The sequence below is a fragment of the Pseudoflavonifractor sp. An44 genome, from assembly GCF_002161675.1.
Taxonomy (GTDB): Bacteria; Bacillota; Clostridia; order Oscillospirales; family Oscillospiraceae; genus Enterenecus; species Enterenecus faecium.
In genome coordinates this window covers 1-40,825 of the sequence record NZ_NFIH01000024.1, presented here as the reverse complement: position 1 = coordinate 40,825, position 40,825 = coordinate 1, and the positions used below count along the sequence as shown (strand labels likewise).

Below are 40,825 nucleotides of genomic sequence, written 5' to 3'. Positions count from 1 at the left end.
AAGCTCAATACTCGACCTCGCAAATGCCTGGGATGGAAAACTCCTGCGGAAGTCTTTTATCACCAGGTGTTGCACTTGACTTGACAATGCGCCCGATGAGAAATGGGGGAAAGAATCGCCAAAGGCGGGGCCTTCCCCCGCCTTGTGGAATCCACCCCGCCGGTACGGGGCTGCCTGATGCGTCTTTCTCTTCTCGGCCCTGGTCCGGTGGGGTCACATAGATAGACTGTCTTTCTACAGAATGCACCTGCTTCTCTGAAAAATGCTACTTCTACTTCCAGGGCCTCACCCTGGTGAGCCGCTGTTCCCAGCGATCGGTGGCCTGGCTGACGGCGGCGGGAACGCCGCTTCTCCAGGGAAGGCCCGGAGGTGGAAACCGCCCAGCCATAGGGCCAGCTGCCATAGTGGCCTGGTGTGGTGGCAGTGGCAGGAGCCACAGCAAGGGTAACGGGCCGAACATAGGCTTGACATATTTACAGCCTCGTACCCCAGGGAGGTCCTTAGGGGGGAACGCCCTAAGCGGGTTTTGGTTCCTTTTGCCCGCACAAAAGGAACCCCCAGCGGGGAGCGTCACCCTTGACAACCCGGCCCCGCCCGTCTACCATGAATGGAAGAACAAAAAAGGGGGAATTGCCATGACCATCGACGGCTTTCAGTCTCTCACTCTCCTGGACTTTCCCAACAAGGTGGGGTGCACGGTGTTTTTGGGAGGCTGCAACTTCCGCTGCCCCTTCTGCCACAACGCCCCCCTGGTGGAGGGGGAGCGCCCCTCCCCTGCCATGACCCTGGAGGAGCTGCACCACTTCCTCACCCGGCGGCAGGGGCTGCTGGACGGGGTGTGCGTCAGCGGCGGCGAGCCCCTGTTGAACCCCCAGCTGCCCCAGCTGCTGGAGCTGGTCAAGGGCCTGGGCTATCTGGTAAAGGTGGACACCAACGGGAGTTTTCCACAGCGGCTTGTGGAATTGTGGAAATCTGGCCTGGTGGACTACGTGGCCATGGACATCAAAAATAGCCCCGCCCGGTACGCAGAGACCGTGGGCGTGCCGGGGCTGGACCTCTCCCCCATCCGGGAGAGCGTTTCCTGGCTGCTGGAGGGCCGGGTGGACTACGAATTTCGCACCACCGTGGTGCGCCAGTTCCACGATGCCCAGTCCTTTGCCCAGATTGGGCCTTGGATTGCCGGGGCCAAGCGGTATTACCTCCAGACCTTCACCCACCGGGACACGGTGCTGCGCCCGGGGCTCTCCGCCTGGGATGGGGAGACCATGGAGGGCTTTGCCGCCCAAATGCGCCCCTATGTGTCAAACGTCGAAGTGCGTTGAAGGGGGTCGAACGGTTCCATCTTTACATTTTGTATCAAACAAGGTATGATGTTACCGACAATTTATGACCTTCTCCCGCCCCAGGCGGGGGAACTGTTCGAGGTGACAATATGGAAATCAAACGCATGCAACTGGGCATGATTCAAACCAACTGTTATATCTTCTGGGACGAGAACACCCTGGACTGCGCCGTGGTGGACCCCGGCGACGACGGGGAGCAGGTGGCCGCTTTCATCCAGGGCCGTGGCCTGAATCCCGTGGCCATCCTCCTCACCCACAGCCACTTTGACCACATCCTGGGCATTCCCGGCCTGCGTTCTCAGTGGCCCAACCTGCCTGTATACTGCCACCCGGCGGATGTAAACCCCAACGAGACCACCACTTCCCTGTTCGGCACCACCTTCCCCAGCGTCAGCTCCTTTGGGAACGTGCTGCCCTACCAGGAGGGGGACACCGTGCCCGTAGGCGGCCTCACCGTCCACGTGCTCCATACCCCCGGCCACACCCCCGGCGGCGTGGTGCTCCAGGTGGAAGACGCCCTGTTCACCGGAGACACCCTCTTTGAGGGCTCCATGGGCCGCACCGATTTGGAGGGTGGCAGCGAGACTCAGCTGCTCCATTCTCTCAAGCGCCTGGCCCAGCTGCCCGGGGACTGGCGGGTGTTCCCCGGCCATGAGGGCTCCTCGACCCTGGAGCGGGAGCGCACCACCAACTTCTGCATGCTGGAGGCCATGAGACGGGGATGAAGCTGTATTTGGTGGGCCACCAGTACCAGTACGCCGTGGAGCAGATGATGATGACCCTGTTCCCCGGCCAAAAACCCGAATATCCCGACACACCACCCACCTGGGACCAGTCCATGGCCCAGGTGGAACTGTTCACCCGGGGGCATGCCGTGGTGGCCCATGCCAAGCTGTGGTGGGACGGGGGTGTGTATGAGGCTGAGCGCCGTGAGCCGGAGACCAACCTCACCGGCGGGCTGGAGGACGACCGGGTGCGCCAGCGGGTGATTCGCCTGGCCTTCTACGACGCCGGAGTGGCTGTCCTGGGCCAAGAGCCCCCCTGGGGGGCCCTTACCGGGGTGCGCCCGGTGAAGCTGCCCACCCGCCAGATGGTGGCGGGCGACACCCCCCAGCAGGCCCGGGACACCCTGACAGAACTCTACCGGGTCAGCCCCTCCCGGGCGGACCTGGCCATGGACTGTGCCCACGCCGCCCTGTCTGTTATCCGCAGCCTGGAGCCCAAACAGCTGTCTTTGTATGTGGGTATTCCCTTCTGTCCCACCCGGTGCGCCTACTGCTCCTTCATCTCCGCCGATGTGAAGGGGGCGCTGGCCCTGGTGGAGCCCTACGTGGACGCCCTGTGCCGGGAGATTGAGGAGGCCGGGGCGCAGCTCAGAGCCCACGGCGTCACCGTCAAGACCGCCTACATGGGAGGCGGCACCCCCACTACCCTGTCCGCCGCGCAGATGGACCGGGTGCTCACCCACATGGAGCAGCACCTGCCCCTGGAGGGGTGCGTGGAGTTCACGGTGGAGGCGGGCCGCCCGGACACCATTACCCGGGAAAAGTTGGAGGTGCTGAAGGCCCACCACATCCACCGCATCTCCATCAACCCCCAGACCATGGAGGACTCGGTGCTCATCGAGATGGGCCGGGCCCACACCGCCGCCCAGATCGTGGACGCCATGGACTTGGCCCGTGAGGCCTACGGCGGCATGGTGAATATGGATTTGATTGCAGGGCTGCCCACGGACACGGTGGAGGGCTTTGCCCGCACCCTGGAGCAGGTGGTGGCCATGGACCCCGCCAACATCACCGTCCACACCCTGGCCCTGAAAAAGGGGGCCAAGCTCATGGAGGAGCAGGGTAAGCTGTGCACGCCCCAGGAAGTGGCGGACATGCTGGCCTATGCCGAGAACACCCTGCGGGGAGCGGGATATGTGCCCTACTACCTGTATCGGCAAAAGTACATGTCCGGCTCCTTTGAAAATGTGGGCTGGGCCAAGCCTGGTGCCGTATGCGCCTACAACATCATCATGATGGAGGAGCTGCAGTCGGTGCTCTCCCTGGGGGCCGGGGGCATCACCAAGCTGGTCAACCCCGCCACGGGGAAAATTGACCGCCTGTCCAACCCAAAGTACCCCAAGGAGTATTTGGAAAGCTGGGAGCGGATTTGCCAGCATAAAGCCCAGGCGGCGGAGTTTCAACATCATTTGAATGGTTGAGGTTACCTGTAATGTCTTGACATCATTTTCCTGTAGAAGTATAATGTGTGGTAACAACCTTACCGCATCACTTTGAGGAAAGGAGAGACCATAAGACTCCTTTTTAGGGGCTTTATGGGAAAGATTATGAAAACAAAGAGGTACCTTGCTCTGACCATTGCTTTGGTTCTGCTCATTGCGCTGTTTCCTGTAACAGCGTGGAACCAGGCCATAGCCGCTCCCGCCAACGATACAGTGGACATTTCTGACCCTGCTTTTTTGGCCTACCTGAACAGTGAGCTGGACGAAAGCAGACCCAGTGACACACCTATTACCCAAGAAGAAATGGCCAGTTTCACCTCCATCGATACTCGGTGGACGGAAGAGTCGATCAGCAGCATCAAAGGCATTTCTGCTGCAGTGAATCTGAAACGGCTGGCAGTATCCGGGGATATAACCGGTTTGGAGGATATTGCTGCGCTGGAGAATTTGACGTCTCTGACGGTAACGGAAAATGAAAATGTGGAAGATTTGACCTTTTTGGGAGAGAAGCACAATCTGACTTCCTTGTCTGTGGGAGAAAACCCGAATATGACCTCTCTCCAAGGCTTGACTTCCAATACCTGTCCTTCCCTGTCCGTACTCGATTTGTCTCTGAACTCCAATTTGGCGGATATTTCTGCTTTGGATCATGTAGCCTTCCCTGGGCTGACCAAACTGGATTTGGGTGACAGCCCTGCAATTTCCAGCATTTCTGCACTGTGTGGATATACCGCTCTGACCGATTTAAACCTGGAGAAGGTGAAAATTACAGAGGAAAACCGTGAGGACTATCGAAACGCAGTTGCCAGCCTAACAGCGCTGAAGTCCCTATATATGCCTTATTGTGGAGTGACGGATGCCGATGCTGAGGTAATGTTTGCGCCCCTGTCTCAGCTGAAAACTCTTGTCCTGAACGTCAATGATCTGACCAGTGTGGACTTTGTGGATACTATGTCCGCCAACCTTACCACGCTTGGTCTCTACGGCAACGAGATTACCGACATGGACAGCCTGAAAAAGTTTCAGGATCTGAAGACGTTGGGCTTTAGTGGAAACCATGTCACTGATTTCAGCTTTATTTCTGCGTTGCCCCAGTTGGGGAATGGTAGCATCCGCCATGAAGAGGGAACGGAAAGCTTCCCCTTTGTCTCCCAATTCCAAGTGGGAGATCCCTCTGACCGCATAGAACTCAGCAATGGCACCCTTACCATTGAAAATCCCTATGTGCAGCCCAATGGTGAGCCCATTTCCTTCGCAGAGGCTTTGCCTGCCCATGTGCTTGGACAGCCGGATGACTCTGGTTACACCATTTCTTATGACGAGGCGACAAACGAGATTACCCTGGAACATGTGAGTGGAGATGTGAGCTTCTATGTGAACTATCAGCTGCCCGCATCCAATGGGAAATTTAAGGTGTGTAAGCTGTTCATCAATGTGTACGCCGATCATCAGCACACCTGGTCTGCCACCACCTATACCTGGGCGGAGGATGGCAGTTCCTGCACGGCCTCCCGGGTGTGCGAAGACAATGCTGCCCATGTGGAACAGGCCACCGCTGTGATTGACCAGCAGCAGACCAAGGAGCCCACGTGCACACAGGCTGGTGAGACGACCTATACCGCTACGTTTGACCAGGATTGGGCTGTGACCCAGACTATGACCCTGGCCGATGTGGCCAAGCTGTCCCACAGTTACAGCCAGGCATGGCAGTGGGATGACACCAGTCATTTCCATAGCTGTGAGCTCTGTGGAGAAAAAGCAGATGCCGCTGCCCATACGTTCCAGTGGGTCACGGATACCCAGGCCGGAGAGAAGTACCAGAAGTGCACCGTGTGCGGCTATCAGTTGGCTGCGGAGCCTCTGCCTACCGCTTCTCCCGCTCCCTCTGCTACCCCCAATCCTGCTCCCTCCGCCACGCCTGCCCCCAGTCAGCCCCCTCAGACTGGAGATACCTCCTCTGTGCTGCTGTGGATTTCGGCCCTGGCTATGTGTTCGGTCCTGCTTCCTGCCCTGATCGCCTGGAAGCGAAATGTCAGATAATTTTCTGATCATCCCATCGGGACGCAGTAGCCGCTGCGTCCCGATTTTTTTCAGAAAACCATTGACAACGCCCCCAGGCGTTGATATAATGTCAAAGCCGCTTTGAATGGGACATAAGTGAAGCACACGCTTCCTCCCCCGACAGCGAGCCCGTAATAAAGGAAAGGCAGGTGCAAAGTATGCACGCAATCATCGAGACCGGCGGCAAGCAGTACAAGGTGACCGAGGGCGACGTCCTCTACATCGAGAAGCTGGATGCCGAGGCCGGTAGCTCCATCACCTTCGACAAGGTTCTGGCTGTCCTGAACGGCGACAGCGCTACCTTCGGCGCTCCCGTTGTGGAGGGTGCCTCCGTCACCGCCAACGTGGTGAAGAACGGCAAGGGCAAGAAGGTGCTGGTCTTCAAGTACAAGCCCAAGAAGAACTACCGCCGTCGTCAGGGCCATCGTCAGCCCTACACCAAGGTGGAGATCACCAAGGTCAACGCCTAATTTAGGAGGCGCCATATGACCACCGTCACATTCCACGCAAGCAATGGCCGTATGGACGGCGTTGTGGTGGATGGACACAGCGGCTACGCCGATGCCGGGTCCGACATCGTCTGTGCCGCCATCTCCTCTACCGTGGGCCTTCTGGAGTGCACTTTGAATGAGGTGCTGGGTCTGGGAGCGCCGGTAAAGGTCAAGGAGGAGGAAGCCCACCTGTCTCTGCGGCTTCCTACTGGCCTGAGCCAGGGAAATGAGCACACCAGCCAGAATTTGATGGTTGGCTTGATGGTCTATCTCCAGGCTCTGAGCCAGGAATACCCCGACAATCTCATCGTTCTGCTGGACGATGATGACGAGGACTGAGGTCCTCAATCAGCCTTTAGAAAGGACGGTAACGACTTATGCTGAAGATCAACATCCAGCTCTTCGCTCACAAGAAGGGCGGCGGCTCCACCAAGAACGGCCGTGACTCCGAGTCCAAGCGCCTGGGCGTGAAGCGTGCCGATGGTCAGTTCGTTCTGGCCGGCAACATTCTGGTTCGTCAGCGCGGCAGCCACATCCACCCCGGCACCAACGTGGGTAAGGGCTCCGACGACACCCTGTTCGCCCTGGTGGACGGCAAGGTGAAGTTCGAGCGCATGGGCAAGGACCGCAAGAAGGTCTCCGTGTACGAGATCGCTCAGTAATGCTGTTAAAACGTCCCGGACATAGCTCTTGTCCGGGACGTTTTTGTAATCCCACAAAATGCACGCATTTTGTGGGAGCTTGCAGCCCGCTGCATGCATAATTGGGTCAAAGGGCGACCCAATTCCACACTGGCGGGCTCCAGAAGTGTCTTTTCCCATGCGCATGTCCTGGGAAAAGACGTGATTTTAATTTATTTCCCCGCCTGGAGGCGGGGAAACTCTGCCGAGGGCTTTTTGACCTGGGCGCTCAATCGAAATCTGTGCCGCAGGCACACCATACTTCTTCATTATTCATTATTCGTTATTCACTTTTTTCGAAATGGAGGTGCCTACCATGGCCAATCAATTCATTGATACCGCCCGAATCCTGGTGCGGGCCGGGGCGGGCGGCGGCGGCGCCGTCTCCTTCCACCGGGAGAAATACGTGGCCGCTGGCGGTCCCGACGGCGGCGACGGCGGACGGGGCGGCAACATCGTCCTCACCGTGGACCCCCACATGTCCACCCTCATGGACTTCCGCTATAAGCGCAAGTATGTGGCCGAAACCGGCATGAACGGCAGCGGCAAGCGCTGCACCGGCAAGGACGGGGCGGACCTGGTCATCAAGGTGCCTCGTGGCACCGTGGTGCGGGACGCCGAGACCAAGGAAATCATCTGCGACATGTCCGATGACAAGCCCTTTGTGCTGGCCAAGGGCGGCAAGGGCGGCTGGGGCAACCAGCACTTTGCCACCCCCACCCGCCAGGTGCCCCGGTTTGCCAAGGCCGGCCTGCCCGGGCAGGAGCGGGACGTGATTTTGGAATTGAAGCTGCTGGCCGATGTGGGTTTGGTGGGCTTCCCCAACGTGGGCAAGTCCACCCTCTTGAGCGTGGTCACCCGAGCCCAGCCCAAGATCGCCAACTACCACTTCACCACCCTCTTCCCCAACCTGGGCGTGGTGCCCATGGAGGAGGGCCGCTCCTTCGTGCTGGCCGACATCCCTGGCATCATTGAGGGCGCCGCCGAGGGCGCTGGCCTGGGCCACGACTTTTTGCGCCACATTGACCGCTGCCGCCTGCTCATCCACGTGGTGGACGTGTCTGGCAGCGAGGGCCGGGACCCGGTGGAGGACTTCGACACCATCTGCACCGAGCTGGAGCAGTGGTCCCCCGAGCTGGCTAGCCGCAAAATGCTGGTGGCTGCCAACAAGGTGGACGTGATGGAGGACCCCGAGCTGCTGGAGCGGCTGCGGGCCCACGTGGAGGCCAAGGGCTGCCGTCTCTTTGAGATGTCCGCCGCCACCCACCAGGGCACCAAAGAGCTGATGTACGCTGCCGCCGACGAGCTGGCCCACCTCCCCCCCATCCTGGTGTTCGAGCCCACCTTTGTGGAGCGTCCCCCCGAGGTGGACACCTCCGCCCCCCTGGAGATCACCCGGGACGACGACGGCACCTGGCTGGTGGACGGGCCCTGGCTGCGCCAGCTTATGGCCAACGTCAACTTCTCCGACTACGAGAGCCGCAACTGGTTCGACAAGCGGCTGCGGGAAGCGGGCGTCTTCGACCAGATGGAGGCCAAGGGCGTCACCGACGGCGACCTGGTGTGCCTGTACAATCTGGAATTCGAGTATCAGAAGTGAGAAAAACACCCTGGAAGCGATGGCTTCCAGGGTGTTTTTTAGTGTGCATGTTCGTCAATAAACCGGGGTTCCAGCTTGGAATAGACGATCTTCTGGCTGGAGTACAACGAGAACTTGCCGCTGAGCAGGTAGCTGAGGGCACAGGCCAGGGCGAAGAACAGAAGCCCCTCACTGCCGAACAGCTCCACACTCAAAAAGATGCTGGCCAGGGGGCAGTTCACCACGCCACAAAAGAGTGCGATCATACACACCGCCGCCCCAAAGCCCGGGTCTACCCCCAGCAGCGGGGCCACGGCACAGCCGAAGGTGGCCCCCACAAAGAAGGTGGGTACGATCTCGCCGCCCCGGTAGCCCGCCCCCAGGGTGAGGGCGGTGAGCAGCAGTTTCAAGGCAAAGGCCCAGGGCACATGCACGGTGCCCTCATCCACCGCCAGGGCGATGATGTGGCCCCCTGCCCCGTTGTAGTCGCCGCTGCCCTCCAGGAGGCTGATGGTCACCACCAGCACGCCGCCCACCACGGCCCTCAGATAGGGATTGCGGAAGGTGTGGGCGTACCAGTGCCCGGTCTGGTGCACCACCACGCAGAAGGTCATGGCCAGCAGGGCGCACCCCACGCCCAGCACCCCAATCTGGGCCAGAGACGCCGCGCCCAGGGTGGGAATGGCGTCCAGGGTGTAGTGCTCCCCTTCCACCCCCAGCAGGACGGTGACCCCCGTGGACACCAGGGCGGTGAGCAGACAGGGGAAAAAGGCGGAGTAGTGGACGATGCCCACGCTCACCACCTCCATGGCAAACACCGTGGCGGTGAGTGGGGTGCCAAACAGGGCGGCAAACAGGCCGCTCATGCCGCACATGACCTCCACATTCATCTGGCGTTCCCCCAGGTGCACCCGCTGGCCCACCTGGCAGGCCAGACTGCCACCAATTTGCAGGGCCGCTCCCTCCCGGCCCGCACTGCCGCCGGTGAGGTGGGTGAGCACCGAGCCGATAAAGATGAGGGGGGCCAGGCGCAAGGGTGGCCGCTGGCCGGAGCGTACGCTGGCGATGATCTGGTTGGTGCCGCTGTCATTTTCCATGCCACAGACCTGGTACAGCCACACAATGGCCAGGCCTGCCAGGGGCATACACAACAGCAGCCAGGGGTGCTGCCCCCGCCATGCGGTCACCAGAGTGATGGCATGAGAAAAGGCGGACCCCGCCGCCCCGCATACCACACCCGTGAGGGCCGCCAACACGGTCCAGTGGACCCAGGCCCCCGCCGTGGGGCTGATCCGGCCCCAGAAATCCCTCGCTTTTTCGCTCATATCCTCCCGCCCTTTACGGTTACATTGGTGATTTCGATTATATTCCCCCCTCCCTACACTGTCAAGGGCGGGGGGAGCAAACCGCTCCCCCCGCCCGGGGTATGTGGGTTCAGCCGCCACGGGTGAAGGTCACTTCACCCAGACTGACGTTGCTGAAATCCATATTTAACTTGTCGCCGTCCAAAGTGTAGGGGGTGGCCCCATCGCTGCCCGGCTCCGTGTCCTTGTCATCGGAGGTGTACATCCGATTCCCCTCCAGCCGGTACTGGCCCTCGGTCTGAATCTGCTGGACTACGGAGGAGCTCAGATTGCCCATGCTCTGTTCCATCAAGTCGGTGAAGCTCTCCCGGTCCATGCCGGACTGGGCCAGGACCTCGTCCACCGTCATGTCGGTGATGCCCTGCTCCTTGAGCATCTGCTCCATGTATACCATGATGGTATCCACCGACTTCTGAATCAGCGCATCCATGCTCTCGTCCAGCTTCTCCTGGTCCACCGTCATGATATAGGTGTTGTCGTCCCGGAACTCCATCTCCAGGGGGATATAGAAGTTCTCCATGCCCAGTTCATCGGCAATTTCAGGAGCGGTCAGACGCATTCTTTCCACAACCTGCTCCATCACATCCACCTGACCAGACCAGGTGCCCACCAATTTCTCCTTGGGGTCGCTGCTGCTGCATGCAGTCAGGGCCAGGGTCAGAGTCAGTCCTAAGGCCAGAGGCAATGCCATCCATCTGTGTTTCATGGTTCATCACTCCTTTCCTCGTCTCTCTTGGGCGCATAGCTGCGCTTTTTGGTTCCATCATATCATGCGTGTGCATATCTTTCAAGCAGGGCCCAGGATGTTACAAATTTTTTGGATTATTTGACGTGATTTGTCTGGAGAATTTGGCGGTTTTGCCCCGGATTTTCGCGGTTGCTGCCGGTTCAACCGCTCTTTTTTGGCCCGAGTTTCTGCCATATGGAGGATTTTTCCGGCTTTTTGCAGCCAGAGGGTTCCTGTGCTGCCTGGGGCAAAGAAACTTTGAAAAATTTTTCACAACCCCCTTCCATTTGGCTGGAATGTGATGTATAATAGCCTTGCGCAAACGCGATCATCCAATTTTATAAGGAGTGATACCAATGAGCATTAAAGTAGGTATTAACGGTTTTGGCCGTATCGGCCGAATGGTTTTCCGCGCCAGCATCAATCATCCCGAGATCGAGATCGTGGGTATCAACGATCTGTGTCCCGCTGATTACCTGGCCTATATGCTGAAGTACGACACCATGCACGGCCACTTCGAGGGCGAGGTTTCCGCCACCGAGACCGGCATCGTTGTCAACGGCAAGGAGATCCCTGTCTTCGCCGAGCGTAACCCCGCTGACATTCCCTGGGGCAAGCTGGAGGCTGAGTACGTTGTGGAGTCCACCGGCCTGTTCCTGACCAAGGAGAAGGCTCAGGCTCACATCGACGCCGGCGCCAAGAAGGTCATCATGTCCGCTCCTTCCAAGGACGACACCCCCATGTTCGTGTGCGGCGTCAACCTGGACGCTTACACCTCCGACATGACCTTCGTGTCCAACGCTTCCTGCACCACCAACTGCCTGGCCCCCATCGCCAAGGTGCTGAACGACAACTTCGGCATCAAGGACGGCCTGATGACCACCGTGCACTCTGTCACCGCTACCCAGAAGACCGTTGACGGTCCCTCTCTGAAGGATTGGCGCGGCGGCCGTGCTGCTACCGGCAACATCATCCCCTCTTCCACTGGCGCTGCTAAGGCCGTGGGCAAGGTCATCCCCGCTCTGAACGGCAAGCTGACCGGTATGTCCATGCGTGTTCCCACCCTGGACGTGTCCGTGGTCGACCTGACTGTCAACCTGGAGAAGCCCGCCACCTACGCTGAGATCTGCGACGCCATGAAGAAGGCTTCCGAGGGCGAGCTGAAGGGCGTTCTGGGCTACACCGACGAGGACGTGGTGTCCAGCGACTTCCTGGGCGATTCCCGCACCTCCATCTTCGATGCCAAGGCTGGTATCGCTCTGACCGACACCTTCGTGAAGGTCGTGTCCTGGTACGACAACGAGATGGGTTACTCCAACAAGGTTCTGGAGCTCATCAAGCACATGTACTCCGTGGACCACAAGTAAGAAAACCATTTCAAAGGGCTCTGCTTCGGCAGAGCCCTTTTTTTGCGCTTTTTGGTTCCAAAAGGGGGAAGATTGACCTTCTCACCGGCTTGGTTCCGGCTTGCCAGCCTGGTGGGGACGCTCCCCGCTGGGGGTTTCTTTTGCCCGGTCAAAAGAAACCAAAACCCGCTTAGGGCGTTCCCCCCTAAGGACCTCCCTTTGGGTACGAGGCGGTGCCTGCGTCAAGTCTAAATTCGGCCCGTCACCCTTGCTGTGGCGCCTAGCCGTGCCACCACACCAGGCTGCCTTGGGCAGCTGCCCCTACAGCTGGGCGGTTTCCATGTCCGGGCCTACCCTGGAGAAGCGGCATTCCCGCCGCCGGGAGCCAGGCCCCCGGCAACTGGGAACAGTTGCACACCAGGGTAAAGCCCAGGCAATAGAAGGCCGACCACACAGAGAAGCAGGCATTTTCCGTAGAATTTCTACGCCATCTATGTGACCCATCCAGGACCAGGGCCGAAACCAGGAGGACGCAGGTGCATTCGTACCGCGGGGTGGATTCCACAAGGCGGGGGAAGGCCCCGCCTTTGGCGATTCTTTCCCCGATTTCTCATCGGGGAGAAATCGGGCCCAGCGGAGCGTAAAACCAGGCTGCCAAGCCTACACCGCAGATGATTAGGAAGTCAGAATACGCCCAAAAGCCCCGGGATTGCCATCCCGGGGCTTTTTATCGGTTCAATTATGCCAGACTGTGCTCTTCCAGCCACACCATGAGGGTGGGCTGCCCCCGGCGGATGCGGCGGGTGCGCACGTGGAACACCACCAGCGTCAGGGCGGTGAACACCACAAACCACACCCCCAGATACACCAGGCATCCCGTGATGTCCTGGCCTCCGGCAATGGCGCTGCGGAAGGCCCGCACGGTGTAGGTGAAGGGCACCCAGCCGTTGAGGGCGGGGACGAAGGAGCCGGACAGTTCCAGGGGATAGGTGCCCACCGAGCCCGCCAGCTGGAGTACCATGAAGATAAGCATTAAGAAGCTGCCCACCTTGCCCATCAGGCAGGTGAAGAAGTACATCACCGACATGAAGGTGAGGGCGGCCACCAGGGCCACCAGCACCGTGCGGCCCCAGTCCACGGGCTGGAACCCGTTGAACAGGTGGAGGCTGCCCAGCATCACCAGGGCCTCCGCAATGGCCACGGTGTACAGCACCGAGGCCTTGCTCCGCCACCAGGCAAAGCCGCTTTTCAGCTCGCCGCTGTACTGGGTCAGGGGATACATCAGGCTAAAGGCGATGCAGCCCACCCACAGGGCCACCGACATCATGTAGGGGGCCATGCCGTGGCCGTTGTTGGGCACCTGGGTGAGCTGGCTCTCCTGGGTGTCCACCGGGGCGGCCATCATGTCCGCCACCTCGTCTCCCGTGTTGGTGTCGGCAATCTCCTGAGCGCCCTCGGCCAGCTTGTCCTGGAGGGTGGCCGCTCCGTCCTCCAGGGCCTTTGCCCCGTCGGTGAGGGTCTGAGCCCCCTGGTGCAGCTGCCCGGCGGCGTCCTGAATCTGCACCGAGCCCTGGGTGAGGGCGTCCATACCCTCCGTCAGCTGGGCCTTGTTGTCCATGAGCTGGCCAGCGCCGTCCACCAGACTCTGGGTGCCCTGGTGGAGCTGGGCGGCGCCCTGATACAGCTTGTCCACCCCCTGGGTGAGGGCGGGAAGCTGGCCCTGCATCTGGGTCACGCCCTGGGACAGCGTCTCACTGCCCTGGGCCAGAGTGTCGAGGCCCTGTTGCAGCTGGGCAGCGCCGGAGCGCAGGGGAGCGGTGCCCTGGTTTTTCAGCTGTCCGGCCCCCTGGGCGGCCTGAGCAATGCCCTGGGTGAGGGCAGGGGCCTGCTGGTTGAGCTGGCCCAGCCCCTGGGACAGCTGGTCCGCCCCCTGTTGCAGCTGGCCCACCAGGGCTTGCAGCTGCTGCGTGCTCACCTGGCCGCTCTGGATGGCCAGAGACAGCCCTTGTAGGCCCTGCTCCAACTGCTTGGCTCCTTGGGCCAGGGCCTGGGCGTTCTGGGGCAGAGCGGCGGTCTGGCTTTGCAGGGTCTGGAGGCCCGCCAGGAGGGCCCCCAGGCTCTCATCCACCTGGGCGGCGCCCTGGGATAGGGTGCCGCTGCTGGACGCTGCCTGACCGGCTCCCTGGGCCAAATTCTGGGCTCCTGCTTGCAGCTGCTCCACCCCTTGGGTCAGGGGCTGGGTGGCCTGCTGGAGCTGGCCCAGCCCGTCCTCCAGCTGCTTGGCGCCGTCGTTGAGGGCTCCGCTGCCCTCTGCCACCTGGGTTACCCCCGCCAGATACTCGCCCAGGCCCTGGCTCAGCCGCTGGGAGCCGTCCACGAAGGTGAGGGAGCTCCCTGCCAGCTGCGCCAGATAGTCGGTGAGGGACTGGGCTCCCTGGGTGAGGGTGTTTGCCCCGTCTTTCAGCTCCCCGCTGCCGTCAGCGGCCTGGGTCATGCCGTCTCCCACCACGCCAATCTGCTCCAGCATGGTGGTGGCGTAGGTACGGGTCACTTCCTCCCGCACCCCCAGCTCCATCTCCTTCATGGCGCTCTCACTGAGCTTGGAGGCGATGTAGTTGGTGCCGGGGTTGGTCTCGTACTTCAGCTCCATGGTCTGGGGGTGGGCCTCGGTGATGGAGGCGGCCCGCTGGGAGAAGTCCTCCGGGATGGTGATGACCATGTAGTAGGTGCCGTCCACCAGCCCCTCCTGGGCCTCCTCCTGGCCCATGAAGTGGAAGTCCAGGGAGGCGTCCTCCTTCAGGTTGTCCACCAGGGACTGCCCAATGTCATAGGTCTCCCCCTCCACCGTCACCGGCTGGTCCAGATTTACCACCGCCACCGGCAAATGCTCCACATTCCCGTAGGGGTCCCACATGGAGCCCAAAAACAGGGTGGTGTAGATGGTGGGAATGGCGATAATGGCCACCATCACCACCAACAGCAGCGGATTGTGCAGCAAACGCTTCCATTCTTGTCGTTTCAACGTCAAACCCTTCCTTCCAGGTTTTGTAGACATAGTGTCTACTATACATCTCGGTATTGTGATTTTTTACAAGAGGCATTATACTGGAGGGGATGAGACAACACAACCGACAATTGGTCGGCGTTCTGTGGATTAATAGACAGAGTGACGACAGAATGTCCATTGTTCAAAAAAGATTTACAAGACAGGAGGGGCTTGGGATGGAGCGGAAACCAGACCGACGGGTGCGGCGCACCCGGGCCCAGCTGCGCCAGGGGTTGGCCCAGCTGATGGGGGAGAAGAGCGTCAACGAGGTGACGGTCACCGAACTGGTGGATTTGGTGGACATCAACCGCTCCACCTTCTATCTCCACTACCGGGACATTCCCCACATGCTGGAGTGTGTGGAGCAGGAGCTGTATGAGCAGATTCGCCACGCCATGGAGCAGACGCTGACCGGGCGGTTTGAGGGGGACACCCTGGCCTTTTTGGAGGATGTGTTCTCCATTCTCTTTGCCAACCGGGACATCTGCGCCGCCCTGCTGGGCCCCCGGGGGGACATTGGCTTTCTCCACCACATTGAGGAGATGCTCTCCCAGTACATTCTCACCCCCTTGCAGCGCACCCAGCCGGATGTGGCCTATCGCTACACCTTCTGCGTGGCGGGGGGTATGGGCCTCATCAAGGACTGGCTGTCCCGGGGCTGCCCCGAGTCCCCCCAGGACATGGCCCGGCGCACCGACGACCTCATCGCCGGGGTGACCCACCGATAAAAAAGACCCCCAGGAGCCCGCCAAATGGCGAGCTCCTGGGGGTTCATGGGTTTTAGTAGGACCGGGGTTCCACTTGCTGGAATTCTCCCGTCAACATGTTTTTCGTGCAGGAAAACAACATGGGAAGGCCGTATTCCATGGGTTTCTCATATAAAAGTTCTGTATCGGTCACCTTTGTATACTCATTTTGCATCTCTGCGTCAAAGCGGTGGAAAAACTCCGGGTTCCCCACAGTCCAGCCCACCTCCACATTGGACACTGGGTTCGGCACAGAAATACGGTAGTAGGGCCCGGTGCCCTCCAGCTCCGGGCAGTCGGGGAAGCGATACTGTTCCAGCTCCTTCTGGGTATACTGGTACACCACGTCGGTGTGTCCGTCGTGCACATACAGGCGGTACAGGGCCGCCCCGTCCCCATCTTCCGCTCCAGCCCAGAAGTACAGCACCGAGCGGTCGGCCAGAGGCAGGGGGTTCTGGATGCAGGCAGGCGCAGGCGTTCCATCATAGCGATAGGTATACGCCACAGTCAGAGGGTTGGAAATGCCCCGGTTCATGGTGGAAATGAGGCCGCTGTCATCCACAAAGAGGGTCTCCTGGTGGTTCCCTTTGTAGTCCATACGGATGAGGGTTTTGCCGTCTACGATGCCGTAGATCCACGCCGGATCCACCGCCTTGACCTCCAAGTTGTCCGTGTCCCAGACCTTCCACAGCGCCTCCCCGGTTTTTTGGCTGTCCACCAGATACAGAGCGCCGTCCCGATACTCAAAGTCGCACTGGTCGTAAAACCACGCAGAATCCAGGTCCTCAAAGTCATACTCCCGCTCCTGCTCAAAATACTCCTCGTAGGACATCGACGGCTGCTCAGGTACCTCCCAGGGCACCGTCTGGGGCAGCTGGCTTGGGGTGGGACTGGGCTCTCCCTCTGGGGCTCCAGGGGAGCCATGGGCCACCAGGAGGGGGGACAGCCGATCATATACCTTCTGGTACAAGTCCTGACCGTCCACAATGGAGTAATGGGTGTCCCCAAATTGGGCGGATGTGTAGGCGGAATTGGTGCTCAGGTTTACCCGCATGGACCCCTCAGCCAGCCCCACCTGGATGCTGATGTACACCGAGTCCGGCTCCACGGTGTAGGTGTTTTGGCGGGGAAAGAGGGTGTTTCGGATGGTGAACCCCTGAAAGAGAGACACCAGATCACGGCTCAATTTCTGGGGAATATTCTCCTGGGAGATGTCACAGTGATAGGTCTCCCCGCCGTTCCAATAGTCGGCGCTGATGGAGCGCACCTGGAGGGTGTCGGCGGGGTCCACCATGGGCTTGGAGCGGAAGAACGCGGCGGCGGCCACGGCTACCAGGACCACCAACACCGTCACAATTCCCAGTGGCTTTTTCCACGTGTTTGCTGTGTGCTTCATTTCATACCCCTCCTTACTTGTGCAGCTCACAGGCATTTGGATTCGAACGATTCTCTGGGGGCAACATGTTTTTCTTGATGCACTTGTATGGGCGTTAGGTTACATCGGGGGATTGCCGATCCCACACGCTCCAGACTCCGTCCTCTTTGGTGAGGAAAAAGTTCTGTGTTACCTTTCCCGAATTCATGAATGTCTTGGTGTTGTCATACTCCACATCATACTGGGCAGATACCACCATAAATCGGGTGAGCATATCCTCTTGCGTCCAGTCGGCAAACAGTTCCGACTCCGGGCAGAAATAGTGTTTCCACTGCCACGCCGTCTCAGAGGGAGATGGAGTGATTTCCCCGATGGTGAGGGAGATGGTATATTCCTGCTCCGCCTCTTGTTCCAGCTCATTTCTCACCGCAGCCACAGCGGCGTCCTGCTCCGCCTGGGAGTAGGAAAACCGCTCCTGGCTGACCTGGTCCGGGTCGGTGAAGGACCATACCCGCTCCGGCAGTTGGGAGGGCGGGCCCTCTGGCTCCTCTGGTTGCGGGGTCATGGTGGGCGTGGGAGCTGGCGTGGGGGTGGGCGGCTCTGTGGAGCCCCAAGGGGAGCCGTGGGCCACCAGGAGGGGGGACAGCCGATCATACACCTTTTGGTACAGGTCGGGGCCATTCACAATGGCATAATGGGTGTCCCCAAACTGGGCAGAATTGTAGTCGGAATTGGTGGAGAGATTCACCAGCATGGAGGTACGGTCCGTCTCCACCCAGACGTTGAGATACACAGAGCCCGGCTCCATGCGGAAGGACTGGGGGCGCAGGAAACGGACATTTCGCATCTGGGTTCCTTGAAAGAGGGTAATCAGCTGGTTGTTCAAGTTCTGGGAAATGTCCGTCTGCTCCATGGTAGAGCGGTAGCTCTCCCCGCCGTTCTCGTAGTCGGCCGTAATGAGGGAAATCCGGGGGGAATCGGCGGGGTCCAGCATGGGTTTGGAGCGGAAGAACGCAGCGGTGGCCACCGCCACCAGGACCACCAACACCGCCACAATTTTAAGGGCAGATTTGCGTATGCTTGCCTTTTTCATGAGATATCCCTCCTTATTGGTGCAGCCGTTTGAGCGCAGTTTACAGGCTTTCTCTTGTATGTTCAGCATACCATAATGAACCCCTTAGGGCCAAGGGTGGACGAGAGAGAAAAACCCTCCGGGAAATTGTACAATTTCCCGGAGGGTTTGGTATTGCGATGGATTACTCGCCCAGCACAGCGGCGCAGCGAGCGCACAGCTCGGCATGGCCGTGATCGGTGCCGATGCTGGTGTCGTGGTTCCAGCAGCGGGGGCACTTCTCGCCAGCGGCCAGAGAGACAGCCACAGTGAGGCCCTCGAACTCCTCGCCCTGGTAGCCCTGGCCTTCGCCCTGGGCCACAGTGACCTGGGAGACGATGCACAGGGTGGCCAGATCGGCCTCGGAGAGGTTCATGGCCTGGAACTGCTCGAAGGCGGCAGCGGTGAAGGTGAGGGACAGAGCGGCGTCGGTGCTCTTCTTGATGCCCTGCTCGCTTCTCGCGATCTCCAGAGCCTTGTTCACGTCGTCCCGCAGGGCAATGATGCGGTTCCACTTCTCGTCCTCGGCCTCGGTCATGGCGTAGGCGGGATTGACGGCGGGGATGTCGTTAAAGAGCACGCACTCGGTGTCGTCGGTAGAGGCGTGGGGCATGGCAGCCCAAATCTCCTGGCTGGTGAAGGCCAGGATGGGGGCCAGCAGCCGGGTCATACCGTCCACGATGATATACAGGGCGGTCTGAGCGGAGCGGCGGCCCGCCTCATCGCCACAGTACAGGCGGTCCTTGATGATATCCAGGTAGAAGTTGGACATCTCCACCACGCAGAAGTTGTAGATGGCGCGGTAGGCGGCGTGGAACTCGTAGCGCTCATAGGCCCCGCGGCAGGCGGCCACCAGGTTGTTGAACTGGTGCACGGCCCAGCGGTCCAGCTCCATCATGTCGGCCACGGCCACAGGGGCGTTGGGGTCGAAGCCGGCCAGGTTGCCCAGCATGTAGCGGGCGGTGTTGCGGATCTTCAGGTAGGCCTGGCTGAGCTGCTTCAAAATCTCGGGGGAGATGCGCATGTCCTGGGTGTAGTCGGCGGAGGCCACCCACAGACGCAGCATGTCGGCGCCGTAGTCCTTGATGACCTCGTCGGGGGACACGGCATTGCCCAGGGACTTGTGCATGGCCTTGCCCTCGCCGTCCACGGTCCAGCCGTGGGTGATGATCTGCTTGTAGGGGGCCACACCCTTGGCGGCGATGGAGGTGAGCATGGAGGACTGGAACCAACCACGGTACTGGTCGCCGCCCTCCAGGTACACGTCGGCGGGGAAGGTCAGCTCGGGACGCTCGTCCAGCACGGCGGCGTGGGTGGAGCCGGAGTCGAACCACACGTCCATGATGTCGGACTCCTTGGAGAAGTGGACGCCACCGCAGTGGGGGCACTTCAGGCCCAGACCCTCCACCAGCTCGTCGGCGGTCTTCTCAAACCAGACATTCGACCCGTACTCCCGGAACAGCTGGGAGACACGCTGGATGGTCTCGGGGGTGACAAGGTCGGCCCCGCACTGGTCGCAGTAGAAGATGGGGATGGGCACGCCCCACTTGCGCTGACGGGAGATGCACCAGTCGTTGCGCTCGCTGATCATGGAGGTCATGCGGTCCTTGCCCCAGGAGGGATGCCAGGAGATGTTGTCGCAGCTCTTCACAGCGGTATCCTTGATGGCGTCCACGGAGCAGAACCACTGCTCGGTGGCACGGTAGATGATGGGGTTCTTGCAGCGCCAGCAGTGGGGGTAGGAGTGGACGATGTTCTCCTTGGCCAGCAGGAAGCCCTCGGCCTCCAGGTCGGCCACCACCAGGTCGTTGCCCTTGGCGTAGAACTGGCCGTTGTACCGCTCGTCGGTCATGACGCCCTTGGCGTTGACAGGCACGGGGGTGCCGATGTGGGTCTTGCCCGCATCGTCGTAGGCCTTGCAGATGTTAAAGTCGTCCGCACCGAAGCCGGGGGCGGTGTGGACGCAGCCGGTACCGGCGTCCAGGGTCACGTGGTCGCCGCAGAGGATGACGCTCTCCCGGTCGAACAGGGGGTGCTTGGCACGCATCAGCTCGAAGTCGCTGCCCTTGAAGGTGGCCAGCACGGTGCAGGAATCCTGATCCAGGCCAGCGGCCTTGCACACGGACTCCACCAGGCCTTCCGCCAGGATATACACCTCGCCGTTGGGAGCACTCAGCAGCACATAGTCGAAGTCGGGGTTGACGGAAATGGCGTAGTTGCCGGGGATGGTCCAGGGGGTGGTGGTCCAGATGACGAAGTAGGTCTTGGACAGGTCGGTGACGCCAGAAAGCTTGCCCTGGTCGTCCTTCACGGGGAACTTCACGAAGATGGTGGTGCAGGGGTCGTCGGCGTACTCGATCTCGGCCTCAGCCAGAGCGGTCTGGTCGTGGGGGCACCAGTACACGGGCTTCATGCCCTTGTAGATGTAGCCCTTCTCGGCCATCTTGCCGAAAATCTCCACCTGCTTGGCCTCAAACACAGGGCTAAGGGTGAGGTAGGGGTTCTCCCAGTCGCCGATGACGCCCAAACGCTGGAACTCGCTGCGCTGGATGTCCACGAAGTTCAGGGCGAAGTCCCGGCACTTGTCCCGGAACTCGGAGTCGGTGAGCTCGTCCCGCTTGATCTTCTTGTCCTTCAAAATGGCGGACTCGATGGGCAGGCCGTGGGTGTCCCAGCCGGGGACATAGGGGGCCTGGAAGCCGGTCATGTTCTTGTAGCGGATGATGATGTCCTTGAGGATCTTGTTCAGGGCGGTGCCGATGTGGATGTGGCCGTTGGCGTAGGGAGGGCCGTCGTGGAGGACAAACTTGGGCTTGCCCTCGTTCTTCTTCATCAGCTTGTGATAGGTCTCCACCTCCCACTTGCCGTTGAGCAGCTCAGGCTCCCGCTTGGGAAGGCCCGCCCGCATGGGGAAGTCGGTCTGGGGGAGGTGTACGGTCTTGTTGTAATCCATGGTGGGATTCCTCCTGTGTCATAATAGAATTTCATTTTAAACGATGTCAAAAGCCTCGCAGAGTTTGCGCCTCTCAGGCGCAAAAAATTGAAATCATTTTCTCCCGGGACATGCGCACGGGAGAAAATACTTCTCGCCCTGCAAGTGTGAATTCGGCCGCGATGTTTGCGGACGAACTTTGCGCGCAGCAGGGTGTAAATCACCGTTGGAAAAGGCTTTTGCCTTTTTCAACGAATAAAAAACACCTTTGTCCCTCTGAAATGAGAGACAAAGGTGTGAATAACCTCTGCGGTACCACTCTCGTTGCCTGTGCCACGCACAGACCCCTCGACGGGTCCCAATAACGGAGACCAACCCGGCAAAGCCTACTGGGGCAAAACTTGCCCGTTGGGTTTGCAGCTCCCAGGTGATATTCCCCAAGGCCCGCCCTGCCGCTCTTCCACCCAAGTGAGCGGCTCTCTGGTGGGGGACAGTTGGGTACTCGTCCTGTTCCACGCATTTAACCTCTATATCTTATCCAGTTGGCGGGGGTTTGTCAACTGTTTTTGTGACCAGAAATTTTAAGTTTGCACAGCGTCTCTACCAGGAATACGGCCACTTTCTAGAGGGGAAATTTCATTTCCAAGAATGATTCCATTCCGCCTTGACAGGACACCATTTCCGGGGTATACTCGAAGATAGAAAAGGGGTGCCACCGGTGACGGCTGTCCCCCTCTGGGTTTACTTGGAAGTAACCGCGGGCTGGGGAGCTAGGCGGTTACTTCTTTTTATTGTCCAAAAACAGGGCAACAACACACACAACAAACGTGGAAAAAGCGGAGCACTTGCAACCTCTTTCGGCAAGTTCTCCGCTTTTTTCTTATCTTCTGGCCTCGTAGGCAAACCAGCCTTTGCGCTCCAGCTTGCGGGTAATCCGCCAGCCGTTTTGCTCCAGGGCCTGGGCCACTTCCTCCGCCCGGGAGTCAATGATGCCCGAGCACAGGAACACCCCGTCGGGGGTGAGGAAGCGGTGTGCCACGGCGGACAGGGGGATGATGACGTCCGCCACGATGTTGGCCAGCACCACCTGGTTTTGCCCCGGGCGCAGCTGGTCGCCAAACTTCTGGTCGGCCAGGACATTCCCCGCCAGCACGGTGAGGCGGTCCTTGCCGATGCCGTTCATGGCGGCGTTTTCATAGGCCACATCCACCGCCTTGGGGTCAATGTCCACCCCCACGGCGTGCTCTGCCCCCAGTCCCAGGGCAGCAATGGCCAGAATGCCGGAGCCGCAGCCCAAATCCAGCAGCTTCTCACCGCCGTGGATGTGCTGCTCCATCAGTTCCAGGCACAGCTGGGTGGTGGGGTGGGAGCCGGTTCCGAAGGTGAGGCCGGGATTCAGGTACAGGGGCACCCGGCCGTCGGGGATGGGCTGGCCCTTCATCCACTCGGGGACGATGTACACCCGCTCACCCACCGGGATGGGCTGATAGTACTTCTGCCAGGAGGTGGCCCAGTCCTCCTCCCGCAGGGAGACGGTCTGGGGCTCGTACTGCTCCAGGCCCCGGAGGGCGGCTCTCATCTGGGCCTCGCCCTCTTCATTGTCAGGGACATAGAACTTTACCCGGCTGGCCCCCTTCATGTGGCGGGCCAAATCCTCGTCTACATAGTCCCAGTATTGGCGGTTTTGCTCCAAAAACTTGAGGAATTCTCCCTCTTCCTCCACCACCAGCCCGGTCATGCCGTTATTGGTGAGGGTGTCGCACACCCGGTCCATGTCTTGGGCGGGGACGGGGAGGGTCACTTCCAACCAGCGCTCGCTCATCCTGCGTTCTCTCCTTTGCTGCGTAGTTCCCGCAAAGTCACGTCATAGGCCTCCTGCTGGTGGGGGAGCACCGGCAGGGTCTGGGGCACTTCTGCCCCGGCACAGGTCAGCACCCGCCGCAGCACCTCGTGGGCCAGGGCGGGATTCTTTACCAGCACCGGGCCGGTGAGATGGGTGGCCATCAGATTGCCCCGGATGTACCCCTCGGGGCCCCGCTGGCAGTCGTTGCCGAAGCCCATCTCCAGGCTCTCAAAGAGGGGGGTGGACACCCCGGCGGTGAGAGAGCACTTGTTTAGAAAGCCCACCACCGGAGAATGTCCCGGCGGGGTGTTGGCAATCACATCGTGGGGGGTGCGCTGGCGGGTCTCAATGGTGGTGAAGTCTGCCAGACCCAACCCCTGCCACACCTTGCCCTGGGTGTCCGTGATGGACTGGCCCAGGATTTCCATGGCGTTTCCGGTGAACAGCACCACCGCCCCCCGGTTCAGGGCCCCTTTCAGGTCCTCCACCTGGGGGCGCAGCCCTTCCAGAGCAAACTTCTGGGCCTGCTCGGTGCCGCAGCCCATATAGATGAGGTGGGCGTTGGAGAGGTCGGGGTTCTCCCCGGCCACCACCTCCACCTCGTGGCCCAGAGCCTCCGCCATGCGCTGGAGCACCACCAGGTTGGCGTACTCCCCATACAGGCTCATGCGCTGGGGACACAGATGCACAAATTGCAGTTTCATGTCTCTCACCCCTTACTTGTCTTCCAGCTCCACCCGGTCCAACACCTTGTCCCGGTCGGAGAAGCAGGTGACCACATACACATCTTCGCTGCCGCTGCCCTCCAGGTACTCCACCGCCTGGGGGATGCTGGCTTCCAGCACCACCTTGTCCTGGGGCACGGCGGAGCAGGCAAAGCGCAGAGCCAGGTCGTTGACATAGCGGCCGGAGAGCACCACCCGCTGCACGTGAGGGGCGGCCAGCAGGTCGAAGTCAATGTCCCACAGCCAGCTGGTCTCCCCGGTGAAATATTTTCGGGAGATGGCGTCCACCACCACCAGTACCGTGCAGGGGGTCTTGGTGTCCCGGATGTACCGCAGGTTGGTGTCGTAGGCCACGGAATTCTCGTGCTTGCTGGTCAGCAGGGTGCCGTGGTGCTGGCCCAGGGTAAAGCGCACCATGCGCCCGTTTTTCAGAATGTAGTTGTTGATGACCCCGGCGGCGGTGGCCTTGTCCACCCCGATCATGCGGCAGGCGGACCAGGCGGCCAGGATGTTGTACACGTTGTAGATGGAGCGGAAGGCCAGCTGAATGGGGGTGTCCCCGTCCAGCACCAGCTGTCCCGCCTCCAGGTCCAGGCTGGTCACCGCAAAGTCGGGGTGGGGGCGATGGTGGTCACACTGGGTGCAGTGATAGTGCCCGATGTGGTTGTAGTGGTACAGCTCGTACTCCATGGGCGCGCCGCACAGCGGGCAGAAGGCCCCGTCGTGGTACATGCCGTGGTGCTCTTTCGTGGCCCCGGGCCATGCCTCCAGCCCGAACCACTTCACCGGGTTGCCCTGATGGGCGAAGCAGGCCACCAGGGGATCGTCGGCGTTGAGCACCAGGGTGGTGGAGGGGTGAATGGCGGGGAGAATGGCGTCATACACCCACTGGGGGTGTCCGTTGCGGGTGAGCTGGTCCCGGTAGAGGTTGGTGATGACGAAGTGGGTGGGGTGGAACCAGTGGAAGGTGTGGCGGGCGTACCGCTCGTCGCTCTCCAAGAGGAGCACGTCCCCCCGCACCCGGCCCCCCAGGTCGCACTGGGACAGGATGAGGGTGGTGACACCCTCGATCTGATTGGAGCCCTCGGCGTTGTACACCACGTTTTTCCCGGCGGCCTTCAAAATGGCGGCGATCATCTCCACGGTGGAGGTCTTGCCGTTGGAGCCGGTGACGGCGATGACGTAGGGGGGCAGCTTCACCCGGCTCAGCACGTCGGGGCACACCTTCAAGGCAAACTGTCCGGGCAGGGAGGAGCCCCGGCCCAGCAGTTTGCCCACCAGGCGCATGAATTTACACAGAATGATGGCTAAAAATCGTCTCATGGTACCAGCCTCTTTTCTCAGTTTGACGGGTTATGGCCCCGGTCCAGCCAGATCATCAGAGCGGCCAGGTCCGCCGGGCTCACCCCGCTGATGCGCCCTGCCTGGCCCAGGTTCAAGGGCTGAATGTCGCTCAGCTTCTGCCGGGCCTCCAGCCGCAGGCCCTGGATGGCGTTGTAGTCGGTATTGGGGGGAATGGCCCGGCTCTCCAGCTTGGCCATCTCGGCCACCTGCCGTTTTTGCCGCTCAATGTACCCCTGGTACTTCACCGAGATTTCCACTTGCTGTGCCACTTCTGTGGAAATCTCCGGGCGGTCCGGGTCGAAGGGGGTGAGATCGGTGTACGTCACCCGTGGACGGCGCAGCAGGTCCGCCAGCCGGGCCCCGTGGGGGCAGGGGGGCTCGCCCCGGGCGGCCAGCATTTCGTCCAGCTGGGGGGAGGGGGCGGCTCCGGTGTGCTCCAGCCGCTTGGCCTCCCGCTCTACGGCGGCGTATTTCTCCTCCACCGCCCGCATCCGCTCCTCACTCACCAGCCCCACCCGGTATCCCAGGTGGCACAGCCGCTGGTCGGCGTTGTCCTGGCGGTGGATGAGGCGGTACTCGGTGCGGGAGGTCATCATGCGGTAGGGCTCGTCGGTGCCCTTGGTGACCAGATCGTCAATCAAGACCCCGATGTACCCGTCTCCCCGGGAGAGGATGAGGGGCGGCTCGCCTTTCAGCTTCAAAGCGGCGTTGATGCCTGCAATCAAGCCCTGGGCGGCGGCCTCCTCGTAGCCGGAGGAGCCGTTGAACTGCCCGGCCCCGTACAGACCCGGCACGCCCTTAAACTCCAGGGTGGGCAGCAGCTGAGTAGGGTCTACGCAGTCATACTCGATGGCGTAGGCGGGGCGGGTCATCTCCGCCTCTTCCAGCCCCGGAATGGTGTGGAGCATTTGGACCTGCACCTCCTCGGGCAGGGAGGAGGAGAAGCCCTGGATGTACAGCTCCTCGGTGTTCAGCCCCATGGGCTCAATGAACAGCTGGTGGCGGGGCTTGTCGGGGAACCGCTCCACCTTGGTCTCAATGGAGGGGCAGTACCGGGGCCCCACCCCCTCGATGGTGCCGTCGTACAGGGGGGATTGATCCCAGTTGGCCCGAATGATGGCGTGGGTGTGCTCGTTGGTGTAGGTGAGGTAGCACACCGCCTGGTTTTGGGGTGGCTCCTGGGTGGAGAAGGAGAAGGGCACCACCTCTTGGTCCCCCTCTTGCAGCTCCATGGGGGAGAAGTCCACGCTGCGGCGGTGGACTCTGGGGGGTGTGCCCGTCTTAAAGCGGCGCAGCCGCAGCCCCAGCCGCTCCAGGCAGGCGGAGAGAGACTGGGCGGCGGCCATGCCGTCGGGGCCGGAGTCCCGCACCACAGGGCCCACAATGGTGCGGCCCTTCAAGTAGGTGCCGCTGGCGATGATGGCGGCTTTCACCTGGTAGGTGGCCCCGGTCTCGGTGACCACGGCGGACACCGCCCCCGCCTGGTCGGTGAGAATGTCCACAATTTCCCCCTGTTTCACCCACAGGTTGGGCTGGAGTTCCAGGGTGTGTTTGCACACCTCCTGGTACCGTCTGCGGTCTGCCTGGGCCCGCAGGGACCACACGGCGGGGCCTTTGCCCCGGTTGAGCATCCGGTACTGGATGCAGGCGGCATCGGCGGCCTTGGCCATCTCGCCGCCCAGGGCGTCAATTTCCCGCACCAGGTGGCCCTTGCCCGTGCCGCCGATGGCGGGGTTACAGGGCATGTTGCCCACGGCGTCCAGGTTGATGGTGAAGCACAGGGTGCGCAGACCCAGCCGGGCGGCGGCAAGCGCTGCTTCCACCCCGGCGTGGCCCGCCCCGATGACGGCAATGTCAAATTGTCCTGCTTGATAGGCCATGAAAACAAGTCCTTTTGTGTCTATATTTGCTTGCCTCTCCCTCTGGGAGAGGTGGCAGCCCGTCAGGGCTGACGGAGAGGGTGCTGCCTGTTCTTTGACGCACGCCCTGTGGTGCTGTGGTAGGGGCCGTGGCTTGCCCGGCCCAAAGCCTCCCTCAGGGAGGGAGGTGGCCCGGCGTGAGCCGGGGCGGAGGGATGGACCGTCTAACCGCACAGTCGCTGGCTTGCCAGCCTGGTGGGGACGCTTCCCGCTGGGGGTTCCTTTTGATCGGGCAAAAGGAACCAAAACCCGCCTAGGGCGTTCCCCCCTAGGTACCCCCCTTGGGGTACCAGGCTGGGTGTGCGTCAAGTCTGGGTTCGGCCCGTCTGTCTTGCTGTGGCTCCTATTTGTGCCACCACACCAGGCCCCCTTGGGCAGCTGGCCCTATGGCGTGGCGGTTTCCATATCCGGGCCTACTCTAGAGAAGCGGCGTTCCCGCCGCTGGGAGCCAGGCAGTCGGCAACTGGAAACAGTTGCACACCAGGGTAAGGCCCTGGAAGTAGAAGAATACCCCAGCAGAGGAGTAGGTGCAAACCGTAGAAGGGCAAGCCATCTATGTGACCCCACCGGGCCAAGGGCCGGAAATAGGAGAATGCACACGCCTCCCAGTACCGCGGGGTGGATTCCACAAGGCGGGGGAAGGCCCCGCCTTTGGCGATTCTTTCCCCGATTTCTCATCGGGGAGAAATCGGGCCCAGCGGAGCGTCCCTGCCAGGGACGCAGGTATGCGCCTGAGATATGGCAGGAGGTCAGGCCCTCTCCCGAAGAGCCGGGGGTGGGGCGCTTATTGGGGCACTAGTTCCAACACGGAAATCTCGGGCCGATTGAACATCCGAAATCCCGGGATGGGGGTGGTGTTATTGCCCAGCCCCCGGGTGGCGTACAGGGTGCTCTCTCCCAGGGTGTACACCCCGGCGGTCCAGGTGGGGAAGAGGTCTCCCCCTGAGCCGAACACCCCGTCGGTGAAGGGCAGGCGCACCAGCCCCCCGTGGGCGTGGCCGGACAGCACCAGGGCGTAGCCACAGGCGGCGTATCGGTCAAAGTAGTTGTTGCGGTGGGCCAGGAGCAGGGTACACAGGCCCGGATGGTCCTGCTGGATCTCCTCGTACAGCTCCTGGGGCGTCTTCTGGTCGGCGTAGCCGTTGGCGTCGTCCACCCCGGCCAGCACCACCTGGTCGCCGTTGCGCTCCAGCACCACGTACTGGTTGGACAGCACCGTCACCCCGTTTTCGGCTAACAGCTCCTTGGTCTGACGGATGTCTCCCACCGCCCACTCGTGGTTTCCGGTGACGAAGTAGGTGGGGGCGATGGCGGACAGGCCCCGGGCCAGGGCGGGGAGGGTGCCCCGCTGGCTGGCCTGGTCGATGATGTCCCCGGTGAGGGCGATGAGCTCTGGGCTTTGGGCGGCAATCTGCTCCAGCAGGTCCCGGTGGTCCTCCCCGTACTGGTGGCCGTGGAGGTCGGACAGGTGCACCACCCGCATCCCCTCAAAGCCCTGGGGCAGGCCGGAGACGGGCACCTGGGTGTGGGTCACCTCCAGCCCCCAAAACTGCCAGTTGAGGAAGGCGGCGCCCCCTAAAATACAGGCGGTGACCCCCAGGGCAGCGCCCAGGGCACGCAGTGGTTTTTTAATCTTCATCGTGGAGGTAGTAGGGCCGCATCAGGCTGCGGTGCTCGGTGGAGTCCTTCTGGCGGTTGGAGCGGGGCGCAGACTCGATGGGGCGGGGCCGATCGTTGCCCCGGGAGCGGCGGCGCTTGCCGGACAGGGAGGGGGGCAGGATGGAGGGTTTCTCCCCCTTGTTCTTCTTGCCGCCCTTGCCCTCCTGGGCCTTGGGAGGCTGGGGCTCCTTCTTGAGCTTTTCCTGCTTGGGCTGTTCCTTCCGGGGTTTCTCCTGCTTGGCAGGCTGCTCCTTCCGGCCCTTGCGCTCCCGCTGCGGCCTCTCGCTGCGGGGCGGCTGGACGGGACGGCGGGAGGCCAGCAGCCGGGCGGTGGCGTCCATAATCACGTCCGAATCCAGGGGATTGGGCTTGTAGAAGTCGGTCTCGGGCATGGCGGGCTGCTGGGGCAGGGTGTCGGATAGCTTGCCCTGGCGCACGCCACGCTTGTGGTGGTGGGGCTCCTCGGGGATGGGAGCGGGAGCGGGGGCAGGCTGAGGGGCCTTTTCCCGGCGAGGCTTCTCCTTCCGGGGCTTTTCCTGCTTGGGCTTGTCGACCTTGGCGGCCTTCTCTGCCTTCTGGGCCTGGGCCTCCTCCTGCCGCTGACGGCGGCGGTCTCGGGCGGCCTGACGGGCCTCGGCGTCCTCGGCGTTGATGATGCGGCCATTCTTGTCCCGCTTGGGGGCCTCCAGATTCACCATGGGGAAGGGGTGGTCCTCCACCACGGGGATGGAGCGGCCCAGCAGCTTCTCAATGGCCTTCAGCTCGGCCTTCTCGTCAAACTGGCAGAAGGAGATGGCGGTGCCGGAGTGGCCGGCCCGGCCGGTGCGGCCAATGCGGTGGACGTAGGTCTCGGGCACATCGGGGAGGTTGTAGTTGAACACCCAGGACAGCTCGTCGATGTCAATGCCCCGGGCGGCGATGTCGGTGGCCACCAGCACCCGCACCCGCCCCGCCTTGAAGTCGTTGAGGGCCTGGACCCGGGCGGTCTGGCTCTTGTTGCCGTGGATGGCGGCGGCGGTGATGCCCTGGGCGTTGAGGTCCCGGGCGATGCGGTTGGCCCCGTGCTTGGTGCGGGAGAACACCAGAGCGGCGGGAATGTCCCACTTCTGAATTAAGTGGCACAGCAGCTTGGTCTTGTTGTTCTTGTCCACGTAGAACAGCTTCTGGCCGATGACCTCCACCGGGGAGGACACCGGGTCCACCGCCACCCGGGCGTAGTCGTGGAGCAGGGCATTGACCAGCTCCATGACCTCGGGGGGCATGGTGGCGGAGAAGAAGAGGGTCTGCTTCTTCTTGGGCAGCAGCTTGAGCACCCGGCGCACGTCGTGGATAAAGCCCATGTCCAGCATCCGGTCCGCCTCGTCCAGGACGAACATCTCAATGTGGCTCAAATCCAGCAGGCCCTGGCCGTGGAGGTCTAAGAGGCGGCCGGGGGTGGCCACCAGGATGTCCAGACCCTTGCGGATTTGATCCACCTGGGGCTGCTGGCCCACGCCGCCGAAGATGACGGCGCTTCTCAGGGGCAGGTGCTTTCCGTAGGCCACCAGGGAGTCCTGAATTTGGATGGCCAGCTCCCGGGTGGGGGTGAGGATCAGGGCCCGGATGACCCGGGGGTTGGGGACCTTCTTGGACAGACGCTGCAAAATGGGGGCGGAAAAGGCGCAGGTCTTGCCGGTGCCCGTCTGGGCGCAGCCCAGCACGTCCCTTCCGGTCAGGGCGGGGGGAATGGCCCCTTGCTGGATGGGAGTGGGGGCGGTGTACTCCTGCTCTGCCAGGGCCTTCAAGATGGGGTCACAAAGACCCAGTTGTTTGAAATTCATGTGATCGTTCCTTTACTTGTATTGCGTCAAAGCCTGTTGCACGGATACGACCGTCTCCGCCAGGCTCTGGTTGTGCACGGGGACGGTGAGATGGGCGCAAGCTTCATAGAGCGGGGTACGGTAGGCGTAGACGTCTCGAAGGGTCTGGCCGGGCTGGAGGGCAATGCCCCGGGTGGCCATGTTGTGGATGCGCCCTTCCACTTCCTCCAGCGTCAGCTGCAAATAGACTACCGTACCCAAACTGCGCATGTGTTCGATGGCCCGCTTCCGGCAGATGCAGCTGCCGCCGGGGGCGATGACGGTGTGGGTACAGTGCACCGAGGCGATGGCGTCCGCCTCCGCGTCCAGAAACCACTCCACACCTTTTTCATCCAACAGCTCTTGCAGCAGTGCCCCCTGCTGCTGCTGGATGAGCAAATCCACGTCCAGAAAGTCGTAGCCCAGGGTCTTGGCCAGGACCACGCCCACGCTGCTCTTTCCCGAACCGGGCATTCCGATTAAGATGATGTTGTCCATCTGCCTCACATCCCATACGCAGGCCCATCTCCCCGTGGGAGGATGGGCGATATTTGCCCATGATAAGACAGACTATTATATCAGATTCCACCTGGAAAAGGCAAGAGGGAGGGGGGCCTGCTCCCGGCTTTGCGTCCCTTCCTGTGGTGTGCTGTGGTAGGGGCCGTGGCTTGCCCGGCCCGTTGGCTCCCTGGCATTGCTCTGGAGGATTCGGGAGGGGCAAGCCCCTCCCCTACGGCCGAAAAACCAGGGAAAGTGGAACTGTTTAAAGCCTTTTCAGCGTACGGCACCCCGCCTTGCCTCTCCCTTTGGGAGAGGTGGCACAGCGCCAGCTGTGACGGAGAGGGCTACAAGGAGTGGCGATGTTTGAGGCCTTTCCGGGCAAATAGCAGCACCCCTGGAGCAGGATTTGCTCCAGGGGTGCGGTCTGGTTTTCGTTACGCTTTGCGCTTGTTTTGGGCCAGAATCAGCAGGGCAGCAACTCCCGTATCATGTGGGAATGGGTTTCATTATAGAAAAATTCCTGTTTCATGTGGTCCAGGGATTTTTCCAGCTCGGGCGTTACCGCAAAGGAGATTCGCTTGAAGTCGCTGGTCATGCAACATACCTCCTTCCTGTCAGAACATCTGAACGTCTGAACCTATCTGCATTATAGTTCATAGGTTCAGAACCCGTCAAGCACTTTTTGGCAAAAAGGTTCCGCTTGACAGAACCTATGAACCTGCGCATAATATGAACTGTGAGGAGGTGGTATGAGTGCCCACGCAAAAACCACGCTACACCGTCATTGTGGACGAGGAACTTTTAAAGGAAATTGACGATTTTCGCTTTGAAAATCGATATCCCAGCCGTTCTGCCGCCACGTTGGAGCTCATTCGCATTGGCATTGAGCAGTTGAAAAAGGAGAAAGAGGCGGCATCGTCCAACCAGCAGCCCACCGATCTGTAATCTATTCACGCCCCCGAGGGATTCCCTCCAGGGGGCGTTTTTTCATGCATCCTCCGCCTTCAATTTAACCTGAAACAGGTTAGAAGTCAATACTCTGTTTCAGGTTATGCCATACTCTGCAAGAGGTGAAGTATGATGAACCGATTGCGAGATTTACGAGAAGACGCCGATTTGACCCAAACCCAGGTGGCAAAGTTTCTGGGCATGTCTCAGACGGGGTACTCCAAATATGAGACGGGGGAAAATGACATTCCCACCCGGGTCCTCATTGAGTTGGCGAAATTTTATCACACCAGCATTGACTATCTATTATGTGTCAGTGACAGGCGGACGCCCCTGTGAGCGCTGGGGTAAGGATACAGCGGGCCGGGCAAGCCACGGCCCCTACCCCAGCGGCCCAAGAAATTCGGCAATGTTCCGGGCTATTCCAGGCCCAAAGCCTCCCTCAGGGAGTGGCCCGGCGTGAACCGGGGCTCTAACCACCCAGGGTTCCGGCTTGCCAGCCCGGTTGGGACGCTCCCCGCTGGGGGTGACTTTTGTTCGGGCAAAAGTCACCAAAACCCGCCTAGGGCGTTCCCCCCTAGGTACCTCCCTGGGGTACGAGGCTGAACCTGCGTCAAGGCTATCGTCGGCCCGTCACCCTTGCTGTGGCCCCTGTTTGTGCCACCACACCAGGCCACCTTGGGCAGCTGGCCCTATAGATGGGCGGTTTCCACGTCCGGGCCTACCCTGGCCAAGCGGCGTTCCCTCCGCCGGGGGTTTTGCTGCACCATCCTGTTGCGCTGCGGTAAGGGCCGTGGCTTGCCCGGCCCGTTGGTTCCCTTGTATTGCCCTGGGGGATTCGGGAGGGGCAAGCCCCTCCCCTACACCCAACAACGCAAGAAATTCGGCAATGTTCAGGGGCTTTTTGCGCCCGGCCCCCGGCAACTGGGAACAGTTGCTGGCCAGGGTAAGGCCCTGGGGGTAGAAGCTGGCACCAACCGAGGAGCAGATATAACCCATAGAATGCAACGCCATCTATGTGACCCTACCAGACTAAGGGCCGAACCGAGAACGATGCACCTTCCACCCAGTACCGCGGGGTGGATTCCACAAGGCGGGGGAAGGCCCCGCCTTTGGTGGGTCTTTGGTAACGTTCTGCCCAGTCAGAAAGTTACCCCAGCGGAGCGTCCCTGCCAGGCTGGCAAGCCTGAAACAGGGGCGGTTAGACGGACAACCCCTCACCTCTCCCTTTGGGAGAGGTGGCACAGCGCCAGCGGTGACGGAGAGGTTTTCCGGTCTCCCACAAACAACGCACCCCTCTGGAGCGGGTTTTCCGCTCCAGAGGGGTGTTTTCTTGCCTTATCGGCCCAACCGGGCCTTGAAGTTGTGATATCCGAACTGGGTCAGCTGCTCCAGCCCGCCCTGGGGGTCCAGCCGCCAGAGGTCGGGCAGGGGCATGCCGTTGAAGGTGTTGTTTTTGCAGGTGGTGTAGATGGCCATGTCCCCAAACACCACCAGGTCCCCCCGGTGCAGGGGCTGGGCGAAGGAGTAGTCCCCTACCACGTCCCCGGCCAGACAGGTGGGGCCTGCCAGGCGGTAGGTGTGCGCCCCGCCGGACTGGGCCACAGCCTGGAGAATGGGGGGCTGGTAGGGCATCTCCAGCACGTCGGGCATATGGCAGGCGGCGCTGGCGTCCAGAATGGCGATGTGCACCCCGGCGTTTTCCACCAAATCCACCACCCGGCTCACCAGATACCCGGCGTTGAGGGCCACCGCCTCCCCCGGCTCCAGGTACACCTCCACTCCCCAGGCCTCCTGGGCGTGGCGGATGCACCCCTCCAGGGTGTCCATCTGGTAGTCCGGGCGGGTGATGTGGTGCCCGCCCCCCATGTTCAGCCACTTCATGCCGGGCAGCACGTCCCCGAATTTCTCCTCCACCGCCTCCAGGGTGGTGGCAAGGTCGTCGGCGTTTTGCTCGCACAGGGTGTGGAAGTGCAGCCCGTCCAGCAGCTCCAGGGTGTGGGCGTCCATCTGGGCGTTCCAGATTTCCCGGGTCACCCCCATGCGGCTGCCGGGGGCGCAGGGGTCGTAAATGGCGTGTCCCTCCTGGGTGGAGCACTGGGGATTGATGCGCAGCCCCACACTCTTCCCCGCCTCCTTGGCCCGGGGGCCCAGGGTTTTCAGCTGGTGGATGGAGTTGAACACGATGTGGTCGGCGTAGCGCAGCAGCTCGCCAAATTCGTCCTCCCGGTACCCGGCACAGAACACGTGGACCTCCTTGCCTCCCATCTCCTCAAAGCCCAGCCGGGCCTCATAGAGGCCGCTGGCCTCGGTGCCCGCCAGGTACTGGGAGAGGAGGGGGTAGAAGTCGTAGTTGGAAAAGGCCTTCTGGGCCAGCAGGATGTGACAGCCTGTACGCTGGGCCAGGGCGGAGAGCACCTGGCCGTTTTGCTCCAGCCGGGCCTGGTCGATGACATAGGCGGGGGTGGGCAGGCTGCCAAACAATTCGCCCAGTTGGTGGGTGGCCAGCCCCTGGAAGGGGGGATGGCCCAGATTCAGATACTCCATTTAGTCCACCAGCACCGGGTTGTGGTTCTCCCGGCGGGGCAGGCCGTACTGGTCCAGGGCGTCCAGGAAGGGATCGGGATCGAACTCCTCCACGGTGTGCACACCGATCTTGTTCCACTTGCCCGTCAGCAGCATGAGGGCGCCGCACATGGCGGGCACGCCGGTGGTGTAGCTGATGGCCTGGCTGGCCACCTCCTGGTAGCACTCCTGGTGGTCGCAGACGTTGTAGATGTAGTAGGTCTTCTCCTTGCCGTCCTTCTTGCCGGTGAAGATGCAGCCGATGTTGGTCTTGCCGTGGGTGCGGGGGCCCAGGCTGGCGGGGTCGGGCAGCAGCTCCTTGAGGAACTTGATGGGCACAATCTGGTGGCCCTCAAACTCCACGGGGGTGGTGGACAGCATGCCCACGTTCTCCAGACACTTCATGTGGGTCAGGTAGCTCTGGCCGAAGGTCATGAAGAAGCGGATGCGCTGCACCTCGGGGATGTTCTCGGCCAGGGACTCGATCTCCTCGTGGTGGAGCAGGTACATGTCCTTCATGCCCACCTGGTCGAAGTCGTACTCCCGCTTGATGCTCATGGCGGGAATCTCCACCCAGTGGCCGTCCTCCCAGTAGCTGCCGGGGGCGGACACCTCCCGCAGGTTCACCTCGGGGTTGAAGTTGGTGGCGAAGGGGTAGCCGTGGTCGCCGCCGTTGCAGTCCAGAATGTCAATGGTATCAATGGTGTCAAACTCGTGCTTCTTGGCGTAGGCGCAGTAGGCCTGGGTGACACCGGGGTCAAAGCCGCAGCCCAGCAGGGCGATGAGCCCGGCCTTCTCGAACTTCTCCCGATAGGCCCACTGCCAGGAGTAGTCGAAGTAGGCGGAGAAGCCCTTCTCCTCACACCGCTTCTCGTAGATGGCCTTCCACTGGGGGTCCTCGATGTCCTCGGGCTCGTAGTTGGCGGTGTCCATGTAGTTGACCCCGCAGGCCAGGCAGGCGTCCATGATGGTCAGGTCCTGATAGGGCAGGGCGATGTTCATCACCAGGTCGGGCTTGTAGCTCTGGATGAGGGCAATGACCTCCTCCACGTGGTCGGCGTCCACCTGGGCGGTGGTGATCTTGGTGGCAGTCTTGCCCTCCAGCTCGGCGGCCAGGGCGTCACACTTGGACTTGGTGCGGCTGGCGATGCACAGCTCGGTGAACACCTCGCTGACCTGACAGCACTTGCGGATGGCCACGGAGGCCACGCCTCCACAGCCGATGACCAATACTCGACTCATGTTCCATCTTCCTTTCTATGTACTAAAATTTCAACAATCTATGGGAATCTTGTGGAAAACTTTTTTACCTTAGGCGCATCTGAAAACTAAGAAATCGCAGAATTTTTCACAAGCAACAGACAGATACCAGGCAAAAAGCACAGGAATCCTGGGTGGATTCCGAGCATTTTTAACGCAGTAGCTGGCGTTGATTGTTGGAAAAGTCAATGATTTCGACTTTTCAGAAAGCCCCTAACTGGCGTGCTCCTGGGCCACCAGGTTGCGCACCCAGGTGCCGGGCACGTCGTGGAAGGAGGAGCGCACCTCGATGGGGATGTTGTGGCGGCGGGCCAGGATGACACAGCGGTCGTGGAGCACCTGGGCCCCATGCTGGGCCATGTCCAGCATGGCCTCGTAGGAGATCTCCTCCAGCTTGGTGGCGGTGGGGTCCTTCCGGGGGTCGGCGGTGTACACCCCGTCCACGTCGGTGTAGATCTGGCACACGTCCGCCCGCAGGGCGGCGGCCAGGGCCACGGCGGTGGTGTCCGAGCCGCCCCGGCCCAGAGTGGTGAGGTTGCCCCAGACGTCCATCCCCTGGAACCCGGCCACAAAGACGATGCGGCCCCGGGCCAGCTCTTTTTTAATGGCGGCGGGGGAGACGCTCTGGATTTGGGCCTGGGTGTAGTCGTCGGTGGTGCGAATGCCCGCCTGCCACCCGGTGAGGCTCACGGCCTCATAGCCCATGTGTTCCATGCATAGGGCGGCCAGGGAAATGGAGATCTGTTCCCCGGTGGTCAGCAGCATGTCCAGCTCCCGGCCGGAGGGGTTGGGGTTGAGCTCCAGGGCCTGGTCCATGAGGCGGTCGGTGGTGTGGCCCTGGGCGGAGAGCACCACCACCACTTGGTTGCCCCCATCATAGGCCCGGGCGATGAGGGAGCAGATGTGGCGGATGCGCTGGCTGTCCGCCACCGAAGTGCCCCCGAATTTCAGTACCATCAGTGCCACGGCTCAGCCCTCCCCGTGGCTCAGGGTGAGCAGCAGCTCCCGCAGCACCTTGCAGGCGGTGGCGGTGGACACCCCGCTGGCATCCAGCATGGGGGCCAGCTCGTTGACGTCCGCCCCCACCACGTTGACGTGCTCGAAGCGGCGAATGGCCTCCAGCAGCTCCAGGAAGGTCACGCCGCCCGCCTCGGGGGTGCCGGTGCCGGGGAACACGGAGGGGTCCAGGCAGTCCAGGTCAATGGTGAGGTACACCGGGACCTGGCTCTGGGCCAGCTGGGCGGTGAGGTCTGCCAGGCCGTCAAAGGTGAAGGGGTGAAAATCGGTGTGGGAGCGGGCGAAGGCGAACTCCTCCCGCTCGCCGCTGCGGATGCAGAACTGGTGGATGCGTCTGTCGCCCACCAGGTCGTGGCAGCGGCGGAGGACACAGGCGTGGCTGAGAGGCATGCCCAGGTAGTCCTGCCGCAGGTCGGCGTGGGCGTCAAAGTGGACGATGTGCAAGTCCGGGTATCTCTTATGCACCGCCCGCACCGCGCCTAGGGTGACGGAGTGCTCGCCGCCAATGAGCAGGGGCAGCTTGTCATGGTCCAGAATCTCCTGGGCCCGGGCTTCGATGTTCTCCAGGGCCTGCTGGACGCTGCCAAAGCACAGCTCCAGGTCCCCGGAGTCGAAAATCTTGCAGTCGGTGAGGTCCCGGTCCTGGTAGGGGCTGTAGGTCTCCAGCCCGAAGCTCTCGTGGCGCATGGCCGCGGAGCCGAACCGGGCTCCAGGGCGGAAGCTGGTGGTGGAGTCAAAGGGGGCCCCAAAGAGGACGATCTTGGCCTCTTCAAAGGGGGTATCGCAGGCGATAAAGGTCTCAATGTTGGGTTTCATATCATTCTACCTCCTCCAGCATTCTCTCCAGGAAGGCCGGGAGGCAGAATGCGCCGGTGTGGAGCCGGACGGTGTAATAGTTGGTTTTCAGGTGCAGGGCCAGCCACTTATCCCGGTCGAAGTCGTCGATGGGGTGATATTTCTTGCTGGCAAAGCCAAACAGCCAGTACCCGGCGGCGTAGGTGGGGATGTGGGCCTGGTACACCCGGCTGATGGGGAAGGTGCTGACGATGCGCTTGTGGCTGCGCTGCATGGCCTCGGCGTCCTGGTGGTAGAAGGGGCTGCCCTGCTGGTTGACCATGATGCCGTCCTCCCGGAGGGCGTTGTAGCAGATGCCGTAGAACTCCCGGGTGAAGTAGCCCTCGGAGGGGCCGAAGGGGTCGGTGGAGTCCACGATAATCAAATCATACTGGGCATGCTTGCGGCGGATGAACCGCAGGGCGTTGTCGAAGTAGATGTGCACCCGGTCGTCGTCCAGACGGCAGGCGTTGCCGGGCAGGTAGCGGCGGCAGGCGTCCAGCACCTGCTCGTCCATCTCCACCAGGTCGATGCGGCGGATGGACTCGTACCGGGCCAGCTCCCGCACCACGCCGCCGTCGCCCGCGCCGATGACCAGCACGTCCTGGACGTTGGGGTGCACCGCCATGGGCACGTGGGTGATCATCTCGTCGTAGATGAACTCGTCCCGCTCGGTGAGCATCACGTTGCCGTCCAGGGTGAGCACCTTGCCGAACTCGGGGGTGTCGTAGATGTCAATCTGCTGAAACTCGCTCTTGTGGGAGTACAGATGCCGCTGGACCCGGATGCTGTGCTTGACGTCCGGGGTATGAAATTCGCTAAACCACAGTTCCATCACAGCGCCTCCTGGGTGAGAATGTTGATGTGTTCAATGTCCGGGTCCTCAGGTCCGGTCATGGAGCAGCCCTTGGCCTTGGCGTAGCGGATGTAGTCCAAAATCTCGGGGGTAATCCGCTCGCCGGGGGCCAGGATGGGGATTCCGGGGGGATAGCACATGACAAACTCGCTGCACACTTCCCCGGCGCTGTCCTCCAGCCGCACGCTCTTTTTGTCGGCGTAAAAGGCCTCTTGGGGGCTGGTGACCACCTCGGGGTCGATGTACTCCTGGTTCATCAGCCCGCTGGCGTCGGTCTGGTACCGCCGCCGGATTTCCGCCAGGGCGCTGACCAGTCGCTCCAGCTCCTGGGGCCGGTCGCCGATGGAGAGGTAGGCCAGAATGTTGCCAATGTCGCCGAACTCAATCTGAATGTCGTACTCATCCCGGAGCAGGTCGTACACCTCAATGCCCGCCAGGCCGATGTCCCGGGTGTGGACGCTGAGCTTGGTGGGGTCAAAGGCGAAGATGGAGTCGCCATTCACCAGCTCGCCGCCGAAGGCGTAGTAGCCGCCCACGGCGTTGATCTCCTCCCGGGCGTACTCCGCCATGGCGGTAACCTGGCGGAACACCTCAGGGCCACGCAAGGCCAGGTTGCGGCGGCTGATGTCCAGGCTGGACATCAACAGATAGCTGCCCGAGGTGGTCTGGGTGAGGTTGATGATCTTGCGCACGTGGCCCTCGTGGATGTTGGGGCCGATGAGCAGCAGGGAGGACTGGGTGAGGCTGCCGCCGCTTTTGTGCATGGACACGGCGGCCATGTCCGCCCCCGCCTCCATGGCGGAGATGGGCATGTTTTCCCCGAAGTAGAAGTGGGTGCCGTGGGCCTCGTCGGCCAGGCAGTACATGCCAGCGTCGTGGGCCATTTTCACAATGGCCTTCAAGTCGCTGCAAATGCCGTAGTAGGTGGGGTTGTTCACCAGTACCGCCACGGCGTCCGGGTTCTCCCGGATGGCCTTGGCCACCTGCTCCCGCTTCATGCCCAGGGAGATGCCCAGCTGGTGGTCCACCTCGGGGTTGACGTAGACGGGGATGGCGCCGCACAGCACCAGGGCGTTGATGACGCTGCGGTGGACGTTGCGGGGCATGATGATCTTGTCCCCCCGCTTGCAGGTGGACAGCACCATGGACTGCACGGAACTGGTGGTGCCCCCCACCATCAAAAAGGCGTGGGCGGCGCCAAAGGCGTCGGCGGCCAGCTCCTCGGCCTGGCGAATCACCGAGATGGGATGGCACAGGTTGTCCAAAGGCTTCATGCTGTTGACGTCGATGCTCACGCACTGCTGGCCCAGAAACTCGGTGAGCTCCGGGTTGCCCCGGCCCCGCTTGTGGCCGGGCACGTCAAAGGGCACCACCCGCATCTGGCGGAAGGTCTGGAGGGCTTGGTAAATGGGGGCTTGACTCTGGTCAAGGACGTGTTTTCTCTTCATATGCCACACCTCGATACAAAAAAAGACACAAGCTGCATCTGTACAGCTTGTGTCAAACAAGGTCAATATCAAAAGCCCGTGTTCCGACAGACCCATCCCCGGCGCAGGCAGGGGAGCGGGTGCGCCGCCCCGCAAATCGGGACGACAAAAAAGGGGGGTGGAGGGGGCTTGGTACATAGAGTCTATATAGCAACAAGATACTTTTACTACTCTGTTATTGACCGTTTCACAAGTCTGCGCAAATGCGCATTTCGGTTATAAAGTAACCAACTTATAAAATTTGAGCTTTTAACTCAATCAATAAGGCGGTAAAACCGCCAATCGGCAGTGGACCCGGCTGTCCGTATGGCCTTAACTCCCGGAGGAGTGGTCCTAGTATGCTTGGCCAGATAAACTCCAGTCAAATTCTAGCTGAGTATAGCATGGGGTGGGGGTGGTGTCAATATTTTTTGGAGAAATTCAGGTAAAAATTTGAGGAAGAAGGCTTGGCCTTCCTCCATTTCTCAGAAGCAAATTAGCGCCCCTGCCAGGGACGCTCCGCTGGAAGACCTCCTAAAGGCTCCCCTGTGTAAGGGGTTGTCCGTCTAACCGCCCAAGGCTCAGGCTTGCCAGCCTGGTGGGGACGCTCCCCGCTGGGGGTGCCTTTTGAGCGGACAAAAGGCACCAAAACCCGCTTAGGGCGTTCCCCCCTAAGGACCCCCCTAGGGTGCCAGGCTGTCCATGCGTCAAGTCCATATTCGGCCCGTCACCCTTGCTGTGGCCCCTGTTTGTGCCACCACACCAGGCCACCCTGGGCAGCTGGCCCTATAACCGGGTGGTTTCCACCTCCGGGCCTACCTTGGTGTAGCGGCGTTCCCGCCGCCGGGGGTTTTGCTGCACCATCCTGTTGCGCTGCGGTAAGGGCCGTGGCTTGCCCGGCCTGTTGGTTCCCTTGTATTGCCCTGGGGGATTCGGGAGGGGCAAGCCCCTCCCCTACACCCAACAACGCAAGAAATTCGGCAATGTTCAGGGGCTTTTTGCGCCCGGCCCCCGGCAACTGG

Annotated in this window: 32 protein-coding genes and 1 other annotated feature; of the genes, 12 read left to right on the top strand and 20 right to left on the bottom strand. The window is 61.4% G+C overall.

The features are described 5' to 3' along the window. The first annotated feature begins 635 nt into the window (after positions 1–635). From B5F98_RS10515 to obgE, 8 genes are all read left to right on the top strand, one after another. Positions 636–1,322 (top strand): anaerobic ribonucleoside-triphosphate reductase activating protein, encoded by a 687-nt coding sequence (locus B5F98_RS10515; protein WP_087372327.1) that lies wholly within the window; start codon positions 636–638, stop codon positions 1,320–1,322. Between the two features lie 110 nt (positions 1,323–1,432). Next, positions 1,433–2,068 (top strand): MBL fold metallo-hydrolase, encoded by a 636-nt coding sequence (locus tag B5F98_RS10510; protein WP_087233278.1) that lies wholly within the window; start codon positions 1,433–1,435, stop codon positions 2,066–2,068. Then, complete coding sequence (gene hemZ, locus B5F98_RS10505) at positions 2,065–3,549, top strand: coproporphyrinogen dehydrogenase HemZ (protein WP_087372324.1); 1,485 nt, start codon at positions 2,065–2,067, stop codon at positions 3,547–3,549. Before B5F98_RS10510 ends, hemZ begins: the two co-directional genes overlap by 4 nt. A 126-nt stretch (positions 3,550–3,675) precedes the next feature. Continuing rightward, positions 3,676–5,610 (top strand): leucine-rich repeat domain-containing protein, encoded by a 1,935-nt coding sequence (locus B5F98_RS10500; protein WP_158099837.1) that lies wholly within the window; start codon positions 3,676–3,678, stop codon positions 5,608–5,610. A 179-nt stretch (positions 5,611–5,789) separates the two neighbouring features. After that, positions 5,790–6,101, top strand: coding sequence for a 50S ribosomal protein L21 (rplU, locus tag B5F98_RS10495; RefSeq protein WP_087233272.1), 312 nt, complete (start codon positions 5,790–5,792; stop codon positions 6,099–6,101). Between the two features lie 15 nt (positions 6,102–6,116). Continuing rightward, entirely contained in the window at positions 6,117–6,461 is a 345-nt protein-coding gene (locus B5F98_RS10490) for a ribosomal-processing cysteine protease Prp (protein ID WP_087233269.1), read from the top strand. A gap of 38 nt (positions 6,462–6,499) precedes the next feature. After that, a complete protein-coding gene (rpmA, locus tag B5F98_RS10485; RefSeq protein ID WP_087233266.1) occupies positions 6,500–6,784 on the top strand; it encodes a 50S ribosomal protein L27 in 285 nt (94 codons plus the stop codon). 334 nt (positions 6,785–7,118) lie between these two features. Further along, the gene (gene obgE / locus B5F98_RS10480) at positions 7,119–8,402 is read left to right on the top strand and encodes a GTPase ObgE (protein ID WP_087233263.1); all 1,284 of its coding nucleotides are present in this window, start codon (positions 7,119–7,121) and stop codon (positions 8,400–8,402) included. 38 nt (positions 8,403–8,440) lie between these two features. On the opposite strand, the gene B5F98_RS10475 is transcribed toward obgE, so the two are convergent. Further along, positions 8,441–9,706, bottom strand: coding sequence for a chloride channel protein (locus B5F98_RS10475; RefSeq protein WP_087372318.1), 1,266 nt, complete (start codon positions 9,704–9,706; stop codon positions 8,441–8,443). A 109-nt stretch (positions 9,707–9,815) separates the two neighbouring features. Then, positions 9,816–10,451, bottom strand: a complete 636-nt coding sequence (locus B5F98_RS10470) for a hypothetical protein (RefSeq protein WP_087372315.1) — start codon at positions 10,449–10,451, stop codon at positions 9,816–9,818. Positions 10,452–10,828: 377 nt separating this feature from the next. Here B5F98_RS10470 and gap point away from each other — a divergent pair, with 377 nt between their 5' ends. Further along, complete coding sequence (gene gap / locus B5F98_RS10465; protein ID WP_087233254.1) at positions 10,829–11,839, top strand: type I glyceraldehyde-3-phosphate dehydrogenase; 1,011 nt, start codon at positions 10,829–10,831, stop codon at positions 11,837–11,839. A 718-nt stretch (positions 11,840–12,557) separates the two neighbouring features. On the opposite strand, the gene B5F98_RS10460 is transcribed toward gap, so the two are convergent. Beyond that, positions 12,558–14,840: a YhgE/Pip domain-containing protein gene (locus tag B5F98_RS10460; protein WP_158099836.1), complete on the bottom strand. Its 2,283-nt coding sequence runs from the start codon at positions 14,838–14,840 to the stop codon at positions 12,558–12,560. A gap of 200 nt (positions 14,841–15,040) precedes the next feature. Between B5F98_RS10460 and B5F98_RS10455 the strand changes: the two genes are divergently transcribed. Continuing rightward, positions 15,041–15,592 (top strand): TetR/AcrR family transcriptional regulator, encoded by a 552-nt coding sequence (locus B5F98_RS10455; protein ID WP_087233240.1) that lies wholly within the window; start codon positions 15,041–15,043, stop codon positions 15,590–15,592. 52 nt (positions 15,593–15,644) lie between these two features. Here B5F98_RS10455 and B5F98_RS10450 read toward each other — a convergent pair whose 3' ends face one another. The 11 genes from B5F98_RS10450 to B5F98_RS13485 form a co-directional block, all read right to left on the bottom strand. Beyond that, on the bottom strand, positions 15,645–17,006 hold the full coding sequence (locus tag B5F98_RS10450) for a hypothetical protein (RefSeq protein WP_087372309.1): 1,362 nt from the start codon (positions 17,004–17,006) through the stop codon (positions 15,645–15,647). 94 nt (positions 17,007–17,100) lie between these two features. Next, positions 17,101–18,078 carry a hypothetical protein gene (locus B5F98_RS10445; protein WP_087372307.1) on the bottom strand — a complete coding sequence of 326 codons (978 nt, stop codon included), beginning with the start codon at positions 18,076–18,078 and terminating at the stop codon, positions 17,101–17,103. Between the two features lie 163 nt (positions 18,079–18,241). After that, positions 18,242–21,049, bottom strand: coding sequence for an isoleucine--tRNA ligase (gene ileS / locus B5F98_RS10440; RefSeq protein ID WP_087372304.1), 2,808 nt, complete (start codon positions 21,047–21,049; stop codon positions 18,242–18,244). 260 nt (positions 21,050–21,309) lie between these two features. After that, positions 21,310–21,552: a binding site (T-box leader), on the bottom strand. A 356-nt stretch (positions 21,553–21,908) separates the two neighbouring features. After that, positions 21,909–22,850, bottom strand: a complete 942-nt coding sequence (prmA, locus tag B5F98_RS10435; RefSeq protein WP_087372301.1) for a 50S ribosomal protein L11 methyltransferase — start codon at positions 22,848–22,850, stop codon at positions 21,909–21,911. Next, positions 22,847–23,575, bottom strand: coding sequence for a hypothetical protein (locus tag B5F98_RS10430; RefSeq protein WP_087372298.1), 729 nt, complete (start codon positions 23,573–23,575; stop codon positions 22,847–22,849). Before B5F98_RS10430 ends, prmA begins: the two co-directional genes overlap by 4 nt. 12 nt (positions 23,576–23,587) lie before the next feature. Then, positions 23,588–24,919 carry a MurT ligase domain-containing protein gene (locus B5F98_RS10425; RefSeq protein WP_087372295.1) on the bottom strand — a complete coding sequence of 444 codons (1,332 nt, stop codon included), beginning with the start codon at positions 24,917–24,919 and terminating at the stop codon, positions 23,588–23,590. 17 nt (positions 24,920–24,936) lie between these two features. Then, on the bottom strand, positions 24,937–26,820 hold the full coding sequence (gene mnmG, locus B5F98_RS10420) for a tRNA uridine-5-carboxymethylaminomethyl(34) synthesis enzyme MnmG (protein ID WP_087372292.1): 1,884 nt from the start codon (positions 26,818–26,820) through the stop codon (positions 24,937–24,939). 823 nt (positions 26,821–27,643) lie between these two features. Then, on the bottom strand, positions 27,644–28,498 hold the full coding sequence (locus tag B5F98_RS10415; protein ID WP_087372289.1) for a metallophosphoesterase: 855 nt from the start codon (positions 28,496–28,498) through the stop codon (positions 27,644–27,646). Beyond that, on the bottom strand, positions 28,488–30,338 hold the full coding sequence (locus B5F98_RS10410; protein ID WP_087372286.1) for a DEAD/DEAH box helicase: 1,851 nt from the start codon (positions 30,336–30,338) through the stop codon (positions 28,488–28,490). Before B5F98_RS10410 ends, B5F98_RS10415 begins: the two co-directional genes overlap by 11 nt. Before the next feature lie 12 nt (positions 30,339–30,350). Next, positions 30,351–30,854, bottom strand: a complete 504-nt coding sequence (locus tag B5F98_RS10405) for a shikimate kinase (RefSeq protein ID WP_087372283.1) — start codon at positions 30,852–30,854, stop codon at positions 30,351–30,353. A 466-nt stretch (positions 30,855–31,320) separates the two neighbouring features. Then, entirely contained in the window at positions 31,321–31,452 is a 132-nt protein-coding gene (locus B5F98_RS13485) for a hypothetical protein (protein ID WP_275532895.1), read from the bottom strand. 158 nt (positions 31,453–31,610) lie between these two features. Here B5F98_RS13485 and B5F98_RS10400 point away from each other — a divergent pair, with 158 nt between their 5' ends. Next, on the top strand, positions 31,611–31,802 hold the full coding sequence (locus tag B5F98_RS10400; protein WP_087372280.1) for a ribbon-helix-helix domain-containing protein: 192 nt from the start codon (positions 31,611–31,613) through the stop codon (positions 31,800–31,802). A 132-nt stretch (positions 31,803–31,934) separates the two neighbouring features. Next, complete coding sequence (locus B5F98_RS10395; protein ID WP_087372277.1) at positions 31,935–32,144, top strand: helix-turn-helix transcriptional regulator; 210 nt, start codon at positions 31,935–31,937, stop codon at positions 32,142–32,144. A gap of 999 nt (positions 32,145–33,143) precedes the next feature. On the opposite strand, the gene nspC is transcribed toward B5F98_RS10395, so the two are convergent. From nspC to B5F98_RS10360, 6 genes are all read right to left on the bottom strand, one after another. Beyond that, positions 33,144–34,352: a carboxynorspermidine decarboxylase gene (nspC, locus tag B5F98_RS10385; protein ID WP_087372269.1), complete on the bottom strand. Its 1,209-nt coding sequence runs from the start codon at positions 34,350–34,352 to the stop codon at positions 33,144–33,146. Further along, positions 34,353–35,612, bottom strand: coding sequence for a saccharopine dehydrogenase family protein (locus B5F98_RS10380; RefSeq protein ID WP_087372266.1), 1,260 nt, complete (start codon positions 35,610–35,612; stop codon positions 34,353–34,355). It abuts the gene before it with no gap. A 231-nt stretch (positions 35,613–35,843) separates the two neighbouring features. Further along, entirely contained in the window at positions 35,844–36,587 is a 744-nt protein-coding gene (locus tag B5F98_RS10375) for an aspartate kinase (RefSeq protein WP_242961655.1), read from the bottom strand. A gap of 12 nt (positions 36,588–36,599) precedes the next feature. Next, positions 36,600–37,463 carry an agmatinase gene (gene speB, locus B5F98_RS10370; RefSeq protein WP_087372258.1) on the bottom strand — a complete coding sequence of 288 codons (864 nt, stop codon included), beginning with the start codon at positions 37,461–37,463 and terminating at the stop codon, positions 36,600–36,602. A 1-nt stretch (position 37,464) separates the two neighbouring features. Continuing rightward, positions 37,465–38,316 (bottom strand): polyamine aminopropyltransferase, encoded by an 852-nt coding sequence (gene speE / locus B5F98_RS10365; protein ID WP_087234448.1) that lies wholly within the window; start codon positions 38,314–38,316, stop codon positions 37,465–37,467. Continuing rightward, positions 38,316–39,785: an aminotransferase class V-fold PLP-dependent enzyme gene (locus tag B5F98_RS10360; RefSeq protein WP_087372255.1), complete on the bottom strand. Its 1,470-nt coding sequence runs from the start codon at positions 39,783–39,785 to the stop codon at positions 38,316–38,318. Before B5F98_RS10360 ends, speE begins: the two co-directional genes overlap by 1 nt. Positions 39,786–40,825 lie beyond the last annotated feature (1,040 nt).

What these genes read in the sequence shown, in the direction of transcription:
- B5F98_RS10515 (WP_087372327.1), top strand. Translation starts at nt 636, where the DNA reads ATGACCATCGACGGCTTTCAGTCTCTCACTCTCCTGGACTTTCCCAAC.
- B5F98_RS10510 (WP_087233278.1), top strand. Translation starts at nt 1,433, where the DNA reads ATGGAAATCAAACGCATGCAACTGGGCATGATTCAAACCAACTGTTAT.
- hemZ (WP_087372324.1), top strand. Translation starts at nt 2,065, where the DNA reads ATGAAGCTGTATTTGGTGGGCCACCAGTACCAGTACGCCGTGGAGCAG.
- B5F98_RS10500 (WP_158099837.1), top strand. Translation starts at nt 3,676, where the DNA reads ATGAAAACAAAGAGGTACCTTGCTCTGACCATTGCTTTGGTTCTGCTC.
- rplU (WP_087233272.1), top strand. Translation starts at nt 5,790, where the DNA reads ATGCACGCAATCATCGAGACCGGCGGCAAGCAGTACAAGGTGACCGAG.
- B5F98_RS10490 (WP_087233269.1), top strand. Translation starts at nt 6,117, where the DNA reads ATGACCACCGTCACATTCCACGCAAGCAATGGCCGTATGGACGGCGTT.
- rpmA (WP_087233266.1), top strand. Translation starts at nt 6,500, where the DNA reads ATGCTGAAGATCAACATCCAGCTCTTCGCTCACAAGAAGGGCGGCGGC.
- obgE (WP_087233263.1), top strand. Translation starts at nt 7,119, where the DNA reads ATGGCCAATCAATTCATTGATACCGCCCGAATCCTGGTGCGGGCCGGG.
- B5F98_RS10475 (WP_087372318.1), bottom strand. Translation starts at nt 9,706, where the DNA reads ATGAGCGAAAAAGCGAGGGATTTCTGGGGCCGGATCAGCCCCACGGCG.
- B5F98_RS10470 (WP_087372315.1), bottom strand. Translation starts at nt 10,451, where the DNA reads ATGAAACACAGATGGATGGCATTGCCTCTGGCCTTAGGACTGACTCTG.
- gap (WP_087233254.1), top strand. Translation starts at nt 10,829, where the DNA reads ATGAGCATTAAAGTAGGTATTAACGGTTTTGGCCGTATCGGCCGAATG.
- B5F98_RS10455 (WP_087233240.1), top strand. Translation starts at nt 15,041, where the DNA reads ATGGAGCGGAAACCAGACCGACGGGTGCGGCGCACCCGGGCCCAGCTG.
- B5F98_RS10450 (WP_087372309.1), bottom strand. Translation starts at nt 17,006, where the DNA reads ATGAAGCACACAGCAAACACGTGGAAAAAGCCACTGGGAATTGTGACG.
- B5F98_RS10445 (WP_087372307.1), bottom strand. Translation starts at nt 18,078, where the DNA reads ATGAAAAAGGCAAGCATACGCAAATCTGCCCTTAAAATTGTGGCGGTG.
- ileS (WP_087372304.1), bottom strand. Translation starts at nt 21,049, where the DNA reads ATGGATTACAACAAGACCGTACACCTCCCCCAGACCGACTTCCCCATG.
- prmA (WP_087372301.1), bottom strand. Translation starts at nt 22,850, where the DNA reads ATGAGCGAGCGCTGGTTGGAAGTGACCCTCCCCGTCCCCGCCCAAGAC.
- B5F98_RS10430 (WP_087372298.1), bottom strand. Translation starts at nt 23,575, where the DNA reads ATGAAACTGCAATTTGTGCATCTGTGTCCCCAGCGCATGAGCCTGTAT.
- B5F98_RS10425 (WP_087372295.1), bottom strand. Translation starts at nt 24,919, where the DNA reads ATGAGACGATTTTTAGCCATCATTCTGTGTAAATTCATGCGCCTGGTG.
- mnmG (WP_087372292.1), bottom strand. Translation starts at nt 26,820, where the DNA reads ATGGCCTATCAAGCAGGACAATTTGACATTGCCGTCATCGGGGCGGGC.
- B5F98_RS10415 (WP_087372289.1), bottom strand. Translation starts at nt 28,498, where the DNA reads ATGAAGATTAAAAAACCACTGCGTGCCCTGGGCGCTGCCCTGGGGGTC.
- B5F98_RS10410 (WP_087372286.1), bottom strand. Translation starts at nt 30,338, where the DNA reads ATGAATTTCAAACAACTGGGTCTTTGTGACCCCATCTTGAAGGCCCTG.
- B5F98_RS10405 (WP_087372283.1), bottom strand. Translation starts at nt 30,854, where the DNA reads ATGGACAACATCATCTTAATCGGAATGCCCGGTTCGGGAAAGAGCAGC.
- B5F98_RS13485 (WP_275532895.1), bottom strand. Translation starts at nt 31,452, where the DNA reads ATGACCAGCGACTTCAAGCGAATCTCCTTTGCGGTAACGCCCGAGCTG.
- B5F98_RS10395 (WP_087372277.1), top strand. Translation starts at nt 31,935, where the DNA reads ATGATGAACCGATTGCGAGATTTACGAGAAGACGCCGATTTGACCCAA.
- nspC (WP_087372269.1), bottom strand. Translation starts at nt 34,352, where the DNA reads ATGGAGTATCTGAATCTGGGCCATCCCCCCTTCCAGGGGCTGGCCACC.
- B5F98_RS10380 (WP_087372266.1), bottom strand. Translation starts at nt 35,612, where the DNA reads ATGAGTCGAGTATTGGTCATCGGCTGTGGAGGCGTGGCCTCCGTGGCC.
- B5F98_RS10375 (WP_242961655.1), bottom strand. Translation starts at nt 36,587, where the DNA reads ATGGTACTGAAATTCGGGGGCACTTCGGTGGCGGACAGCCAGCGCATC.
- speB (WP_087372258.1), bottom strand. Translation starts at nt 37,463, where the DNA reads ATGAAACCCAACATTGAGACCTTTATCGCCTGCGATACCCCCTTTGAA.
- speE (WP_087234448.1), bottom strand. Translation starts at nt 38,316, where the DNA reads ATGGAACTGTGGTTTAGCGAATTTCATACCCCGGACGTCAAGCACAGC.
- B5F98_RS10360 (WP_087372255.1), bottom strand. Translation starts at nt 39,785, where the DNA reads ATGAAGAGAAAACACGTCCTTGACCAGAGTCAAGCCCCCATTTACCAA.